The following is a 57,671-nucleotide window of genomic DNA, read 5'->3' as shown; positions in this document are numbered from 1 at the left end:
TGGGCCGCTAGACAGGTGGTTTTGATATCAGCGGGGAAGGCCGCTGCCAGTTCTTTAGCGACTTCCAGCATCTTGATTTCATGCTCTAGGGAAAGACCATAACCTGACTTAATTTCTAAGCTAGTGACACCGTCTTTTAAAAGAGAAATGAGGCGGCGCTTGCCACTTTCAAATAGCTCTTGATGGCTTTCTTCACGGGTCGATTTTACCGAAGAGGCGATGCCGCCACCTTGGGCGGCGATTTCTTGGTAGCTGACACCGTTGAGTCTTTGCTCAAACTCATTGGCGCGATTGCCGCCAAAGACGAGATGGGTATGACAGTCTATTAGGCCGGGTGTGACCCAACCACCGCCGAGATCATGGCTCTCATCAGTGCTGTAATTTGTGAGGTCGGCATGCTTTCCTATCCAAGCAATGTGTTCACCGACGACACCAATCGCAGCGTCTTCTATGTTGTGATACTGGCCTTGATGCATGGTGGTAAGGTGAAAACCATGCCAAAGAGAATCGAATTTGAATGTCTGAGTCATGACAACCCCTTGTTGTTATTGTTAGGCCTAATGTTGAGGCCTGTTATAAAAAGATAGGCCAGTACTTCAAAAGTCTGGCCTATTTTTTTGCTAGCTGGGCTGGGTATTACTTCGCCCTAATGACACTTTTTATGCATTGTCTAGGTATTGTCTAAGCTATAGCCTAAGACATTGGCTAAGACATAGCCTAGGCATTTGAAGGTGTCAGACCACAGCTTGGCAGTAGACCTGCTGGCATCAAGCCATTGTGTACCGCTTCTGCGAGCAGGTCATTGGCTTTTTCGATGTCAGCCGCAAAGTATCTGTCTTTATCATAAAAAGGCACGCGGGCTCTTAGCTCGGCTTTCGCCTGCTCAAGTAATTCAGTGGACTTAAGCGGTGCACGGAAGTCTAGGCCTTGTGCAGCAGATAGAATTTCAACGGCCAAGATACCACGGGTATTTTCTGACATATCTTTTAGGCGACGTGCCGCAAAGGTTGCCATAGAAACATGGTCTTCTTGGTTAGCGGATGTTGGCAAGCTATCCACAGAACCTGGGTGAGCAAAGGTTTTGTTTTCACTGGCAAGCGCTGCTGCGGTGACTTGGGCAATCATAAAGCCAGAGTTAACGCCGCCATTATCGACAAGGAAAGGCGGCAATTTACTTAGACTGCTATCGATTAAAAGTGCCATACGACGCTCTGACAAACTGCCGATTTCAGCAATCGCTAGAGCCAGATTATCCGCTGCAAATGCCACAGGTTCTGCGTGGAAGTTACCACCAGAAATGATGTCGCCTTCGGCCGCGAATACAAGTGGGTTATCAGAGACAGAGTTGGCTTCAACCAAAAGTGTGTTCGCTGAATTACGGATCTGGTCTAAGCAAGCACCCATCACTTGTGGTTGGCAACGAAGTGAATAAGGATCTTGGACTTTCTCACAACCCACATGAGACTCACCCAAATCACTGCGATCAGTTAATAGATGACGATAAGCGGCAGCGGCATCAATTTGTGTTTGGTGACCACGTACTTGATGGATTCTGTCATCGAATGGACGACGGCTTCCTAGAGCGGCTTCTACAGAAAGGGAGCCACAAACAATGGCAGAAGCGTATAGGTCTTCTGCATGGAACAAGCCTTCTAATGCAAAGGCTGTTGAGGCTTGAGTACCATTAAGTAGGGCTAAACCTTCTTTTGGTGCCAAGGTAATTGGCTCTAGACCTGCAATAGCAAGGGCGGCTTGGCCAGACAAGACTTCACCTTTATAGCGAGCTTGACCTTCACCCAATAGCACTGCGCTCATATGAGCTAAAGGTGCTAAATCGCCAGATGCGCCCACAGAACCTTTTTGTGGAATGCATGGGTAAACTTCTTTGTTGATCAGTGTGATAAGGGCTTCAATTACAGATAAACGAATACCAGAGAAACCACGCGCTAGGCTATTCACCTTAAGCGCCATGATCATTTTAACCGTAGCATCGTCCATTAGTTCGCCAATGCCAGCGGCATGGGAAAGGACAATGCTGCGTTGTAGCTCTTCTAAATCTTCGGCGGCAATACGGGTATTAGCTAACAAGCCAAATCCTGTGTTAATGCCATAAACAGTGCGGTCTTCAGCGATTACATCATTCACCACCTGGGTACTGGCGTGAATGTCTGCAACAGCGCTTTGATCAAGGGTAATCTTGACGTGGCGACGGCTGATCTGGCGTAGGTCTGCCAGGGTGATCTTTCCTGGAATTAGGGTAAATTCAAACATGAATTTGCTTCTCCGCAAGGTTTCTTATTTTGTTTTATTTGTTTGTGTTGCTTCAACCATAGGCAGGTTTAAGCCTTGTTCTTTGGCGCAGTTGATGGCGATATCATAGCCTGCATCTGCGTGGCGCATCACACCTGTACCTGGATCATTGGTGAGTACGCGAGCAATACGTTCTGCTGCATCATCACTACCATCTGCCACGATTACCATGCCTGAGTGTTGCGAGAAGCCCATGCCAACGCCACCGCCATGGTGTAAAGAAACCCAAGTGGCACCTGATGCTGTGTTTAATAGGGCATTCAATAATGGCCAATCAGATACGGCATCTGAACCATCCTGCATGGCTTCTGTTTCACGGTTAGGGCTGGCAACTGAGCCGGAATCTAGGTGGTCACGACCGATAACAACCGGTGCTGATAATTCACCCGAGCGTACCATTTCATTAAAGGCTAGCCCGAGTTTTGCTCTTTGACCAAGACCTACCCAACAAATACGTGCTGGCAAACCTTGGAACTGAATACGCTCGCGGGCCATGTCTAACCAGTTGTGTAGGTGAGCATCATCGGCGATTAATTCTTTCACTTTAGCATCTGTCTTATAAATATCTTCTGGGTTACCAGACAGTGCTGCCCAACGAAATGGTCCAACGCCACGACAAAAAAGAGGGCGAATATAAGCCGGCACGAAACCAGGAAAATCAAAGGCATTATCTACCCCTTCTTCCAAAGCCATTTGGCGAATGTTGTTACCATAGTCAAAAGTCGGAATGCCCATTTCTTGGAAAGCGAGCATGGCTTTAACGTGTTCTGCCATCGATACTTTCGCCGCTTTTACGGTTGCTTCTGGTGCGCTAATCGCTTGTTCACGGTAAGTTTCCCAGCTCATGTTCTGTGGTAGGTAACCGTTTAACGGGTCATGGGCTGAGGTTTGGTCTGTTACCATATCAGGGCGAACACCACGACGAACAAGTTCAGGCAGTACATCAGCTGCATTGGCGCATAAACCAATAGAGCGAGCTTCACCTAAGTCTGTGTATTTCTTGATGCGAGCAAGTGCGTCATCTAGATCGGTTGCTTGCTCGTCTAGGTAGCGGGTGTTTAGACGGAAGTCGATACGGCTTTGTTGGCATTCAATGTTTAGTGAGCAAGCGCCTGCTAGGGTTGCGGCCAATGGCTGAGCACCACCCATGCCACCAAGACCTGCGGTCAGAACCCAACGGCCTGCAAGTTCGCCATTGTAGTGTTGACGGCCCGCTTCAACAAAGGTCTCGTATGTGCCTTGCACTATGCCTTGGCTACCAATATAGATCCAAGAGCCCGCTGTCATTTGGCCATACATAGCCAAACCTTTGGCATCTAGTTCGTTAAAATGCTCCCAGTTCGCCCAGTGTGGTACTAGGTTTGAGTTTGCAATGAGTACTCTAGGAGCATTTTTGTGTGTTTGGAAAACGCCGACAGGCTTACCGGATTGTACAAGTAAGGTTTGATCTTCTTCTAGATCGGTGAGTGACTCAACAATCTTGTCATAGCACTCCCAGTTACGAGCTGCGCGGCCAATGCCGCCATAAACAACCAATTCTTCTGGGTTTTCAGCAACCTCAGGATCTAGGTTGTTCATTAGCATGCGCATAGGCGCTTCAGTTAGCCAAGATTTGGCGGTTAGTTCTGTTCCTGTTGCTGCTTTAACAGTGCCAGCACGAAAGCGATTTTGTTCAGTCATTCTTATCTCACCTACATACATGTCTATACAAGTTGTTATGAACAATAAGAGCAAAGCCTAGAGAGCGCAATACCCTCTCTTAAAAAAAGCGAAAAAAAAAGTAAAGCCAAACAGCTTTACTCCTCTTTTGCGCTTTAATTTATAGGTTTCAACTATCTGATTAGTAAGAGAAATTTAACTGCTTAAAATACGCTTAGCGACCAAAATGACCGAATAATTGGAAACGAGAGCCAGGGGATAACAGTCTGGCCGTGGTGACAAGTTTGTCTTTTGACCAGGTGCGACGTTTGATTTGCAGACAAGGTTCACTGGCATTGATAGCAAGTAGTTCACATTCTTTAGGGCTGGCAATAACGGCTTCAACTAGGTGCTCACCCTCTGTCATTGGGGCTACTTTCATTAGGTAGTCGTAAGCCGTATTCAGCTGGAAGTCTTGTTTATCATAGTCTGGCGCTAAACTGGCATTAACGACTCTTTCTTCTATCTGGATAGGAAGTTCGTTCTCAAAGTGCAAAATCGTAGCGCGAAAAATACTGTGATTAGTGCGCACTCCTAGGTTCATCGCCTCTTCCATATTGGCTTTAGCGCGTGTTATCTCAATGAGTTGCGCCTTATGAGTGTGACCGCGGGCAGCGATTTCATCGGCAATGTTATGCACTTCAAACAGGGCTGAATGGGCCTTTTTCTGGGCTACAAAGGTGCCAACACCTTGCTGTCTCACCAGTACGCCTTCGTCAGTTAATTCACGCAGAGCACGGTTCACTGTCATGCGGCTAACACTCAGTGCTTTTACCATTTCTGATTCAGAGGGAACCCTTTGGTCAGCCTGCCATTCTCCGCTGTTAATCTTATGGCAGATAGCCTGCTTAACTCTGGCATAAATAGGGGCGGGCGAATCTTCGATTGTCTTAGATAAGCTGTCCATCATGCTGGTGGCGGTATCGACCATGTTAAAACCTTAGTAATTGCGTAAAAGCTGTACGAATGAATATGTTAGCTTGAATTATACCCAGATATTTAAAAACTGGTATAGGATAAAATTATACTTGTATAGACAAGTTTGTTTCCGCTACACTGAAAACGACTCATAATTTAATGCCGGAGACCCTGATGACACGCCAAGTCTACTTTGCCGAACAGGCTTTATTTCCCCAAGGTTGGAAAACGAATGTCCGAATTGAAGTAGAAAATGGCCTGATTAAGGGCCTAAGTAGCGACGCGAGTGCTGAAGGCGCAACTTTGCTTTCTGGCCCCACTTTACCTAGCCTAGTCAACCTGCATTCCCATGCTTTTCAGCGCGCTATGGCGGGCATGGCGGAAGTGAGTTTAAACCCTAATGATAGCTTTTGGAGCTGGCGTGACCTTATGTATAAGATGGTACATAAGCTCACCCCTGATGATGTACGCATTATTGCGACTCAGCTTTATATTGATATGTTGAAGGCGGGTTACACTCAGGTGGCAGAGTTTAATTATCTTCACCATGACCCAAAAGGGCGGGCCTATAATCAGCTAAATGAAATGGGTCTACAACTCGCTCAAGCTGGTGATCAAGCAGGGCTTGGTGTCACTCTATTGCCTGTGCTTTATAGCCATTCTGGTTTTGGTGGCCAAACACCAAATGAAGGCCAAGCTCGTTTTATCAATAGCACTGAGCAATATTTGGCTTTGCACCAAGCAAGCCAAGCTTCTTTAGCTGGCCATAAACTGCATAAGATGGGGGGTTGCTTTCACTCTCTTCGTGCCGTGACTCAAGGGCAAATTCAAGATGTCATGGGGGCATTAGATAAGACATCTAATAAGGCGTCTAATAAGACAATGCCTATCCATATCCACATTGCTGAGCAGCAAAAAGAAGTGCGAGACAGCATTAGTTTTAGTGGTCAACGCCCTGTGCAGTGGCTTGCAAATGAGATAGGTTTGGATGAGCGTTGGTGTTTAGTACATGCCACTCATCTTGATCAAAATGAAGTCACAGCCATTGCCAAATCGGGTGCTGTGGCGGGCTTATGTCCAACAACCGAAGCGAATTTGGGTGATGGCATTTTCCCCGGAGTGGATTATATCGCTCAAGGTGGTCGTTGGGGTATAGGTTCAGATAGTCATGTGAGCCTTTCATTAGTAGAAGAGTTGAGAACATTGGAATATAGCCAGCGCTTTAGGGACGAGCAGCGTAATCGTCTCTATACAGAAGGTGAGCATCATGTGGGTGATTATCTATTTCAGGCAGCGAGACAAGGGGGCAACCAAGCTTGTCAGGTGGCTTTAGGGCTAGAATTGGGTAATAGAGCGGACTTTATGGTGCTGGATAATCGCCATCCTTTTATTGCCGCCAGTAAGAATGAAGACCTGCTTAATCGCTGGTTATTCGCCACTAATGAAAACTTGATTCGCCATGTGTATGTGGCGGGTAATCAGGTCATCAACGACTTTAAACATCAGGCTGAAACCCAATCTAATCTTGAATTTACCGCCTTGTTAAAACGACTTTTTAACTAAATATTTAGGCGTTAAATAGGAACTCATTTATGACACAAGAAACATTGATTACTCAGGCGCAATTTCGTCGTATGCCATGGAAAAATGGCAAGGGTGAAACATTAGAGCTGCTTAAGCTTGAAGATGATAAAGGCGTGAAATTTCGTATTAGTCAGGCAGCGGTGTCTGAGTCAGGTGTTTTTTCAGACTTCTCAGGGTTAGAACGACATTTGGTTTTGATAGCGGGTAAAGGTATGCGTTTAGTTCATCAGTCAGAACAAGGGCATGTGACCCATGATGATCTATTGCATGAGTTGGATATCGCCACTTTTTATGGTGGTGACATGACGACATCAGAGTTGCTAGATGGTGCCATTGAAGACTTGAATATTATGGTGAGGCGAGACGATACTAAAGCCCTTGTGCAGGCCGTTTATGCTTCTAGTGATGTGTTGAATCAAGCTGGCCAACAAGCCTATTATTATGCGAATCAGGTGTCTAACATCTCAGTGGATCAAGGAGCGAAAGAGCTAATTATGCCCAAGGATAGCTTTTTGATTATGGATGAAAAAAGCGACTATCAGTTGCATAAAGGTGCGGGTGTATTCATTAAGATCAGCGCGGATGAAAGACTTGTTAGATAGAGTAGTCTATGCCATCTGAGATAGCTTGAATTGCTTTGTCCTGCAGCCAAGTTGGGTGGTTAATAAAGCTAGCTAAGGCTTCTTCTGATAAAGGCTTACTGAATAGGTAACCTTGGCATAGGTCACAGCCCATACTTTTCAGCACCTGTGCTTGTTCTGTGGTTTCCACCCCTTCGGCGACCGATCTGACGTTTAATACCTTGGACATTTGAAGAATCAGACGCGCAATCTCCACATCGTTTTCATTCTCTGGCATGTCCTGTACAAAGGATTTATCAATTTTTAAGGTACTGACAGGTAAGGTTTTTAATGAGGATAAAGAAGACTGTCCTGTGCCAAAATCATCTATCGAAATAGACACGCCAAACTCTTTTAGCTGGGTTAACTGTTTAAGACCCTCTTTTGATAAATTCATGATGGCACTCTCAGTGACTTCTATTTCAATCCATTGGGGTTTGCATTGGGTCAGTATGAGAATCTCTTTAACGGTTTCAAAAATATTTTGTCTGGCAATCTGAATGCGAGAAACATTAACGGCAATTCTTTGGATCTGGCAGCTTGCTTGTTGCCATTGCGCCATAGTACGACAAGCTGTTTCTAACACCCAGTTACCTATGGTTAAAATCCCACCTGTTTCTTCTGCAATAGGGATAAACTTATCGGGAGGGACTTGTCCAAGCTTAGGCGTATTCCAACGTAATAAGGCTTCGACTTTGACAAACTTTTGTTGTTTGAAGTCATAAATTGGCTGGTAAACTAAAGACATTTCTTTGTATTCGAGCGCTTTAGCTAGATGGCTTTCGATATCTAATCGTTCTTTTGCCTGAATGGAAAGTGAGCTGGCATATAACTTGTGCATGGCTCGGCCCGCTTCTTTCGCACTATAAAGGGCTGTATCTGCATGTTGGAATAAGAGCTCTGAACTGGTGCCATCTTCTGGATAAAGGCTGACCCCAATACTGGCGCAAGTCATGATTTCTTTACCGTCGATATACACCATTTCTTGAATTTTCTGGTTAAGCGCTTCGAGCCTAGCTGAAAGTGCTTCTAGGCCATCACTTGGATCTAATATTAGGATAAACTCATCACCGCCAATACGCGCGACGACTTCATTTTCCTTAAGTTGGTTGTACATGCGCTGTGCAATAACACGCAGTAGCTTGTCACCAAAAAGGTGACCTAAGGTGTCATTAATATTCTTAAATCTATCTAGGTCTAAGAAGGCGACGGCAAGTTGTTTATCTTGTTTTCTCGCATTACTTATCATGCCTGACAGTTTTTGGGTCAAAAAAGTACGGTTTGGCAGGCCGGTTAAGGCATCGTGATGTGCGAGATGTTGAAGTTTATGTTGTGAGCGTTTGAGCTTACTAATATCTGAAAATGAAGCGACAAAATGACTTATCTGACCATTTTCGTCTAACACACTGGTTGCAATTACCCAGCCAGGCTGAGACTGCTGAGATAAGGTGATATATTCCATTTCCCCTTGCCATTTACCCACGTTTTTAAGGTCGACGCTCATACTGCGATACGCTTGATAAGACGCGTTGGATAACACCTTGCGAAAGCTGCTACCAATAAGCTGCTCTGGACTAAAGCCTGTCATACTAACCAATGCCGGATTGACCGTTAAAATTCGCCCCCGTTTGCTGACTATGACCATGCCTTCAGATGATTGTTTAAAGAAGGTTGCTAACAGTCTATTTTCTTCTTGCTGTTTATAGGATTGAGAGATATCGCGGGCAATACTAATGATGCCGGTGAGCACACCTTTATTATCATAAAAGGGGGTTTTGATAATATCCAAGATAGCACTTTCACCTTGGTCAAGGTCAATAAATTCGGTACAGCGCACTTCTTTCCCTGTTTGAACAACTTTACTGTCCATAGGATGGAAAAGAGAAATAATCTTGTTTTGGAATAAGTCCTTATCTGCATTACCAATTAATTTACTTTTCGATAAGTTAACAAAGCTTTCAAAGGCTGAATTAGAAACTTGATATTGGAACTTGGTGTTTTTGTAAACAATATGATCGGGTATGGTATTGATGATGCCTGCCAATAGGGCTTTTTCTCTAAGTAGGGCAGATTCAGCCCGAGTTCTACGACGTATTTGTAAGGTCAAATAGGTAATCGCCAACAGCAAAAATAGCAAAATAATGCTGACCAGCATGATGATGAACCAAAGATTTTGCATGATGTTTTTAGCTGGATTAAGAAAGCTGGTATCAAGCGGAAGAAGGTCTGCATTGAGCTGGTGTTTAGTAATCACACCATAATCAAATTCATTACTATTTGGGCTGGTATATATGATAGGTAAAAGGCTAATACTAGAGCCTTTTAAAATCGCTTTGGCATAATCTGATGCCGCTTGAGCATGCTTATAGGCATTAATAATATGACCGCCAAGAATCCCTTTTCCTAAGCCATGAGACCAAAAAGTGATGATGGCTGAGTCGCTATTATCCTTGATTAAGTTTAAGCCTTGATCGAAGGTTTTACGTTGTCCTTCTTTATCTATGAAAGCGGATAAGAGAATTATTGGCTCACTTTTAGGTACTGTTTTTAGCTGCTGAGCAAACTGATTCCAATTTGAATCGACTAAAGAAATGAAGTTTAAATGGTTGCTTAAATTGAGTGATTTCGCTGCTCGTATTAACTGTTTAGTATTGGCTCTGGTGCTAGTCGAGGCATCATTAATGATATGTATGGTATCTGCATCTGGGAATAAATTTTGTGCGAACAGCAAGTTCTCAGTAAAAGAGGGGGCCTCATAAAATCCAGTGAAATTAGGCTGTTTTCTTGCCCAGTTTAATTTGTTCACGTCATTGACGCCCATGAAGACAATCGGAATGTCTTGATACAGGGTATCGTAATTATCTCTGACAAAGCTTAAAGCATTATCATCAGAGGTAATAATAAGGTCTATTTTATCTTTCGAGAGAGCTTGTCTCTGCTCTAAAAAATTACGCGTGATTGCTTGATAATCGTCTGACCAATTGTTTTTACTATTGAGGTAAACAAAGTCTAGGTTGTGATCGGTTAATGATTCGTTAAATGCGCGTGTGATGGCCGGATAGGATGGGAAATCAGCCGAGTAAGAAAGTAGTATCAGAATATTTTTGGCTTGCGGGTTTGCTTGGGATGCCAAGCTAATGAAGAGTAATAAGCAAACTGTAAAATATCTACTCAATCGATGCAAAATAATACTCTCATAAATAACAGGCAAGACTTGATAAATGGCTGGGCTTTCGCCGCGGGTTACAATACTTTATTTTTGGCTACTAGGCAAAAATAGCATACGGCCTTAGCTCAAAATATGCCCTGTTACTGTTTGGGAACAGGTTGAATCTAATCTGTAAATTATATGAAAAATTGCTGTTTTAGCGAATAAAAAAAGCCCCTTAGAATTGAGTTCTAAAGGGCTTTGATTTTGCTTATACAATAAGAGTCTTTAATGGTTAGACTTAAACTCACATACCAGTTTTTCTAAGTCCGTCGCTAGTATGGTTAGCTGCTCGGCTGTCTCTTCCACATTTTCAGATAAGCCTTTGGCGTTTGTTGCGCCGTCGTGGATGTCAATAATATTACGATTGATCTCTTCACCCACTAGGTGTTGTTCTTCCGCTGAGGCTGCAATTTGAGTTGTCATATCGCGTATGGTAACAACGGACTCCATGATAGCTTCAAAAACCGTGTTTGTTTTCTGAGTGGATTCAACTGTTTCAGATGCATGGCTGATACTGGCAGTTAACTTACCTGCTACATTTTCTGTCTGGCCTCTTAGGCGACTTAATAAGCGATCAATTTCTTCCGTTGATTCTGCTGTTCTACCAGCCAAGGTCCTTACTTCATCGGCAACTACCGCAAACCCACGACCTTGTTCACCGGCACGTGCGGCCTCAATAGCTGCGTTTAAAGCAAGTAGGTTAGTTTGTTCAGCGATACCTCGGATGGTATCCAAAATAGTGGTGATATTCTGAGACTCTTCAGATAAAACTGTCATCGCGGCATTAGATTCGTTTAGTGCTGTTTCTAAATGTCCCACTGAGTCGACGGTTTTAAGAATTAGCTGATTACCTTCTTGTACGTGCTTTTGACTCGTATCAGCCGCTGAGGCTGCTTGGGTACAATTGGTTGCCACTTCATTAGCGGTTGCCACCATTTCGTTAAAGGCGGTTGAAACCATGTCTGTTGCACTGACCTGATGAGTAACCACATCATGTAATTGGGTTGAAAGGTCCCGTGACTGTTGCGCAATATCTTTAACCCCTTGGCTTGAGTTTTTGATCTTGCCAACCAAGATACTAATAGACTCAACAAAGCGGTTAAAGGCATTTGCCATATGACCGGATTCATCTTTGCTTTCAATATCAAGACGGCGGGTTAGGTCACCCCCGCCGGATGCGATATCTTCAAGGCCATTGGTAATAATTGCCATAGGTTTAGAAACCACAGCAACAATGGCATAACCAATAAAGGTGAAGATAATCGCCATGATAACAGCAATAATAATGATGTATTGGGTAAGACTATTGGCACTTTCATAGACTTCGCTAGCTGGTACTAGACCAATAAACTTCCAGCCTAAAGCGGGAGATTCATACTTATTGGCAAACCAGGTTTCGCCATCAAGGTCTACGCGAGAAAGTCCAAATGCATTGTTGGCAAGCTCTGCATGTGAAGGGCTCACTTCAGTTAATTCTTTAAAGTTGTTTTCTGGGTTTGAAGGGTCAGCAAGTACCTTGCCTGTATCTTCAATCAGCATCACGTAGCCTTCTTGGCCAAATTTCACTGATTTAACCATATCGGTTAGTTTGGCCAGCGTGACGTCAACACCTATGGCACCAAAAGCGCCGTCTTGGCCTTCAAAGCGGACTAGGTAATCCTGCAGCGGTGTGTTGGATTGTAGGTCTGCATAGGCAGGAACACGAACAGGTGTGGTTGAGTTAACTGATACTTGATACCAAGGGCGTACTCTAGGGTCGTAGTCTTTACTATTATTGCCTTTTGGCCATTGAATATAACCGCCATGGCCCATGCCTAAATAGACATAAGCAAGATCTGGGTGTGACTCACCAAATTCTTTCATCAGTTGATAAGCCGCTTGCTCAACCTCAGAGTTTTGATCTGGCGTCATCATGGCTGCCGGTTTACCCATGTAGGTAGTGACACTCTTATCCAGGTTCCTGATGGTTTGGCTTTGTGCTAAATAGCTAGCATCTTCGGCTAACCCATTTAAATAGAGGGTAAAGGCAGTATCTATGTGGGCTATTTCGGCTTGACTGTTGTTTTGAAAGCTTTCGAGTGCATTATCTCTAACATTATTAATTACAAGCGCAGAAATAATGGTAACAGGTAATAAAACACTGGCAATGAGGGCAATTAAAAAACGCGTTTTAATAGTCATTGAATCTCCAGAATAAGAAAAATATTGTAAGGTTTTTAAAGGAAATGAATTGAAATTGACTATATTAGTAAACCATTTCAAAACATATCTTAATTAGGTAACTAATTGTTTAAAATATACGTGTTTTAGTAATTAAAAATATCGGGTTAATCATTGTTATCCCTCGTTTTTATTGGATTTGAGCTTTATTCAGTAATTTCTAATTAAAAATGCTCAAGTGTAATTAAACTTTAGTTTTATACGGCTATAATATTCTTGCCACGGCTCAAGTTTAGTCAAAAAAATCAATTAGTGTATTTGTGTAAAACAAAAAAAGGTTAGACCTACAAAACAGCGTCTAACCTTTTTTAGTCATTTATTTAAATCGAGTACTAAGGAGCCTTCGATTAAGCGACCTCTTCTCAGGGGGGTTATCCACACGCTGAGGCGGGAGGGCTTATTCGCAGGTTCCCTAGGGAGCCTGCGATTAAGTCACCTGTTCTCAGTCTTATCAGAAAAAGTGTCAAGCAAGGCGTGACTTTGACGTAATGTAGGTACCTTTCAAAAAGTCACAACACGGGGTGACACTTTTTCTGTAAGACCCGAAGGGCGTGGCCTAAAAGCCCTATCTTTATATTGAGGCACTAATCAATAGAATGACTATTAAGTTGCGCACCTCGTCTTAAATCTAGGCACTTTTATCCACACGCTGAGGCGGGAGGACTTATTCGCAGGTTCCCTAGCTAGGTAAAAACTCTTTTCCCCAGCCTAAGCCGGCTATTTTTCTCGTTAGCATGGATTCAATCTCTTTTTCGCTATAACCCAGCTCTGCCAAAACCTGTTTTGTTGAATGACCAAAGGCTTCTGTCGGTGTCACTGCGATTACTTTGGATTCAGTCGGTCTAATGGCGTATTGATCGATTTGGGTGATACAGTGTCCACTTGGGTGGTCCGGGTAAATAGAGAAAGCAAAACTGCCCCTGTTGATGCCAACTGTCTTATCTGCGATACGACTATTCTCTTCTCTTAAGTCCTCAATCGCCATGGGTTTAGCTGCTGCAATATCTGCTGCAATAAATACATCAACCCAGTAGGATGTAGGCGCCTTTTGTAAGCTCTGACTGATAAAGCTGGCTTTATCTTGAGCGGCTTTAATCTCCTGTAAACCTTCAATTTGTTCAAGTTGATCAATTTCACCCAAGTTTGAGTCGAGGAAAATCCAGCCATCGCTAGTGGGGTAGAAGTGTGAAAGGGCATTGTTTCCTAAGGCTTCGCGGCCAGATGGCTCATCAAAAGGCGCCCTACCTTCATAATCAAAGGCAAATGGTAGTTGTGCTAGGTTGGTCACTGCCGAAAGAGAGGTTCTAGAGCGGCTGACTTTACCCGTTTTTTGCTGATGGAAAAGCGACACTGCCATGCCTAAGCCGGCGGCAAAGCCACAGTTAACATCTAAAGTACCTAGGTGAGCGTGTTCTTCCGGTGTTTCTGGACGGCCAAAACGGCTCATGATACCGCTGTTTGCTTGAATAATGTCATCATAACCTATGTAGTTTTTCTTACTGCCATTGCGTGGTGCGCCGAAGCAATCAAGGCGACAGAAGAGAACATCAGGATTAATGGCGAGCAGTGAATCTTGGTCTAGACCCAAAGGAAGCATTTGGCGGTCGGGGGCATTTATCACCACCATGTCGACATTCTTAACCAGCTTATTAAATACTTCACGGCCTTCTTCTGTCGTGATATCCACTAATGCGCTTTGCTTGCCAACCCCGGTTTGGAAGGTGAAAAGGGTGCCAATCAATGGATCATATAAAGGTGTAACAGGGTCAAGCTTGGTGACCTTGGCACCAAAGCGCGCCATAAACGCGGTTGAGTGAGGGCCTGCGATGACATTTGTTAAATCAAGAATACGTAAATCTTTTAGCCAAGCCTCTCCTGTCGCAGCATGAATCGCATCTCCTTTTGGACGAGTTGAAGTGTCTGCTTCAAGTGCTTGATGAAGTTCGTCTAGCGCAGCGGTAAAGCTAACTTCTTTTCGAGGTGCGGGTGTTAACATGGCTTCCGCTTCATTTTCTAACCAAGCAATGGGGCCAGGTTGTTTCATGGTACCAAACTCAGGGTCATTGACTTCAACGATGAGGCCAGACTCATTAGAATATTCGTTATTTACCCATTCTTGCGTTGTGCGGTGAGGTGCACCTGGAATTTGGCCTTCCCCAAAGATGACACCCCATTCGTCAGAGGTTTTTTGTAAGAAGGCTTTTTTCATTTTGGCAGAAATAATATCAGCCCATTTTTTAGGTAGTGGGTAAACACCAATTGAGGTTTCACCTTCCCATTCTGCTGATGGCATATGCAGGTCTTTCACATCTGGTAGGCCTTCTGCCATGAGTTCTTCATAAATACCTAATGCCTGTAGCGCTCGTTTCGCGTGATTACGGTGTGAGGGACAAACGCAGTAGAACATGCGGCCATCTGCGCACACATAAGTGCGGTAGAAAGGATCAAGATATTCTTGTAAGTCTTGGTAGGTTAGATCCATTTCGATATTGTTTGCTTTACGGTGCTCTATTTCCAATTCACGCATGGTTTTATAGCGTTCTGGTAATTGGTCGATGACATAAGAGTTGTAGGATAAACCTTCCATCAATGCCGCAGTAACCGGCACTTCTATTTGATCGCCTCGGCCTGTTTTTTCACGTTCGAATAAGGCTAAAACCACTGAACTCGCTGCTAAAGAGGTGGCATAGGATGAACCTAAAGGTAGGGGCGAAAAGCTAGGATTAACCCCCATTAATACTCGGTTAAATCCCATATCTGTGTAAGCGCCTGAAGTGGCTGCGACAACGGCTTCTGTGGCTTTCCAGTCGCGACGTAACTCGTCATTACTGGCAAAACCTGGGATAGAAAGGGTAATCAGGTCAGGTCTTTGCTGGCGTAAGGCACTGAAATCTATACCCAATCTTTGCATCACACCAGGACGAAAACTTTCAATGATGACATCAACATTTTCTATGATTTCCAGTGCTTGATCTAATCCAGCTTGCGTTTTTAAATCGAGTTTTAAACAAGATTTATTTCGATTCAAGATAGCATTGGCAGGATGTTGCCAGCTTGGTCCTTGAGGAGGATCGATGCGCACAACAGTCGCACCTAAATCGGCTAATACCATGGCGACAGCAGGCCCAGCAATTTGTTGTCCGAAGTCAGCAACTCGAACACCCGCCAAAGGCAATTGATTTTTTTTGTTCATATTACGCTTTCCTAATTAACCTAGTTCCAGCACGACCAAGTTTGTGTGTAGGGGCCGGAATCATTTGTTTTTGTTATACCGGTGATGCCGGTCGTATTTAGGTTTTACGATGCCAATTGCAGTGATGGGCGTGCCCAGAGCATCGATGAAAAGCATGTTAGGAGTGAATTAATTGACGAACCAGCAATAAAAAAATGACCTGAGATGTCATTTTTTTTATGGCTAGACGAATTTATCTACTAATAGAGGGTGTAAGTTACTGATAAAAAAAAGAGCCATAAATTTTTTGGGGTCTTAGCACGTTTTTTTATTGCTTCTCAGTTTGATTCGGATTCTTAACAATGGCTTTCGAATCAATTTGCAGCTTGTCTTCACCAAATTAAAAACTGGCCTAGGCTGGGGTGAAGCGGCATGACAAAAATCATAATAAGAACAAAAAGTGAGAATTGAATTATGAACCAAAAAAGCAGAGATACTCTCGTCTTCACCTTGCCTCTCAAGGTCACCTTAGACAATGGTTTTAGTCTAGTGGTTGATAAAATGGGAGCGGCAAATGAATAACAAATCTTATGTGTTACCTAAGGCGGGCTTGTTTGCGGGGGCGCATCCTATCATAGCGGTGGGCTCGGCAGTGTTGGTGATGGCATTTGTCCTTTTCACTGTCATTGATCCTGCCTATGCCAGTTCCATTTATAGTGCAGCCAAGGGGTTTATCGCCGCTGAATTAGCTTGGTATTACATTGGCTTAATCAGTTTCTTCCTATTTTTTGCTGTCTGGCTAGCCTTTAGCCGTTATGGGGATATACGTCTAGGTAAAGACTCTGATCGGCCTGAATTTAGTAATTTCGCTTGGTTCTCTATGTTATTTGGGGCTGGTATCGGTATCGGTATTCTATTTTGGAGTATTGCTGAGCCCATTTATCACTTCCAAAGTAACCCACTAATTAGTGAAGCTCAGCAGCAAACGGTTGAAGCCGCTCAGGTCGCCATGCGTATCTCGATTTTCCACTGGGGGCTACACGGCTGGGGGTTGTTTGCTGTTATTGGTTTGATCTTAGCTTACTTCTCTTATCGCAAAGGCTTACCGCTTTCTATTCGTTCAAGTTTGTACCCTATTTTTGGTGATCGTATTTATGGACCCATTGGCCACGCAGCAGACTTGCTTGCTGTCTTTGGTACCGTGTTTGGTATTGCGACCTCGTTAGGTTTAGGTGCTCAGCAAATGAATGCGGGCCTGTCTTATTTGACCGGGGTTGAGATTTCTACCTCTAATCAAATTATCTTGATCGCGGTTTTATCTATTATTGCGACAGCGTCTGTTTTAACCGGCTTAAATAAAGGAATTCGAATCTTAAGTGAATTGAATATGCACCTGACAATTTTGATCCTAGTGCTTTTCATTATTTTTGGTCCAACTGCGTATGTGTTGGGGGCTTTCTTTACCAACATTGGTGACTACTTATTTCATGCCGTTGAACTGGGTCTTTGGGTAGATCCAAACCCAGAAGGTCAATGGCAAGGTTGGTGGACTATCTTCTATTGGGGATGGTGGATTGCTTGGGCGCCTTTCTGTGGTGTCTTTATCGCACGTATCTCTAAAGGCCGTACTATCCGTGAGTTTGTATTGGGTGTGTTAGTGGCGCCAACGATTCTAGCGGCATTCTGGATCACTATCTTTGGTAATACCGCAATGTTTGTTGAGCTCTTTGGTGCTGGTGGCATTACTGAGGCCGTAAATGCCGATACGACTATGGCTCTATTTACGACCATTGAAGCTATGGGGGCAGGTAGTGTGATTACCCTTGTCATTTCAGCGATCTGTACCTTGATGCTGATTACCTACTTTGTTACTTCAGCAGACTCCGCCACCTTGGTTATTTGTACCCTGATTTCAATGGGCGATGAGCAACCACCCGTTAAATACCGTGTGTTCTGGGGCTTTGCTATAGGCGCTGTTGCTGCTGTTCTTCTTTATGCTGGTGGCCTAAAAGCCTTACAAACTGCTTCTATCGTGGCGGCCTTACCTTTCTCTTTTATTGTGATCTTGGCAACTTACGGTTTGATTAAGTCATTAAGAGCAGAGGCATTACCTGCCAAAACACTTAAACACGTGCCTCGTGCCACGGGAGTGGAATAGTTTAAAGAAAGTAAAATTCTGGCTTGGGAAATAGCCCAAGCCAGTAGGTGAACGGACAAGTTTAACTGGCTAGCCCAATAACAGATCAAATTTTTTTAATTTCAAGGAGGCGATATGTCTACTCAAATTATTCTTCCGCGCATGTTACAAGTTGGTGAAAACGCGAGTCATGCGACGCCAAATATTTTGGCGAGTTTAGGTTGTCGTCACCCTTTAATCATCACAGATAAAATGATGGTTCAATTAGGATACGCCGAAAAAATTCAGGCAGTACTTGCTGAGCAAGATATGCCTGCCGACATTTTTGATGACACTGTCCCAGAGCCAACCGTGGCTTCTATTCAAGCGGGTGTTAAGCGTATTCAAGAAGGCGACTACGACAGCATTATTGCCCTAGGTGGCGGCAGCCCAATTGATAGTGCCAAAGCCATGAGTATCTTGGGTAAATTTGGTGGCGAAATGCGTGACTATAAATTTCCCCGTGTTGTCACCGAAGCTGGACTTCCTATTATTGCTATTCCAACGACTGCGGGTACGGGCTCTGAAGTGACTAAGGTGACTATCATTACCGATGAGAAAACAGATGAAAAAATGCTCTGTATGGGCATAGGTTTTATGCCTGTTGCAGCCTTGGTTGATTACACGCTTACCTTATCTCTACCTGCTCGTATCACAGCAGATACCGGGATTGATGCACTAACTCACGCGATGGAAGCTTATGTGAGTAAAAAAGCCAGCTTGTACAGTGACTCTCAGGCATTAGAAGCCATGCGTTTGATCGCGCCTAATTTACGTCGAGTTTATCATGATGGCAGTGATAAAAAGGCCCGTGAAGAAATGATGTTAGGTTCTACTCTGGCGGGTGTGGCTTTCTCTAATGCATCGGTTGCCCTAGTGCATGGTATGAGTCGACCTATTGGTGCGGCTTTTCATGTTCCCCACGGATTATCTAATGCCATGCTGTTACCGACAGTGACTGAATATTCTATCCCAGCTGCGGTTGAGCGTTATGCTGATTGCGCCCGTGCTATGGGGGTTGCAACCGAACAAGACGATAATGCAAGCGCAAACAAAAAGTTGTTGGCAGAACTAAGAGCATTAAATGATGAGCTTAAAGTGCCTACCCCAGAGCAGTTCGGGATTGAAAGGGAGGCGTATATGGGTCTTCTAGATACCATGGCTGAGCAAGCTCTTGCTTCTGGTTCGCCAAATAATAATCCAAGGGTGCCCAGTGCAGACGATCTTATTAAGCTTTATAAACAGCTTTGGTGGTAGTGCGAGTTTAATTTAGCGTTTTGATAAGGGTTTTAATGCTTTCGCTTTATGTTTCTAAACCCTCGGGGCATAAGGCACTTTTTTATTCTAACAAGGTGTGAAAATAAAAATCACACCGACATTTTGGTTTGAGGAAAGAAAAATGAACACAGTTGGACAGCTAATTAATGGTGAAATCATAGTTGAAGGCACCCGCCAGCAAGCCGTATATAACCCTTCAACGGGGGAAATCAGTAAACAGGTGGATCTTGCTTCTAAAGCAACCGTAGAAGACGCCATTGCGACAGCAGAAGCTGCTTTTCCAGCTTGGCGTAATACACCACCCATTAAACGTGCTCGTATCATGTTTAAGTTCAAGGCGTTATTGGAAGAGCATGCTGAGACTATCTGTAAAATGATAGGTGAAGAGCATGGCAAGATTAGCCATGACGCAGCCGGTGAATTACAGCGTGGTATAGAAAACGTTGAATACGCTTGTGGTGCACCAGAATTACTAAAGGGCGAGCACAGCAAAAATGTTGGACCTAACATTGATTCTTGGAGTGAATTCCAACCCCTAGGTGTTGTTGCGGGTATCACGCCATTTAACTTCCCTGCCATGGTGCCATTATGGATGTTCCCTATGGCGTTAGTGTGCGGTAACTGCTTTATTCTTAAGCCTTCAGAGCGTGATCCAAGTTCAACCCTATTTATTGCTCAACTATTACAAGAAGCAGGCTTGCCAGATGGTGTGATGAATGTGGTCAATGGTGATAAAGAAGCGGTTGATACTTTATTGCATGATGATCGGATTAAAGCGGTGAGTTTTGTTGGTTCTACTCCAATTGCTGAATACATTTATGCAACTGCCAATGCTAACGGTAAGCGTTGTCAGGCTTTGGGCGGGGCTAAAAACCATGCCATCGTGATGCCTGATGCTGACATGGATAATGCGGTTAACCAGCTTGTTGGCGCTGCGTTTGGTTCTTCTGGCGAGCGTTGTATGGCGCTTTCTGTTGCTGTTGCCGTGGGTGATGCCGCTGCAGATGCTTTGGTTGAGAAGATGCAAGCCGCGATGAAAGGCCTAAAAGTTGGGGCTTTCTCAGATGCCAACAATGACTTTGGTCCTGTGATCACTCAAGCACATAAAGAGAAGGTGGTGGGTTATATCAATAGTGCGCAAGAGCAAGGCGCTAAGCTAGTGGTTGATGGTCGTGACCCTCAAGTATCTGGTTATGAAAATGGCTTCTTTGTGGGTGGTACTTTAATCGACAATGTCACTCCTGACATGCAAAGTTACCAAGAAGAGATTTTTGGCCCTGTATTACAAGTTGTGCGTGTGGATAGCATGCAAGCAGCGATGGACTTAATTGATGCTCATGAATACGGCAACGGTACTTGTATCTTTACCCGTGACGGTGAAGCGGCACGTTATTTCTCAGATAACATTCAAGTAGGCATGGTTGGCATTAACGTACCACTACCTGTACCTGTTGCTTACCATAGCTTTGGTGGTTGGAAGCGTTCTTTGTTTGGCGATTTACACGCTTATGGTCCAGATGCTGTCCGTTTTTACACTAAGCGTAAAACAGTGACACAGCGTTGGCCTTCAGCAGGTATTCGAGAAGGTGTTGAGTTCTCTATGCCAACAATGAAATAGGCTTTTAGTTAAGTATTGAAGCTAATTTTGCTAATTAGCTTTATAAAGCCATGACTCTTAAAACTAGGGTTGTGGCTTTTGTTTTTATGACAAAATATTATCGACAATAAAAATTAAAATATACTAGTATCAATATGATAGGGAGATTTTGACAGACGGGCTTGAGACATAAAAGGATGTTTGTCGGATTTTTCAATGTGTTACTGGTAACTATGTTGAGTTTAAAAACATGAAAAAAAGATTACCGCCACTTAATTGGCTACGTTCATTCGAAGCATCTGCACGGCATCTAAATTTTACTCAAGCTGCCCATGAGTTAAACCTGACCCAAGCTGCCATTAGTCAGCAAGTAAAAGGGCTAGAATCTCAGCTCGGTACCAGTTTATTTAAACGCTTGCCGAGAGGGTTAGCATTAACCGATGCCGGTCTTGCTTACATGCCTGCAGTACATGAAGCGATTGGCCGTTTGGCTGCGGCAACGGACGAACTGTTTGGTAAAGGTCAAAGTCGCCAGTTAACTGTGCGAGTGAATCTCGTCTTTTTTACAACCTGGTTAGCACCAAGGTTGTCTCGTTTTTATGAACAATACCCAGATATCAAAATTCGATTTACCAGTAATATTTGGCTGGATGAAAAGAATAAAGATACCGATCTAGATATACGTTATGGTCACGGTGTATGGCCTGGGCTCAAGTCCGATCGGCTGACTTGGGACGAACTATTTCCTGTATGTAGCCCAGAATTATTAGAAGCAAGTGAAGAACCCCTTTCAATCGACCTGTTAGCAGAGAATACCCTGTTACATGTAATAGGCTATGAAGAAGGTTGGGGCTATTGGCTAAATCAAACCGGTGCTTATTATAGTGACCCAAGTGACGGCATTCAGTTTGATACTTTAATTTCTGCCTTAGAAATGGCGGTATTAGGTCAAGGTATTGCGCTAGGTAGAACCTCTCTCGTGGCTGATATGATTGCCAGTGGTAAATTGGTTGCTCCTTTTGAAGAGCGAATCGAAACGTCAGAAGCTTTCTTTCTGACGTCTTCTATTCATCAATATTTACATCCAAGTGCAGAGTTATTTAGCCAATGGATTTTGGAAGAGTCCCAGACTCAGTTTTATCCTGAGGGCTAGATGATTTAGGGGTGATAAAAACACCTCATGTTTAGCATAGGTACATGAGGTGTTATGAGATAAGCTAACGTAATTAGCTTAGTGACGCGAAGGCTTCACGAGTTAGATTTCGAGTCGCGGTTTTACCAATTACTAGGTTGTCTTCTATGCGAATACCGCCAAAAGGCTTGAGGCTTTCAATCAGCTCCAAGTCACAACCATGATCTGCAACGTCAGCGACCATTTTATTCAGTAGCATAGGGATGAAATAGAGACCTGGTTCTATGGTAATCACCATATTTTCTTCGAGTACACGTGTAAGGCGTAAGAAAGGCGCTTTTTTGCTTGGTGCTTGAATCGTCCCTGTCTCATCAATTTGATGGCCGCCTAAGTCATGCACTTGTAACCCCAGTAAATGGCCTAAACCATGGGGGAAAAAGACTTGAGGAATGCGTTTTTCTAGCTGCTCTTCCACACTTAGATGGCATAGCTGATGTTGATGTAAAATCTTTGCAATCCCTGTCACACATTCTTGGTGCAGATCATTAAAGTCTACTCCCGCAATGGCGTGCTCACACAAGCTTAGCTGTAAGCTTTCCATGCTAGCTAACATGGCTTTGAAAAGACCTGTGTCTTGGGTGAAAGTACGAGTGATATCACTGGCATAACCTGATTGGTTTGCACCCGCATCGATCAATAAGGTGTTGCTGTTTTCAACACTTTGATGAGACTTCACATCATAATGCAAGATAGCGGCATTTTGATTAAGGGCAATAATACCTGGGTAAGGTTCGTTAACTGAGCCTTGTTGACTGGCATTTAAATAGTCGTGATAAATAGCGAGTTCACTTTTACCGTCAGAGAAGGCTTTTTCAGCGGCCTTGTGGCCCGCAGCTGCGGTTAGGTTTGCCTGAAAAATAGCCTCTATCTCATAGTCTGTTTTATAGGCTTTTTGATAGTTGATCGCCGCTTCAAGCTCAGTTTGTTGCTTGAAGTCTACTTTTATATGGTCTGGTTTAGGACCAACCCAAGCGTGTTTTTTGCCAAGGTGTGCCAGAATGTCGTAATCCACTCTAGCTTCTATGGTCTCCCATAGATCGGACCAGTCACCCTCAGGCAAACTGTTATCAGAATGCCAAAAATCATCCCTTTTTGGCCAAAATAATAACGGCTTATCTTGTTTGTTTATAAGGATGTAAACATCACTGCACAAACTAAATGGTAACCATTGTTGTGCCCCTGAGAAGGGATGAAAGGTATGACTATAATCATCTTGAAAATAGTATGTTTTGTGACCACTGCTGATAATGATGGAGTCAAGGTCGAAGTTTTGCATGACTTTACGATAACGAGTGACAAGTACCTCTAGGTGTTGAGAATAAAGCTTAGGCATGGAATTTCCCTACATAACTGATTATGGCAATAGTTTTGCTATTGCCTTGAACAGACTCATTTGTCAATGAGAGGTCAATGTACCTTGTTTGATGCCACAAACGAAGGGATGGAAAATAATTCTTTTGGTCTTTATCTATTCGCGACCTCTTTTTTATTTTATTGGTAAATAAAGCTCAGTGATGAAGTGGCTTGGATCAGAGTTGTTGTGGGGCCCTGCTTGGAAAATTTCAAAGTGAGGACGGCTTTTATCCCACTTGTAATGGTGAAGGCGGCTGTGCTTTATCGCCACATGCCAAGCATAGGAAAGTTGTTCATAAGAGCCGGTAAAACGTAAAGAGAAGAAGTCACCATGATTTCTGACTAATTCTGCATGACATTCACAGATATCTAGATTTTGGATCGGTATACCAATCTTGCCGCAAAAATAATTATGCTCTGGTTCTGCTTGGTCATACTGAGCAAAAATGGCGCCATTAGGGCAGTTGTTTGGACCTAATTGAGAGTGAAGCTCACTATAGCCAATTTCCATTTGGGCGAATATTTCAGGTGTTGAGCCAGAAAAAGGGCGTGTAACCGCCTCGATTGGCGGTAAGGGTTGTATTCCTAAAAATTCGAACTTGGGTTCGTTAGAGTGGCTTAATTGGCCCGCTAATCGAGCAAGCGCTATATCATAGTCTTTATTTAATTGATGTTGTCGTTTCCCTAAAAACAGACAAAAAATGAAGGGGAGGCTGGTGTTCATAGACCAGTTTAATCGTGTTCCTGTTGATGTTTCTTCTAATTGAAACTCAATATTGGTAACAGAGGTTAAATAATGCTTTTGTTTTAGTTCGAAAATAAGAGAGTAGGGAGATACTTGAGAAATAAGGTTTAGCTTACCAGAGCCAATATAAGGTCCATGCCATTCTAGGCTAGAACCGACGTCACCGATTTTACCTTGGTATTTGAGATTTGGATCTTCATCATGATGAAGCCAAGGGCTCCATTGGGGCCAGCTTTTAACACTACGAATACGATCATAGACCTTATTAATCGGAGCATTAATCAAAATGGATCTATCTACTTGGTAATGACCTTTAAGCGTCACCAAATAGATGAGGGTAAGGGAAATAACAAAACCTATTATCCAAAGTAGTAACATGCCTGTTTCCTCTCATTGTTAAGTTAATTCTTAACCTTTGTTTGGGGACACTTGTTATCTTCTAGCTTGTTTAAAAAAGTTTAGTCTAAGACGCCTTCTTTTCGTGTTGTTGGATGTGGACAATTTGTTTCGAAGCGTTACCAAGGGTGGTTGTTACTCGTCTGTATGAGCTTTTTGTAGTGAAACAGAACAGAGTCTCCTTTAATAACGAGCTTTTAACGTTACTCTTTTTTAATGAAGAAGGCGAATGCTTAAATTCTGTCTTTGTTAAGTTTTAAGGCTGTATTGAAAAAGCATTAAAAGGCTTGTAAAAGCCCATCCATAGAATTAGATGGGTTTATTTGTCGCTTCCTAACCTAGAAGAGCAACGATAATCACGCTTAAAATTATCAGGCTACCGCCAAGCCATTCTTGTTTAGATAAGGCTTCTTTAAAACGGTATTTTGAATAATAAAGGGTGCCAATGACTTCGATTTGCCCCAAGGTTTTGACAAGTGCTGGGTTGATTAATGAAAAGGCGGTGAACCAACCAATGGAACCTAGCGCGCTTAAGCAACCCACTTGGCTGCTTAAAACCAAGGCTTTTCTAAAAGGTAAGGTGAGGCTTTTAGAGTGATACGCTTGAATTGACCATAACACAATAGATTGTAGCGCCAATACATAGGTTAAAGTGAATGCGGCGCGGGTAAACACTGGACCTTCTAATTCGCTGCTTGCATAACCTGCGCTTACGGAAGTAAGGGCGAAACAAAAGCCGGAAGCAAGCCCTAATAAACTGGCTTTATCCATAAGACGTAATTTTTTATGGGAATGTTTAAAGCTTAAAACGCCGATACCTAGTACCCCAATGGCAATCGCTAGCCATGCTCCCCAAGATAAAATATCACCCAAAAGGCCTGCTGCTAACAAAGCGGCTATTAGGGCTTCTGTTTTTGCAAACAAGGTACCACTGGTAAAGCTTGCTTGTTTAAATAAATAAAGCATCAAGTAGGTTGCTAGAATTTGAGCAAGGGCGCCTATTCCTGCAATAAGGTAAAAAGCACTAGTTGGCTCAAGGGTTAGAGGGCCAATGACGAAATAACAAACAAGACCATATAAAATGACAAAGGGTAAACCAAACAAAGAGCGAGCCAAGGTCGCATGTAAAGTACCTTCTTGTTTTGATAAGGTGTTTTGGTAAGCAGTTCGCATGGACTGAAACCAGGCAGCAAGTAGGGTAAAGCCTATCCACATTTTGTTTTTCCTTTATATCGAATCAAGCTTGAGGCTTGAATTGAAATTGGGGCCCATGCTCCAATAGGTCTTGTTAGGGAGCTAACTTAATGAGATTGGATATAAAAGTAAAAGGAATAAATAGAATAGATCGGATTCCTCAAGGGAATGTGAAAATCAACTTAACCTAGATAGTAAGACATGAATCAGACAATAAAAGACGTCAGTGTTTGGAACCTTTATATCCGTTTAAGTCATTGGCTTATGGTGCTACTTTTTTCAGGCTTAATTATTACGGGTAAGGCGGAAGAAGATTATATGCAATGGCACTTTTATATGGGCTATTTGCTATCGGCCTTACTCATTGCTCGGGTTTTATATGGTTTTTGGGGAATAAGTGTTGCTCAATTTAAGCACTTCATAAAAGGGCCTGTTGGCTTATTCCAATATGCAAAACAACTTATTTCTGGAAGAAAACCTATTTATCTTGGACATAACCCTTTAGGTGGGGTGATGGTAATAGTCTTGCTGATATTGCTCTTAGCTCAAGTTATGACTGGCTTGGTTAGCTCTGATGATGTGTTTTGGTTTGGCCCTTTGTATGAATGGGTAAGTGATGACTTACAAACTAATATGGCATGGTGGCATAAGCTTTCCCCGGATATCTTATTAGGCTTAATTAGTTGTCATATCCTGGCTGTGATGGTGCATGAATTTGCTTTGAAAGAGCGTTTACTAAAAGCCATGGTGACAGGCAAGAAACAGAGCTCGGTAGGTAAGATAGAAGATGCCTATTTATTTAAGTCTGACTCAAGTGGGTCAGCTCCTAAACAAGGGGTTCGTTTTCTGCTTATTTTAAGTGTGAGCTTCATCTGGTTGTTATGGCTATGGCAGTTACCCATTTAGCTAAATCTAGAATACATATTAAGGAAAATAACAGGCCGATTAATATAATTGAATCGACCTGTTATTTTCGCTTTGAAGCGTTAAGCGGCATCAATTAAGGTATCAATGTCTTCATCTTGATCCATGTCTAATGCTAAATCATTCACCTGCTCATCATCTTTTTCAATCACAAGGTCTTCAAGGTCTTGATGATTATTAGATGCCTCTAATGACATTTGTTGATCTTGAGTGCTTGATGATTTTGCGGTCGGTTTACTTTTACGCTTACTGCCCAGGGCTTGTAACAACGTCTCTTTATTTTGAGCAAGGTACATAGACAGTGCATCGACTTGTGTTTCATCTGTTAGTAAGTGACTGCTGGATAAAAGTTGAGAGATATCATCTGCAGTATCTAACAGTTTATCGTAAGCGTCAGCTTCGGCTTTGGATGCAAAAGTCATTTTTTCTATTCCATCACGTTCTACAACATATTTAATAATTACAGGCATGATTCACCTCAGAGAAAATAATACTGTATAAATATACAGTATCATTTTTTGTTTTGTCTAGCTGAAATTGAAAATAAAGCCTGTTGCTTATGATATTCCGATAAAAGAGAGTCTCTTAACCGTAGCTTCCCTAGAGAAAAGTAACGATAATAGTGCAACAGAATATGATTGAGGAAAAACAATGTCTATCAAGGACAATACAGTAGTGCAATTTCACTACACACTACGTGAAGGCGATGCACTAATTGAAACATCTGCAGGTAATGATCCGTTAGCTTACCTACATGGGCACAGCAACATCATTCCTGGTTTACAGGCTGCAATGGAAGGTAAAGCTGCTGGTGATGAGTTTGAAGTAACAGTGGCTGCGGCTGATGCTTATGGCGAGCGTAAAGAAGATCACCAACAGCAGGTGCCAATCAAGCACCTTCAGGGTGCTAAGCGTTGGAAAGCAGGTATGACTGCGGTTGTTCAAACAGATAAGGGCCAACGCCAAGTGACTGTGGTGAAGGCTGGTCTTAAGCATGCGACTGTTGATTTAAACCACCCATTAGCGGGTAAAGACCTGACTTTCGCGGTTGAAATTGTTGATGTACGTGATGCAACTGAAGATGAAATCGCTCATGGTCATGCCCATGGTGTGGGTGGTCATCACCATTAAGTTGCGTGTGCTTCTTAATGACTAAATTAAGCCTCTTATTTGAGGCTTTTTTTATGTCAGTCGAGACTCAATTCAATGATGGTGGGGGATGTGGATAAAGTGTCTACTTACTCACAGTTAACTAATCAGGTGGTTTTTATGACTCATGATGAAAGTGCTAAATGTTTTCAAATAGAGCAAGATGGTGAAATCGCTTATCTTAAATATGAAATTTACTTAGATTCTGAAAATGCTGAGCAGGTTATTGATTTTAAAAGCACTTTTGTACCTCAAGCGTTAAGAGGTAAAGGTATTGCTGAACAAATGGTCAGAACTGGGCTTGCATGGGCTAAACAAGAAAACTTTAAAATTGTAGCGAGCTGTTGGTATGTGGAGAAGTTTTTAAAAATGCCCAAGAAACGAGTTTAATGAAAGGAGGGAATGTTAAGCCGCAACAAGGGTAATAACAAAGGCATCAAACCCTTTAATTTCGATAAAGAAATCCACCTTTTTATCCCCACGAACTTCATAAAACTCACTAATACGAGGAAAGGGTTTATTTATCAAATTAGACTTTTTAAACAAGATAGATTCGTTTGTATCTACTGACTTTATGTGGCTTTCTAATAGTTTAAAGAAATGATTACACATATTTGCCCTATCTTGCGACGTATTCATTGCGCCCGGGTGAAGGCTAGAAAAGGCTTTACTAACTTGTTTTATAGCAGGTTGTTTTAGAATGCAAATAGCGTTAATTTGTTCCTTTTCTTTTTCTGTCATCATGCCTAATAGATAAGGGTAATGATGCTCCTCATACTTTTCGTAAGGTTTAATTTTGACCTTCACGTCTCTAAAAAATGCTTCCGCTAGGGCATCTTCAAGTGTGGACTCATTAGGAAAGGCTAAATTGTTTTTTTGTTCTTCTGGTTCAACTTTAACTGGTTTAGCTATTTGGGCTTTTTTGCTGTCTTTGAAAGGCTGATAGGACTTTGCATGCTGAATAATTTCAGCATCCTGAAAGGGTTTATTAACGATAAATTTGACGCCAGACTTTTTAGCTAGATTAAGTCTATTAGAGTCAGTCTCTGTCGTGATGAGGCCTACATTGAGCTTAAACATCTGCTTGTTAACTTCAGATAGAAACTCTAGTCCTGACATTTTAGGCATGTGAAGGTCTGATAAAACTAAATCAGGTAGCCAAGTTTCTAAAATTTTTAGGGCTTGGATCCCAGAGCTTGCAAGCTTAGTTTCTAAATTGTTCAGCTGGCCTTTTTCGAGTGCTCTTTTGATAATAAGTTGTACAGCATGACTATCGTCAATGATTAAAACTTTCAATATAGTTACCTAAGCCATTTATAAAGTGAATTGGCATATATTTTCAGAATGCAGAATTTATTTGCTTCTTACTCCTTATATTAAGCATAATACATATGAGAATTGTACTCTTTACGCTTGAATGATTGTACTTTATCATTTCATTGAGTGTAGGTGTTCACTTACAAAAAGTATTGTGTTATCAATTTGTCACTGTTTGTAACCCATTTTAATAACAATAAGGAGGGGATTATGACAAACACATTATTAATTCTTATCCTTGAAGCCGCTGTCATGATTACCAGTGGCTTAGTGCTTTATTGTCTGTATGTTATCAATGGGCTTAGGGCAACCAATAAAATACTTGATGTAAATATTGAAGACCATGGTAAAGAAATCGAATACCTTCAAGACTCAGTTGACCTTGGTAATAAAAGCAGTGATAACTTAGCGGCTATTGAAGAGTCTTTTGCTAAATACCGTGGGCAAACTAAGGTCATGATGCAAAAAATGAAGCATCAGGATCAAGAAATTAATCGTTTGCAAGAAAAGCTGAAAAAGGTGAATTCACAAAACGCTATCATCCTTAAGCAGCTACAATCAGTGATAAAACAATCACCGGAATTGGCAAAAAGTATCAAGACGCCATTAAATGATGTTTCAAAGCAGCATGCACAGGAACAGAAAATGGTTTCTGAGTTGAAAAATCATAAGGTACGTTTGGAAGCAAAAGCCAAAGTATTAGAGCAAAGACTAAAGCAAACTATTGTTGAAAAAGACTTTATTGAACAAAGGTATGTGGAATTTGCTGAGGCAGATGATTTAAATCAAACTGAAAATTTAGGGCCGATAGATAACAAGATCACATATCAAGGTCGCAGTAATACCACAGTACAATAATGTTCCTTAGTCAAACTTGAACTGAGCTGGTGGCTTTTTCTTAGGCGCTTTAGGCTTTTCTCTGAGTGGTTCAACGAGAGACTCAAGGCCGTTAACTTTTACTTCTAATGCAAGCTCCAGCCAATCACCTAATTTACCTTCTGGCCATCCCTTATTTTTCAGCCAAATCAGATATTCTTCTGGCACATCAATAATTAGCTTACCTTGATACTTACCAAAAGGCATGGTTTCGCGTGCGATACGTATCAAATCTGTTTCTGCAATCATTGTTAAGGCTACCTTTTGCTACTCTGCTTGGTTTGATGCGACAGGATTCTATCAGATGAAGTAAAGCGACATCCATTATTCTTGTCGATTGGTTTTCATTTTAGTCATTGCTGTTGGGCTGTGGAATAAACCAGCTAATGACTATTATGTGAATAAGGGTGATTACTAAGCTTGTTAGTCAGGTATAACCACGTCTGACTCATTTCGAAATGACGCTATCAAATGATCACACAGTAATTTTAATTTAGGAGATTGCTGTCGGGCTTTAGGGTAAACCAGCCATACACCTTCTGTTAAAGAGCGGGTGTTGATGTTTGTTAATTTGATGTGATGGCGCCGTATTCACTTCGAAAAGAATCAATCAAATGATCACACAGCAATTTTAATTTAGGAGATTGCTGTCGGGCTTTGGGGTAAACCAGCCAAACACCTTCTGTTAAAGAGCGGGTGTTGATGTTTGTTAATTTGATGTGATGACGATGTCTTCACTTCGAAAAGAATCAATCAAATGATCACACAGTAACTTTAATTTAGGAGATTGCTGTTGGGCTTTAGGGTAAACCAGCCAAACGCCTTCTGTTAAAGAGCGAGTATTGATGTTTGTTAATCTGATGTGATGACGCCGTGTTCACTTCGAAAAGAATCTATCAAATGATCACACAGTAACTTTAATTTAGGAGATTGCTGTCGGGCTTTAGGGTAAACCAGCTATACGCCTTCTGTTAAAGAGCGGGTGTTGATGTTTGTTAATTTGATGTGATAACGCCGTGTTCACTTCGAAAAGAATCAATTAAATGATCACACAGCAATTTTAATTTAGGAGATTGCTGTCGGGCTTTAGGGTAGACCAGCCATACGCCTTCTGTTAAAGAGCGGGTATTGATGTTTGTTAATTTGATGTGATGACGCTGTGTTCACTTCGAAAAGAACCAATCAAATGATCACACAGCAATTTTAATTTAGGAGATTGCTGTCGGGCTTTAGGGTAAACCAGCCAAACACCAGTATAAGGGTATTGGTACTGACTCAATATGGGAATGAGTTCACCGCTAGCAATATAAGGGGCGACATAATAGTCAGGTAATTGCGCTATTCCCAAGCCTTTGAGGGTGGCATCTAATAGCGCTGGCCCTGAGTTACTGCGCCAATTACCATGTATTTTCACTTCTCTTTTTTGCTTATCTTGCATAAAAGTCCAAACATCTTTGGAACCTTGTAAACATTTATGTTTACTGAGTTCAGATAAGGTGTGAGGCATACCAAAACGAGCAATATAATGGGCGGAAGCACAGACATATTCGACCCTATCACAAAGGCGTCTGGCTAATAGGCTAGAACTTTTAAGAGTGCCTAAACGGATTGCTAGATCATAGCCTTCGTCAATCAGGTCAACTTCTCGATTGGTTAGGTGTAAGTCTAACTGGATTTTTGGGTGATTGATTAAGAAGTCATTTACCCTTGGGGCAATAAAACGTTCGCCAAAGGTAGTGGCACAGCTAATACGCAAATGTCCGACAGGTGATTGGTTAAGGCTGGTAACCATCTCTTCAGCACTATCGATTGAGTCAAGTAATTGGCTGCATTGCTGATAATAAAGAGAGCCGGCTTCACTTAAGCGAATACTTCTCGTGGTGCGAAATAATAATGTGGCATCAAGACGTTTCTCTAACTGAGAGACTAGACGGCTGATATGAGAAGCTGAGACATGCAGTTTTTCGGCTGCCGCTGAAAAACTGCCCTGGCGTACGACTTCGACAAAGGCTTCTATTCCATCCCAGTGCTTCATAAATTGATCTCTTTGATTATTGCTGTATAGCAATAATAACTTACTTCTTGTTCCATTATCTTATTAATTAATTCGGTCTACACTCTCTATTAAGAAATGATGGAACAGCTTATTCATGCTTGTTTTGTTATTGATCCTATTTAACTAAAAAACGTTTTGGAGTTTACATGAAGTCTCGCGCAGCAATTGCATGGCAAGCAGGCCAACCACTTGTTATTGATGAAGTTGACGTTCAAGGGCCTAAAGCCGGTGAAGTACTGGTTCGTATGGTTGCGACAGGTGTTTGCCATACGGATGCGTTCACTTTATCGGGTGCTGACCCAGAAGGTATCTTCCCGAGCATTCTGGGTCATGAGGGTGCAGGTGTGGTAGAAGAAGTGGGTGCAGGTGTCACTACGTTAAAGCCCGGTGACCATGTTATTCCTCTTTATACTGCTGAGTGTGGAAAGTGTAAGTTCTGCTTGTCTGGCAAAACGAACTTATGTCAGGCTGTACGTGCCACCCAGGGTCAAGGTCTCATGCCTGATGGTACCAGTCGTTTTAGCATAGGTGGCAAAACCCTTTACCATTATATGGGAACATCTACCTTCTCTGAATACAGTGTTGTACCAGAAATTTCTTTGGCGAAAATTCATGTGGATGCACCGCTAGAAAAAGTGTGCTTGTTAGGTTGCGGTATCACAACAGGTATAGGTGCAGTGTTAAACACTGCAAAAGTAGAGCCGGGCTCAACGGTTGCTGTATTTGGTCTTGGTGGTATTGGTTTATCTGTTATCCAAGGTGCACGTATGGCGAATGCGGCTCGTATCATAGCGATTGATACAAATGAGTCAAAATTTGAAATGGCCAAGCAATTTGGCGCCACAGATTTTGTGAATCCAAAAGACTTCTCTGATCCGATTCAGCAAGTCATTGTTGATATGACTGACGGTGGTGTGGATTACTCATTTGAGTGTATCGGTAATGTTCAAGTTATGCGCCAGGCGCTAGAGTGCTGCCATAAAGGTTGGGGTGAATCGATTGTTATCGGTGTTGCCGGTGCCGGTGAAGAAATTGCGACGCGTCCTTTTCAGTTAGTAACAGGGCGAGTCTGGAAAGGGTCTGCTTTTGGTGGGGTAAAAGGACGTAGCCAATTACCAGGTTATGTTGAGCAATATATGAAAGGTGAAATAGAAATTGACCCATTCATTACCCATACTATGGGGCTGGAAGATATTAACCATGCCTTTGATCTAATGCATGAAGGTAAGAGTATCCGATCTGTTATTTTATTTGATAAATAGCATTTAAGCTCCGTTTTGGTAACGGGGCTTTATTGTATGCAGATTGGTTTTGCTAAAAGGAAAATACCATGACTCAACCAGAATTACTCTCTAGTACAAAGTCATATGGCGGATGGATTAAACGCTATCGCCATCAAAGTGAAGCAGTAAAAGGTGAAATGATTTTTGCCATTTATCTCCCACCTCAGGCAGAAAAGAGCAAGGTGCCAGTACTTTATTGGTTATCTGGCCTTACCTGTAATGATGAAAACTTCATGCAAAAATCGGGTGCTCAGCGTCTTGCTGCTCAATTGGGTATCGCGATCGTATGCCCTGATACTAGCCCAAGAGGCAGTGATTACCCTGGCGAGCATGAAAGTTACGATTTTGGGAGTGCGGCGGGTTTCTATCTCAATGCAACTCAAGCGCCTTATGATCAGACGTACCATATGTATGATTATGTGGTTAGTGAACTGCCAGAAGTGATTCAGGCTAACTTTCCGGTAACGGATAAAAAGTCTATCAGTGGTCATTCTATGGGGGGCCATGGTGCGCTAATTTGTGCCTTGAAAAATCCAGGTGCTTATCAATCTGTCTCTGCATTTGCGCCTATTAGTAACCCAACCCAATGCCCTTGGGGTAAAAAAGCGTTTGCAGGTTATTTGGGGCATGATGAAAAATCTTGGGAAGAGTGGGATGCTTGCCTACTCATTAGTCAGGCTAAAGAGAGATTACCTATCTTGGTTGACCAAGGTGATGCCGATGACTTTCTTGCTGAGCAATTAAAACCAGATGCTTTAGAGTTAGCGTGTGATGTCAATAATCATCCACTGACGATGCGCCATCAAGTTGGCTATGACCATAGTTATTTTTTCATTGCGAGCTTTATTGATGACCACCTTGAGTATCATGCTAAAGCGTTAGGCTAGTTTAAATAACTACTGACCTAAAGGCCCTATCAGATTCTGATGGGGCTTTTTTGTTTTGGCATTTAAAGGCGCTATTCGGGTAAGCTATTGCCAAATTTACTAATAAGGCTTGTTATGCAGTCATCAATTTTAATTACGGGTTGTTCAACTGGCATAGGTTTGTGCGCTGCTAAAACCTTGCAAGCGAGAGGTTGGTTAGTCATTGCCTCATGTCGACAGAAAAAGGATGTCGAAGCGCTTGAGTCACAAGGGTTAAAGCATGTGATTGAATTAGATCTTAATGATGAGATTTCAATTGAATCGGGTTTTAATCAAGCATTAGAGATAGCAAATGGAAAGCTAGATGCGCTGTTTAATAATGGCGCTTATGGACAGCCTGGTGCAGTGGAAGATTTAACCACTAAAGCGTTGCGCTTACAGTTTGAAAGCAATGTATTTGGCACGCATGCTTTAACTCGATTAGCTGTTAAGCAGATGTTACAGCAAGGTAATGGGCGGATTGTGCAAAATAGTTCGGTTCTAGGCTTAGTGGCAATGCCATTTAGAGGCGCTTATAACGCATCTAAATTTGCCTTAGAAGGGTTAACAGATACCTTAAGGCTTGAGCTTAAAGGGAGTTCTGTAACGGTTTCTCTGATTGAACCTGGTCCAATAGAATCAAGGTTTCGAGCGAATGCTTTAGTTGCATTGAAGAAGCATGTTGATATTAAAGCGAGTCGACATCAGCAAGGTTATGATGCGGCTATTGAGCGTTTAAGTGCATCAGAGTCTAATACTCGTTTTACGCTTCCTGCTGATGCTGTGGTGAAAAAGCTGATTCATGCGTTGGAGGCTAAGCGGCCCAAGCTCAGATATTATGTGACCTTTCCAACCTATCTAATGGCATTTTTAAAGCGAATTTTACCTTTTTCTTGGTTAGATCCCCTGCTTATTAAAGGAGGGAATTAAGCTCAATTATGAATAAGTACAGCTGGCCTTGATGGCCAAGTGAAGAGAATAGAAGTGCCTCTTTCATTGCTTAATATAATGGTGAGTTTGCCTTCATAAAGTTTAGTGATTTTTTTCACCATACTAAGGCCTATCCCTATATTTAAAAGTGACGGGCTGTCATTTAAGGATTCGGTAGTTTGAAACTCAGCTTGGAGTTGCTCTGAAATCCCAGGTCCATTGTCTGATATTTTGAAGTGGTAATATCCATCTTGTTCTTCCACTTCAATATTTACTTGTGCCTTGTTGGTGGGGTTGTGCTTAAGGGCGTTTTCTATTAAATGACGAATAACTTGCTCAAAAGGTGTTTTATAAGTGGTGAATATAGGAAAAATACCCTTTAATATTAATAGGTTATCCTGATCGTGCTTAGCAGCTGAAAAAATAGATTGGCATAATTTTTTACTGTCTACCGAGGCCAGTTCATGGCCTTTTTGTCCGACTTTGGAATAGCTTAGCATGCGGTCTAAAATGGACTCCATGCTATTCACTCTACTGTTGAGTAGTTGAATTTTTTCCCCGACTTCAGGCCGTAATTTATTGCCTAATTCATGGCCCAGCCACTGGCTTAATAAGCTAATTCCTCTTAATGGAGACTTAAGGTCATGCGAGGCAATATAGGTAATATTGTCTAATTCCTTGTTTGATTGTTCCAAGTCTTTGATATTTTGAGTGAGCTGCCCATTAAGGTGTCTTAGCTCATGTTTTTGAATGCTTGCGGATTCAATTAACTCACTTAACGTATTATCAAGCTCAGCATACTCTTTGATCATGCTATTTTGATTAACCATAACGTCATTTTTGTCTATCGCTAAACGCGCTGCCGCAATGATACGCATGAGGGGTCTTATGGCAATCGCAATAATGATTAATGATGCAACAATGGCAAAGGCAAAGAGAGCCAAGAGTAACAAGCTGGCTTGATAAGTATATTCAGTATTAAGGGTATCAAAAGAAGCGCTAGATCTTAGGGTGATAAATTCAAGTTCTGTTTCAATGTTGCCAATGACGACTTGATAACGGCCAACAAAGTGATCATCGAATTTGCTTATTTCAGCTTGAGTCTGACTAAGGTTTTGCTTCTTCACTGGGGAGGGCGGTAATAGAGCATTCACCTGGTCACGAATGATTAAACTACCCTTGGTGCTTTCTGCCAAAATTTTGTTGTCGTATCTCAGGGCTACACTGTCTATGTCTACATAATTTCTGGCTTGATTGAGCATAGCTATGCGGCCACTTAGTACAACCCCCCCAGCAAGGTAACCTAAAATTTTGCCATTTGTCGGTGAGATGAGTGCTTCTTTTTTAAATAATACGATCTGATTCTTACTGGCCATATTCATTGAAACAAGTTGCCAATGATAAACATCTGCCGGTGTTTGACTTAATTTTTGAAGACTTTGTTCATCACTGAAGAAAGGAGAGCTGGCATCATATACTAACTCATTAGTTGGGCTAATAATGAAAAGTAACTCCATCTCTAGATTAGGGTCAGAATTATAAATTTTGTTGAGGCTCTGCATGACGGCAAGGTGTGATTTGTCTTCCAGTGATTTTAATAATTGGAAGTTAGCTGCAGAACTTTGCAGGAGAAGTTGATTACGATGTAAAACATTGTCAAAGAAGAGTTGAAGGCTAGTATGCGTCTGTCGCGTAAAACTGGACACTTCTTGTTCAATAATATCATCGGTAATACGAGCAACAGAATGAACTTGGATCGCCGCCGACGCCATAAAGAGGAGTAACATTATGCTTGCGATGGCGACAAATAATGGCACCTTATAAAGGGGACGAGCCTTGTTCATAGGATTCCTTTTCTTTTGCTCTATTTATCAGTCATGCCGGAATATCGAAAAGCGTGTTGTTTAAGTCTTAGAAGCTTAGCAGGACTTAAGTCTTTTGTAACAAGCTCATAATCACCACTATAGATCACAGGAACCTGTGTTTTGTTGCCGGTTAAATCAAGCTTAATCGCTTCAGCCATCGCAACCCCGTTATCATTGTTCATGCGCATGACGGTAACATCTAGCTTGCCTTGGGCTATCGCGTCCAATTCAGCACTGCCGCCGCCCCAACCGTTTACTAGGACTTTATTTTGCCGTTTTTGTTCGGCAATTGCGTCGCTGACACCTAATGCTATATCGGTAGAGCTGGCGTAAATAAAACCTAAATGACGATTTTCATTTAACATATTGATTGCATTTTGATAGGCGTTTTGACGAGTCGAATTTGTGTAATAACTGGAGACTAAATTAAGCTCTGAGTGTGCGTTTGTGTATTCGATAAAGCTATCTCCTCTCACTTGGCTAATATAACCTTTTGGAAAGTGTAGTAGTCCATAGCGCTTGTGGCGGATCTCTTGCTTAATATACCAGTCCGCTATGAGCTGTGTTCCTTTAACGTGATCAAAACCAACATACATAAAAGGTTGTAGATTGCCCCAGGCTTTAATAGGGGTAGTGATGTTTTGTAAAATAACTTTGGTTTTCTGATTAGAGATAAGGCGCTCGATAATTGCTTTATGCTGCTTTTTATAGAGTGTTAGGATCAGATAATCCGCCTCAGAATTGACCGCTGTTAGAATCTCTTTAGCTTGATCTCTAAGTGACTCATTATGGGTGGATTGAGTTAAAAATGACTCAATTTCGTAGGGGATATTGAGTTCTTTTAGTCTTGCTTCAAATGATTTAATACTTCTTACCCAATAGTCTGAAATTTGGTTGGCAGGGTAAACCACTGCAATCTTGACTGGCTTAAGGGGTGGTATGTGTAAAGGCGTGGCGGGTTGGCGCACGATATCAGCAAAAGCTTGGCTGATGCCTTCTTGCTCAGGATGTTGTGCTAAAAACTCATCAACAAGCCAGAACTCGTGTTCACTTGCAATGCTCTGCTGGCCTAGCAAAATAAAACTGCTAAGCAAAAAGTATTTAAAAAAGTGCATGATAGGCTCCCATAACAATAATACGCCTACTTCTATTTTAGTCTTTGGCTGCTTTTGGATGAAATTGAAATTCACAATGTAAAACAAATAGATAGGATTTATTAAAATCGGCGTGACTGGAAAAGTGTGTGGAGAATTATATTATTGTTAATGTTCAGATTTTCAATCTTTCAGATAATTTTCAGTTAGCCAAAGTCGAATTTCAGTTAAGTATTCTTGTCGAGCTTTCATCGGAGATAATAATAAATCATGGTAACCATTATCTATGATAGCGATGTCGAGTTGGGTGAACATTTGTTTTGTTTTTACAGTCATATTGTCAACATCGAGTACAGCATCACCTTTTTGTATTTGAGCGAGAGTTTTCTCTCTATAGGTGCTTAATGAAGAGCGACAAAGTAAGGTGGGAATTGAATTACTGCTTTCTAATCCTTTTTTCTGCTCCTTCATAATCTGTTGAAGCCAGTTAAAGGATAATGGTGAACCTTGGCTAGGCTTCCAATCTAATCGGTACTCCCACTCTCCCGCTAGGCTTTTATGAATGCTTTGGGCATACAGGCTTGCTTGCTTGCTTGCTAAACTAAATGGCGATAATGCCTTGCTGATTAAACGGTATAAGGGGAGACGCCAGCCCTCTTCATTTAATGGCATGGGCAAGCTGAAAAATGGGCTATTAAGTATAAGGCCTATTATGTCGATTGAATCTGATCTTGATGAATATTCGTTTGATAGATAACGGCTAACAATCAGTCCACCAGTGGAATGACCAAGAATAATACAACGCTTTACGCCTTTTATTGCCATTGTATTAAGGCAGGCATCTAGGTCGTGATAATAGTTCGAAAACTGGTTTCTATTGTGGTCGGCTTGGAAAGGACGGATAGATCTGCCATAACCATGCAGATCCACTGCATAAAAGTCACAACCAAGCCCTGCGAAAAAATCAGCTAGCCCTGCTTGATAGAAGTAATCCGTATAACCGTGAACATAAAGTAGGGCAATCCCAGTAGGCTCTATATCTGTTGAAGCCTGATAATGGATCAAGGTACAAATTTGCTGCTCAGCTGGCTTCAGGGTAATGGCCTTAAAGTCTGAGCCCAAAATATCATCTTCTTCACTGACAATGAGATTGGCTTGTCTTAGATCTACATCCATAAATTGCTCACTTATAGACAGAATATGTTTTGTACCTTATTTGATGGTTAGCTAAAAATGCGATCACCCTGTTGGTCTATCATCATTTTGGCTTTACGAAGAGTAATGCTAATGCATTCGTCACGATTTGGAATTAAGTCGGAACGAATGAAGTTGTGTGTTTTTACTTCTTCTTCACTGATTTGCTTACTAATAGTTGCTGCTACTCTAAATTGGCCACCTTCAGACATAGGGGCTGGAATGATATTAAAACCATTATATTCAACTGCTTCTTCTGCTTTTGCTTCGCTTTCGCCCGATGCGCTAAATAAACTTTTGATGCCAGAAAGTATGCCCATGAGTCTCTCTTATTGATAAGGTAAATAATGATAATTTAAGCCTAACATATTTTATTGTCATACAAGGAGTTTCCAAGCGGCAATAAGAAGTCAGTAGAATAAATTTCGCTTAATAAAAAACCCAACCTGCAAAGCAGATTGGGTTTTTTAATTCAGATCGAAAAATTAAGCGTTTTCAGCAATCACAGCAGCAATGGCTTTTTCGAAGCGCTCTAGACCAGCTTGAATATCACCTTCAGGGATAATAAGAGATGGCGCAAAACGCACAACATTAGGACCAGCAACAAGAATAAATAAACCTTCTTTCGCTGCGGCTTTGATGAATAGCGCGGCTTTACCTGCAAAGGCATCCACTACTTCAGCACCAATCAATAGACCCATGCCACGAACTTCTTTAAAGATGTTGTGTTTTTCATTGATAGCATTAAGCCCTTCAACAAAAATCTGACGACGCTTAGCAACACCTTCAAGCACTTCTGGAGTGTCTATGATATCGATAACCGCTTCTGCAATTGCGCAAGCCATAGGGTTACCACCATAAGTACTACCGTGAGTACCAAAAGCTAAACTTTTAGCCGCTTTTTCAGTGGCTAACATAGCGCCAACAGGGAAACCGTTACCTAGTGCTTTTGCTGATGTTAAAACGTCTGGTTTAACACCTAGTTGCTCGTATGCGAAGAAAGTACCGGTACGACCAACGCCTGATTGAACTTCATCAAATACAAGTAGTGCATTGTGCTCATCACATAGTTCACGTACTTGTTTTGCGAATTCAACGTCAGCTGGGATGATACCGCCTTCGCCTTGAATAGGTTCCATTACAACCGCACAAGTGCGATCAGAGATAAGCGCTTTTAGCTGTTCAATGTTGTTGTAATCACAGTGGCTAATGCCACCTGGTGTTGGTTCGAAGCCTTCTTTATATTTCGCTTGGCCACCAACAGAAACGGTGAAAAGTGTACGGCCGTGAAAAGACTTATTAAAAGCAATGATTTCATGCTTTTGTGGACCATAGTGATCAAAAGCATAACGGCGTACTAGTTTGAAAGCCGCTTCATTTGCTTCACCACCACTGTTACAGAAGAAAACTTTATCTGCGAATGTTTTTTCAGTCAGTTTTTTTGCTAAACGTAGTGCTGGTTCGTTAGTCATTACGTTAGCTAGGTGCCAAATTTGACCCGCTTGTTGACGCATAACATCAACCAGTTTCGGATGTGAATGGCCCAAAGCTGTTACTGCAATGCCGCCTGCAAAATCAATGTATTCATTGTTTTCGGTGTCCCATACTCGAGAGCCCTCACCACGCACAGGGATCACAGCGGAAGGTGCATAGTTTGGTACCATTACTTCGTCAAATGTTGCTCTCGTTACTTGTTCAGTCACTATATTTACCTCGTAAAATTGGCCACCGGAAGTCCGGTGGCCTAGTCAGTTTTAGATTAAGTTTCTTAACTCCCGGATTGCCACTGATACCATTGCAAGTGTCAGTTCAGTTTCCGCTTTAATTTCATTGAAAGTAACCTGATAGTGTTTGATATTATCACCGTTAAGCTCATGCCAATGATCTAGGCGAGCGCTGAGGCCATTAATATCAGTACTAGACTGGATAACTTCTTGAGTTAGGGTTCTTAAGCTATTATCGATTTCATCACCTAAACCTGATTTAGCTTTGCGTTGCCATACGTCGTCAGTCTTCAAGTTATGAACACTGTTTCGTAGCCAATGCAGGTCTAAATTCATTTCTAGGGCAAAATAGGTTTGTGCTACATCAAGCACTTCTTTGTTGGTATTAGAAGCAACACGAATGATGTCTAAACCATAGAAGTGGTATTGCAAGCCAGCGACTTGTTCTGCAAGTGCTGTAGGAATACCTTGTTTGGTTAAATCATTAACCAGGCTTTGCAAATGATCCTGGCTGGTTTGAGTCAGAATTGAATCAATTTGCTTACGGATCACTTCAACACCAGGGCGATAAGTATCTGTCAATTTCTGAATAGATAGCTCTTCGCGAGTGTTTCTCAATAGCCATAACGTCGCTTTTTCAAGTAAGGCTTGAATGCTGATTAATAATTTAGACTGCAAAGCATTATCTACTTTAAAGTCTAATTCGTTAACGGCATCCCATAGGGCTGGGATGGAGAAGATTTTCTCTGCAGCCATATAAGCACGTACAAGGTTTAACGCGGAAGCACTGGTTTCTTCTTGCACATAAGTGCTGAATGTTGGGCCCATGCGGTTACCCACATTGTTAGTCACATGACCCGCTACAATTTCTTGTGCCAGTGGGTGACTTGCCATGTGCTCGCCAAAGCGTTCTGTCAGAGGTTTCGGGAAATAGGCATGAATTTCTTTTACCAAATCCGCATCTTTACCAATGCCATCTTCTACCAATTGTTCAGATAGTTTGATCTTAGAGTAAGCCAGCAATACTGAAATTTCTGGACGAGTTAAGCCGTTACCTTGGTTCATGCGTTTCTTGATTTTAGAAACACTTGGTAAGAACTCAATTTCTCTGTTTAGACGACCTTCACGTACCAATGACATCATTAGGCGCTGGTGGTCTGCGACTCTTTCTGATGCTTGAGAATTAGCCAGCGAAAGCACATGACTTTGACCTTGGTTATGGTGCAATACAAGTGCGCCCACTTCATCTGTCATTTCGGCCAGTAGCTTATTACGTTGCTTCTCTGTCATATCGCCATCTTCGACAATACGGTTAAGCAAGATCTTAATGTTTACTTCGTGGTCAGAGCTATCAACCCCGGCTGAGTTATCGATAGCGTCAGTGCTCATTAGACCACCGCTTTGTGCAAATTCGATACGACCAAGTTGAGTCAGGCCTAAGTTACCGCCTTCACCTACAACACGACAGCGTAGCTCGTTACCGTTTACACGTAAGGCGTTGTTACCACTATCACCGACTTCAGCGTGGGTCTCATTCTCAGACTTAACATAAGTACCGATACCACCGTTCCAAAGTAGATCTACTTTAGATTTCAGAATGGCTGAGATTAGATCCATTGGTGCCATCGCCTTAACATTGCCTTCAATGCTTAGGGCTTTACGAATATCTGCATTTAGCGGAATAGATTTCGCTGAACGGTTGAAGATACCACCGCCTTTAGAAATTAATTCCTTGTTGTAATCTTCCCAAGAAGAGCGAGGCAGATTAAACATGCGCTGACGCTCTACGAAAGACGTCGCAGAATCTGGCGTTGGGTCAATGAAGATATGCATGTGGTTAAAGGCTGCTACAAGGCGAATATGCTTAGAGAGCAACATACCATTACCAAATACGTCACCGGCCATGTCGCCGATACCCACCACAGTGAAGTCTGTGTTTTGGCAATCTAGGCCAGTTTCTTGGAACTGACGTTTAACTGATTCCCAAGCGCCACGTGCAGTAATACCCATTTTCTTATGGTCGTAACCATTTGAGCCACCTGATGCGAATGCATCACCTAGCCAGAATCCGTATTTCTCAGAAATGCTGTTTGCTAAATCAGAGAAAGTCGCCGTTCCTTTATCAGCAGCGACAACCAAGTATGGGTCGTCTTCATCAAAACGTTGTACTGATTTAGGTGGAACAACTTGGTTTTGAACCAAATTATCTGTGATATCTAGCAAGCCACTAATGAAAGTGGTGTAACAGCGAACAACTTCTGCTTGAACTTGATCACGTGATGCATACTTTTTAAGCTGTTTGGCAACAAAGCCACCTTTTGCACCAGCAGGTACAATGACAGCATTTTTAACCATTTGAGCTTTTACAAGACCGAGTACTTCAGTACGGAAGTCTTCCATACGGTCAGACCAACGTAGACCACCACGAGCAACTTTACCGCCACGCATATGCACACCTTCAACCCAAGGCGCGTAGACAAAGATTTCAAATTTAGGTCTAGGTAATGGAACGGCTGGAATTTGATTAGGGTCTAGTTTGAATGACACATAATCTTTAATCGCACCATTTTCATCAGCTTGGTAGAAGTTGGTGCGTAACATGGCATGAATAACAGATAAGAAATGCTTCAAAATTCTGTCTTCATCAAGGTTCGCAACCTGATCTAATGCGGCTTCGATCTGATGTTGTAGTTTTTCACACTTGTCGTTGCGGCCTTGGTCTAACACAGGGTTAAACTTCTGTTCAAATAATTGAACAAGAAGACGCGCTATGCCGGCATTTTTCTCAAGTGTTTGCTGCATGTAAGGCAAAGAGAAAGGCACTTGCAATTGAATCAAGTACTTAGTGATTGCTCGTAACATGGTAACTTGGCGCCAAGTTAGCGAAGCTTCCAGTACAAGAGCATTAAATCTGTCGTTTTCAACACGGCGTTTAATGATTTGGTTGAAAGCATCTTGGAAAGCTTCACGTTGTGCTTTTTGCTCTAAGTTAATGTTTTCATCAACCGAAATAGCAAACTCAACTACCCAAGTATTGGTTTCTAGCTGATCAAGCTCGTACGGTCTTGCTTCAAGAACACGTAAACCCATGCACTCCAAAATAGGCAGTACATCAGATAGTACGAGAGAAGTACCCGTACCATATACTTTAAAGAAATGAGCGCCTTTGCTTTGCCCAACTTGACGGTACAAGTGAGTCGCAATGGCTCCTTCCTCAGTTAAAGTATCAAGACGTTCGATATCTAAGACAGCGGTATTATGAGAGAAGTCTTCACGGTAAGCCGCTGGTAGATGAGGAGCATACTTATGGAATAACTGGTTACCTGTCTCTTCACCATGATTTGTGTGAAGGGCATCCAGTAGTTTATCTTCCCATGAACTCATCGCATCTTGCATTTTGCGTTGAATGTCATTTTCAATCACAAGGTCAAGATCGTTGTCACGTTCAGTTTGAATCGTGAAGTTAACGCGAGCCAATACCATTTGAGAGAACTGAACGTTGAACTCTGCGCTCGTGCCATCACAAGATTCCATTAGAATCTCTTGTAACTTGTATCTCAACTCAGTGTTGTACCTATCACGAGGCACGTAAACAATGGCATTGATAAAGCGGCCATATAAATCTTTACGCAGGAACAAACGTAATTGGCGACGTTCTTGAATCGCCAAAATATCAATTATGGTTTCTTTAAGCTCTTCAGCAGACGCTTGCAACATCTCATCACGAGGATAGCTGTTAAGAATGTGCTTAAGATTTTTGCCCTTGTGGCTATCTGGGTGAAGCTCTGTACTTTGTACAATCTTCTCAAGCTTTTTGCTGAGTAGAGGAATATCTTGCAAGCGAGCAACATAAGCAGCAGACGAGTAAAGACCAAAGAAGCGCCATTCACCAATGACTTCGCCTTTGGCGTTAAAACGTTTTATGCCAAGGTAATCTAAATGAGCTGGGCGGTGTACTGTTGAAATCGCAGTTGATTTGGTAAGTACAAGCAGATTTTTATTATCTAACGCAAGCTTGGTTAGCTTGTCGTTTAATAAAATATTCTTTTTCGCTTTTTCTTTTTTGTTCTCGCGGAAAGTGCCTAAGCCTGAATCTTTTACCAAGCTTAAGTGTGCAGCATCACCTTTAACGGCAAGATCGTATGCACGAAAGCCAATGAAGGTGAAATGGTTATTGGCGATCCAGCGAAGAAAATCAATATTTTCCTTATGTTCTGGGTCGTTTTTCAAATGTTTAACTTTTGCAGATTCTTCGATGATTTCAGTCATTTGTTGCTGCATTGACGGCCAGTCATCTACTGTGTTCTTTACATCTGCAAGGGTATTAAGCAAGGCTTCAGCGGTTGCTTCAAATGTGCTTGAATCTGACTGACGGTCAATTTCAAAACGCATAAGTGATTCATTGCCTTGGTCACCTGTTTTATCAAGTAGCTCTGTTACTTCACCTTGTTTGTTGCGTTTAATGTTTAACAAAGGGTGAGAGGTTTTGTGAATCGTGTGGCCTAGACGCGCAATGGCCATATTCAAAGAGGAAACTAGAAAGGGCATATCATCGGTTAGAATTTCAATAACCGTATGAGTAGAGTGCCAGCTATGTTCTTCATAATTTGGGTTGTAGACACGAATCTTAGGTGTGCCGGACTTACGTTGTTTTATAAAATCCCAAAGGCAAAGAATGGTACCGTATAAATTTTCAATTGGCTCACTGACCATATCTTCAGTAAGTGAATCCTGAAAGTATAATTGAGCAAGGTGAACTAGATTATCAGCTTCTTTGGCTGAGTAATTTTCTGTTAGTTCTAGCTTGACTCGATTTATTAACTCTGTCTTGTGGTTATGCGTCATTTGGAACTCATCCTCGAGAGTGGTGTTCTTTTAATGCTAATTGTAGTTATAAGAATGAAAAAGCGTTGTTTCAGGACTATTATCGATTATTAATAAAAGTTTCCTCCTTCGAAAGGTGTTAAATTTCAGATTAGCGACATTTTGTTCTTGAATTGGGACAAGGGTAGTAAATAAAGCTTGAACCCTATTCAAAAACCCTTTGTTATCCATTCTATCGGAAATAAAACACTAATAAACGCACTTATCACAGGATAATAATTTGTACGAGCGCGGTTTTGCATCAAGAGAACTCATGCAGGCAAGTGGCAAGCCTCAAAAGTATGGTTTTTTATTACTTCCACACTTTTCAATGCTCGCCTTTTCGTCTGCTATTGAGACCCTTCATATGGCCAATTGGATCAGTGGTAAAGACCTTTACCGCTTTTGTACTATTAGCACTGATCAAGGGTCATCACGAGATAAAACCACAGGACAAACTATAGCCGATGTTAAAGGGCGTGAAGTGGTTTCTAGTGTTGGTGCTGTCACTGTAGCTGATTTTGTCTTATCCGATGCCCCTTCTGATCTTGATGCTGTGTTTATTTGTGGTGCATCACCTGCCATTCCTGAAGAAAATTTAATGCTAGAGGCTTGGCTTAAACGTCTATCAAAGCGAAAAATGGCATTGGGTGGCATTTGTACTGGTAGTTACCTGTTAGCGCAGGCGGGTTTGCTTGATGGCTATCGCGCTACTATTCATTGGTGGAGTATCAGTAATCTAAGAGATGCCTTTCCAAATACCATAGTTTCCAATCACTTATTTGAAGTTGATCGAGATAGGTTTACCTGCAGTGGCGGTACTGCGTCGATGGACATGATGTTATTTCTGATTGGTAAACAACATGGCATGAAACTCGCAGGGAATATTTCAGAGCAGTTTGTATGTGAGCGTATTCGCACCAATGAAGATCCTCAGCGTATCCCTTTACAAATTCGATTGGGTACGAGTCAGCCTAAATTGGTTGAGGCGGTACAATTGATGGAAGCGAATATTCAAGAGCCTCTATCGCCCGATGATATTGCGTTTCATGTTGGTGTTTCTAGACGACACTTAGAACGGCTGTTTAAAAATAATTTAAATAATGTGCCATCTCGGTATTATTTGGAACTGAGATTGAATCACGCTAAACAACTGTTGACCCAAACAGATAAGCCCATTGTGCAAGTTGGCACTGAGTGCGGATTTTCTTCTGCGCCCCATTTTAGTACCACATACAAGGGTTTTTTTGACCTTACGCCTAGGGAAGAGCGTAAGCAATCCGTGCCAATAGAGCGGGTTAATGACACTGCAGATAGGAAAAAACGCCAATTATGGCAAAAAAAGTTTTGAAATTTGGGCTGAATAGATGATCATTGCGGCAATTATTTCATTATGAAAAAAATATATAACTAAAACTATAAAGCACAAGAAACTTGATACGAGTCTCTTAAGAATAATAACTCATTCGAGAAAGGGTATAACACATGTCAAAAGTCCCAGCGCTAGAGCTGAACGATATTCATAAAACCTTTGGTGATGCCGAAGTTTTAAAAGGTATTTCTTTAAAGGCCTATGATGGCGACGTTATTTCAATTTTGGGCTCTAGTGGATCCGGCAAAAGTACTTTTTTGCGTTGTATCAACTTGTTAGAAAATCCGACTAAGGGTGAAATTCTTTTTAATGGCGAAAAGTTGGGCTTAGAACACGGCAAAGGGCCGGATTTGTACCCAACTGATATGCGCCAGCTCACTCGTATGAGACAGCAAGTTGGCTTTGTATTTCAAAGCTTTAACTTATGGCCTCATATGACCATTTTAGAAAATGTGATGGAAGGTCCGCTTAATGTACTAAAGCGCCCTAAACATGAAGTGGTTGAGTATTGCGAGCATTTACTAAACAAGGTCGGCATTGCTGATAAAAAGCATATGTATCCAAGCCAGCTATCAGGTGGGCAGCAACAGCGTGTTGCGATTGCTCGTACTTTGGCGATGGATCCGCAGGTCATCCTTTTTGATGAACCTACATCAGCGCTCGACCCTGAGTTAGTGGGAGAGGTTTTGGGTGTTATGCGTGGTTTGGCCGAAGAGGGCCGTACCATGTTAATTGTGACGCACGAAATGAACTTTGCGAAAGAGGTATCTAGTGAAGTGGTGTTTTTACACCAAGGTCTAGTTGAAGAAAAAGGGACGCCACAAAAAGTATTTGAAGCGCCAGAATCAGAACGTTGTAAAGCGTTTATTTCGAGTACTTTCTAAACTTTAACTGACAAAAAATTGAAGAAGTTATTTCTTTAGAGTTTGATAGAATAAAATAATTAAAAATCATTAAAAGGGTTAAATCATGAAACTTAAAAAACTTGCTCTAGGTTCAGCACTTGTTCTAGGTGCTGCATTAACGTCTGTATCAGGTATTGCTGCTGATAAAGTTCGTCTAGCGACAGAAGGCGCGTGGGCTCCATTTAACTTCATTGATTCAGCTGGTAAACCACAAGGTTTTGATGTTGATGTTGCTTGGGCGCTTTGTGCCAAAATGAAAGCAGATTGTGAAGTGGTAACACAGGATTGGGATGGTCTTATTCCTGGTCTTAAAGTACGTAAATTCGATGCTATCATCGCTTCTATGTCTATCACAGAAGAGCGCCTGAAGGTTGTTGATTTTACAAACAAATACTACTCTGGTGGTCTTCGTTTCCTAGGTCTTAAAGGGGAAGCGTTTAATATTGCAGACCTTAAAGGTAAGGTAATTGGTGCACAGCGTGCAACATTGGGTGCACAGTACCTAGAAGATAACTTTGCTGATCTAGCGACATTGAAGTTCTATGATAATCAAGACAATGTTTATCTTGATCTAGTCGCTGGTCGTCTAGATGTTGTTCTGTCTGATGAGCTTCCTACTTTTGATTGGTTGAAAACATCTGGTAACGGCGATAAGTTCGAATTTAAGGGTGATGCATTCTTGAAAGAAGACAATATTGCGATCGCTGTGCGTAAAGGTGACAAACTGAAAGACAAGCTTAACAAAGCTTTGGATGAAATTTTAGCAGACGGTACTTACCAGAAGATCAATGCTAAATACTTCCCGTTCTCTATCTACTAATTTATACCTTTAACTGTGTATAAATAAGATGGTGTTAGAAGGCTCAAACCAATGAGTTTGAGCCTTCTCTTCCTTGTACATCTCAAATATTCAGAGATCGACCTGAGAACAAAATATGATTGATCTATCCGGATTCGGAAACCAGCTATTGCTCGGTGCTGCAGTAACGGTTGAATTGGCGCTTGCCTCTTTAGCGGTTGGGCTTGTATTGGGGCTACTTGGCGCGTCTGCAAAGCTGTCTTCAGTTAAGACTTTACAGTGGATTGCTAATGGCTATACAACCATCATTCGTGGCATACCTGAGCTGTTAACTGTCCTTATTATTTATTTTGGTGCAACCACTGTCCTAATGGCGGTAGCAGGCTTATTTGGCTACGAAGACTATATTGAAATTGGTCCTTTTGCGGCAGGTGTAACCGCTTTAGGCTTAACATTTGGTGCTTATGCTACTGAGGTTTTTCGAGGTGCTCTTCAGTCTATTCCTAAGGGGCAAAATGAAGCTGCTGTTGCTTTAGGAATGGGGCGAGTGCGTACTTTTTATCGCATTATCTTACCTCAAGTTTGGCGCATGGCTTTACCCGGTCTAGGTAACTTATTCCTGGTTTTGCTTAAAGATACCGCCTTGGTATCTGTGGTAGGCCTTGATGATATTATGCGTAAAGCAAATATTGCAGTAAGTAGTACCAAGGAGCCGTTTCTTTTCTACTCGGCCGCAGCCGTACTTTATTTAGGCCTCACCATCATTTCTATGGGTGTTGTTTATTTCTTAGAAAAACGCGCAAACCGCGGTATTAAGAGGGCTTAATATGGATTTCTCAGTAATTGTTGAGTACTTTCCAAGATTAATGCAGGGAACCTGGGTTAGCTTGCAGTTGATTTTCTTGTCTGTGGTATTAGGGGGGATTTTTGCTCTACCTATTGCCTTGGCAAGGATCTCAAAAAATCCACTAATCAGTGGTTTGCCCTTTGCGTATATTTTCTTTTTTAGGGGTACGCCTCTATTAGTGCAAATATTCCTGGTGTATTACGGTGCGTCTCAGTTTGAGGTGGTTCGTGAGAGTTTCTTATGGCCTATTTTAAGAGAGCCATTTTGGTGTGCCATTATTGCTTTTACCTTGAATACCTCGGCTTATACCGCAGAGATTTTTCGTGGTGCGATTCAGGCCATTCCTGTGGGAGAAGTGGAAGCCTGTAAGGTTGTGGGTATGACTAAGGTACAAATGTACCGTCGTATTTTACTTCCTAGAGCTTTTGGTATTGTTTTACCTGCTTATGGTAATGAAATCATTCTCATGCTTAAAGGTAGTGCTTTAGCAAGTACCATTACCATTCTTGATTTGACGGGTATGGCGCGAACTATTATTGCAAGAACCTATACCCCGATTGAAATATTTTTAGCGGCTGGTGCCATTTATCTTGTGATTAGTATGGTCGTCATTGCTATTTTTAAGCAGGTTGAAAAACGCCAGAATCGTTACTTGGGGCCTAATCCAGTTAAGCTACCAGATGATGTTTGATTTTGCGTTAAATTAAGTGATCAAGTGTTCTGAAGAAAAGGGCTTCAATTTAATTGAAGCCCTTTTTTTATGTTAAGAATAGTGCGCTTAGCTTGAAAAAAAGCTAAAAGGGAACCAGTATTAATTATGCGAAGACAATAACTTAGGAAGAGTAAGGAGGACGATCATGCAGTATGAAGATCGTGTTGATGCGCTAGTTGCCCCAAAAGGCGCATTGGAAATGTTATCTCAAGACGAGATTGCACGTATATCAGAAGACTCAAGTGAGCTTCATGAACTATTTCGACGTTGCTCTTTAGCGATTCTTAACTGTGGTAGTGATTCTGATGATCCTCAGGCTGTGCTTGAGGAGTTCCATGATTTCCAAATTTCAATTGTTCAACAAGAGCGTGGCGTTAAATTACAGTTAGAAAACGCACCAAGTAGTGCGTTCGTTGACGGCAAGATGATACAAAGCGTGCGTGAAATGCTGTTTTGCGTACTCAGAGACATTATTTTTACACACCATGAATATGACCTTGAGAAAGCGCTGGAAAATGCTTCCTCTGATAAGATTACCAATACTGTTTTTAACTTATTACGCAATGCGAATGTTTTTAGACGCTCACCTGAACCGAATTTAATTGTGTGTTGGGGCGGTCATTCCATTGCACGTCATGAATATGATTATACCAAGGTGGTTGGGCACGAATTGGGCTTAAGAGAGCTCAATATTTGTACCGGTTGTGGTCCTGGTGCCATGAAAGGGCCTATGAAGGGAGCGGCTATAGCTCACACTAAGCAAAGGCTAAGTGATGGTGTTTATTTAGGTTTAACTGAGCCTGGTATTATTGCGGCAGAATCGCCTAACCCTATTGTCAATCAATTGGTTATTTTGCCTGATATTGAGAAACGCCTAGAAGCTTTCGTCCGTGCAGGGCATGGGATTATTGTGTTTCCTGGTGGAGCGGGCACAGCGGAGGAAATTTTATACTTATTAGGGATTTTATTGCATCCAAATAATAAGAATGTGCCTTTCCCATTAGTCTTTACGGGACCAAAAGAAAGTGCGGCTTACTTTGAACAGATAGATGAATTTATCGGCACAGTATTAGGGAAGGAAGCACAGGATAAATACCAAATCATTATTGATGATCCTGTTGCTGTTGCGCGTACGATGAAGGAACAAATGGAGGAAGTAAGAAGTTTTCGTAAGCAACATCATGATGCGTTTTATTATAATTGGAAGCTCTTTATTCCAGAAACTTTTCAGCACCCTTTTGAGCCGACCCATGAAAAAGTGGCAGCTCTTAACTTGCACTTTGATCAAGCGTTACATGATCTTGCTGCGAATTTACGTCGTGCATTCTCGTCCATTGTGGCAGGTAATGTAAAAGCACAAGGGGTCGCTTATATTAAGGCTCATGGACCTTTTGAAATACATGGTGATAAAGCTTTATTGGCCAAGCTAGACGCCTTGCTTAAGGCGTTTGTAGAGCAGCAGCGGATGAAGTTGCCAGGTACTAAGTATGTTCCTTGTTATAAAGTCATTACCGAATAGTTAGCCTTGAAAAGCAAAAGCCCCTAACAAGATTTCTTATTAGGGGCTTTTTTATGACAAAAGAAAAAGACTTAAAACACAGACCAGCCAATTTTTTGAGAAAGAGACTCAAGGGCAGCCATACCCGCCAGTGAATTGCCTGCTTTGTTGAGCTCTGGAGACCATACGCATACAGAAAACTGATCAGGTACTATGGCCACTATGCCACCACCCACGCCACTTTTGCCGGGCAAGCCGACACGATAGGCAAAATTACCTGCTTCATCATATAAGCCGCTAGTTGCCATTAATGCATTGACTTGTTTTGTTTCTTGCTCGGTCAGTACTTGTTCACCACTGTGACGACAATAGCCTTTGTTGGCTAAAAAGCTAAATGCTTTGGCTAAATCAATGCAACTCATACGGATTGCGCAATTACTAAAATAGCTTTTTAGTACTTCTTCAACATCGTTATCAAAGTTATCGAATGATTTCATCAAATACGCCATTGAGGCGTTTCTTGCTCTAAATTCATATTCTGAGTCTGCCACCTTATGATCTGATTGAACCTCTGGGTTACCAGAAATACGTCTGACAAAGGTTTTCATTGCATAATGGGGCGATACAAAGCGAGACTGGTTCATATCACTCACTACTAGGGCACCAGCGTTAATAAAGGGATTTCTAGGCACACCTGCTTCATATTCTAATTGCACTAAGGAGTTGAAAGGCTGGCCTGAAGGCTCTCGACCAACCTTTTTCCACATGCCTTCCCCATAATGCTTCATGGCAAGGGTAAGGCTGAATACTTTAGAGATACTTTGAATGGAGAAGTTAGTGCTGGCATCCCCAATGGTAAATAGTTCGCCCTTATTACTATAAATAGCGATACCAAACTGCTGTGCTGATATTTCGGCGAGGGCAGGAATATAATCAGCAACCTTACCCTGTCCAATAAGGGGTAAAGCAAGCGATTGAATGTCTTTTAATATCTGATCCATACCTTATCTCTATAATGCTGTCGAAGTGCGCCAGCATTATAAAGGAGGTGTTTAAATAGGAAAATGCTTATTCTGCTATCTCACGCTCTGATTTAATCAGATCTAGGTGATCCAGTATGATTTGACCTGATATTGTCGCCGCAGAAGGGATTTGTGGAAGGTCATTGATAGGGTACCAATCCGCTTCTTCTATCTCGCCTGGAGCGGGAGTGATTTCGCCAGAATCATATTCAGCTAGAAAGCCTGTCATAAGCTGATGAGGGAAAGACCAAGGTTGGCTAGAATGGTATCTCACATTTTTTACTTTTATGCCGACTTCTTCTTCCACTTCTCTGGCAACGGCTTGTTCTAGGGTTTCTCCTGCCTCAACAAAGCCTGCAATATTAGAAAACCTGCCGGGGGGTGATAGGGTTCCTCTAGCGAGTAATATACTGTCACCTTTACGAATGGAGACTATGATGCAAGGAGAGATTCTTGGATAGCTTCTATGATGGCACTTAGGGCAGATTTTCGTATGTTCTTTATCGTGTTTGTTTTTTAGGGGAGTGCTGCAACGTGAGCAGAATTGGTGGTCTTTATCCCAAGTAGCTAATTGTCTGGCGCGACTAATTAACAGGTAATTAGCTTCGTCTTGATTAAATAGCAGCTCACGTAACTCGATTTCTGCGAACCCTTTGGGAACCTTATTTAAGATACAAACAAAAAGATCTTGTTCTTGCCATTGACCACAAAAAACAGCGTTTGTCCCAGGCTCAGGTTGAAAGTCATAAAGACTGTGTTGGAATGTCTCTTTACCAGGTGTCTGCTCGTTTTGGCTGATTAAAACATTGCCCTTATAGAGGAGTAAAAAAATAGCATCAGGGTGCGGGTTAGGGTGGGATTGAGTACCAATCTCTAACATAAACTCTTCCTTAGAATGAATAATCCGAAGCGGCTGCAGCGAGGTGGCTACAACCGCTTGTGGTTATATTTATTGCCAGTCTAAGATGATTTTTCCTGACTTTCCAGATGCCATTGCATCAAAGCCAGCTTGAAAATCGTTAATCTTGAAGTGATGGGTGATGATGGGGCTAATATCTAGGCCGGACTGCAGCATGGCAACCATCTTGTACCAAGTCTCAAACATTTCACGACCATAAATACCTTTAATATTAAGCCCTTTAAAAATCACCTGATTCCAATCGATCACTGTGTCCTTACTTGGAATACCCAGCATGGCGATATTACCGCCATGATTAAGGACTTCCAACATGCCATTAAGGGCTTGGCCATTACCTGACATCTCAAGACCCACATCAAAGCCTTCTGTCATGCCAAGATCTAACATAACCTCACTAAGAGTTTCTTTCGTGACATTGACTGTACGCGTCGCGCCTAGTTCTTTTGCCAATGAAAGACGATAGTCATTAACGTCGGTAATGACGACATTACGAGCGCCCACATGACGGCAAATGGCCGCAGCCATAGCACCAATTGGACCTGCGCCTGTTATTAGTACATCTTCGCCAACGAGGTCAAACGACAAGGCAGTATGTACGGCATTACCAAAAGGATCTAGGATAGAGGCCATATCGTCCGATACCCCATCTGGTATTTTAAAGGCATTGCTAGCAGGGATAACAAGGTACTCTGCAAAAGCGCCACTTCTATTCACCCCGACACCAATTGTTTCTCTACATAGATGTCGACGGCCAGCGCGACAATTTCGACAATGTCCACAGGTGATGTGGCCTTCGCCAGATACTCTATCACCAATAGTAAAGCCAGATACTTCAGGGCCGACTTCAGCAATTTCGCCAACAAATTCATGGCCGACTGTCATAGGAACAGGAATTGTTCCCTGGGCCCATTCATCCCAGTGGTAGATGTGCATATCTGTTCCACAGATGGCTGTTTTTTTAATTTTGATGAGAACGTCATTATGTCCACATTGAGGTCGTTCGGATTCGGTCATCCAAATGCCTGGGGTATTTTGTGTTTTGGCTAAGGTTTTCATTTGTCTTGTTATCCTAAAATTTTGAGTTCGTGGCCAACTTGCTCAAAAGCATCTATGGCAGTGTCTAGCTCTGCTATTGTCATTTTAGCAGACATCTGAGTACGAATTCTGGCTTGACCCATGGGCACAACAGGGTAAGAGAAGCCGGTGACATAAACGCCACGTTTAAACATCTTGGCAGCCATATCTTGGGCTAATCTGGCATCGCCAAGCATGATAGGAATAATAGGATGATCACCAGGTGTTAGAGTAAAGCCAATCTCAGTCATACGTTTACGGAAGTGCTGACTGTTGGCTGCTAGTTGAATACGAGCTTGATTGCTTTTCTCAATTGTCTCTAATATGTCCAAGCTGGTTGCGACAATGACAGGAGCGAGAGAGTTTGAAAATAAATAAGGGCGTGAACGTTGACGTAACCAGGCAACAATTCTTTTGATGCGCTGGTGTAACCACCAGAGGCCCCACCTAAGGCTTTGCCTAAGGTGCGTGTGATAATGTCAACACGGCCCATAACATCACAATATTCGTGGCTGCCTTTGCCGTTTTCACCTAAAAAGCCAACCGCATGGGAATCATCAACCATGACTAAGGCTTCGTATTTGTCTGCTAAATCACAAACGGCTTTTAAGTTAGCGATAATGCCGTCCATGGAGAAAACACCATCTGTCACAATGAACTTGGTTTTAGCGCCTGCTTGATCTGCTGCAATTAACTGTTCTTCTAAATTCGCCATATCATTGTTTTTGTAGCGATAGCGCTGTGCCTTACAAAGACGAACACCATCAATAATGCTGGCATGATTGAGGGCATCGCTGATGACGGCATCTTCAGCGGTTAATAGGGTTTCAAATAAGCCACCGTTAGCATCAAAGCAAGATGAATAAAGTATGGTGTCTTCCATGCCTAGAAAATTACTGAGTTTATTCTCCAGTGCTTTGTGAATATCTTGAGTGCCGCAAATGAAGCGCACTGATGCCATGCCATAACCATGCTCGTCGAGTGCTTTGTGCGCCTGTTGAATAACGCGATCATCACTGGCAAGGCCGAGATAATTATTGGCACACAAGTTAATTAGGGGTTGCTGATCTTGCCCTGTGATCTGGCTGGATTGAGGAGACATCAACATTCGCTCTTCTTTATAGAGTCCTTGCTCTTTAAGTTGCTCAAGTTGATTGGCTAAGTTTGAGAAAAAGTCCTGTTTTTTCATCTTGTGTCTCCTCGTGTATTGAAAATATGGAATCAGTGTAAGCTGGTTTTTTAGCTGCAAACAGATGCAGTGACATAGCAATATGGGCATAACAGTTTCGCACTTTATAAAGTAACTCAATGACTTTGCATTAACTGCATGGGCTCAGGGCTGGTGAAAGTCTGTCCAGTTACGTAGTATGTGGCCCATGTTATTTGAAGGTGTTCCTAATATGAAAAAATCTATGGCTTTTGTTCTGTCCGCAGCGGCTGTGATGGCAAGTGAATTGATGGCGCAAGATCACTTACCTATTTTGCAATATCATCATGTGGGTGAAAAAACACCTTTCTCAACATCGGTAACACCGGCCCAGTTTCAAGAGCATATGGATTATCTGGAGAACGCAGGCTTTCAAGTCGTAGATTTAGCATCCGCTTTGACGGATATTCAGCAAGGCGTTGCTCTGCCTGAAAAGTCGGTTGCCATTAGTTTTGATGACGCTTATTTGAATATCTATCAATCTGGCTTTCCTATTTTAAAAGAGAAGGGCTTTCCTTTTACTATTTTTATTAATACTCAGCCTGTGAGGCAAAAGAATAAAAACTTCTTAAGCTGGGATAATATGAGAGAAATGCAAAAGTTTGGTGGCAGCTTTGCTAATCATACTGACAGTCATCCTTATATGTTGCGTCTAGTGAAAAAAGAAACCCCTGAGGCTTGGCAAAAAAGGATGCTAAAAGAAATTGATTATGTAGAAAGTCGACTAATTGCCGAACTAGGTGAGAGTCCAAATATGTTGGCTTATCCTTATGGTGAGTCGAATGCTTGGTTAAGAGAGAAGTTAAAAGAAACTAAAATGATTGGCTTTGGTCAGCAATCCGGTGTGGTAAATATTGATTCTGACTTTTCTAACTTGCCAAGATTTCCAGCGTCAGGCGCCTATGCCAAATTAGGGGCGTTAAAAACGAAATTGGCATCTTTGCCTATGCCGCTTGTCTCTTTTGAAAATGGCGGTGATTTTGCCTATGACCAAGCTGTAAGCTTAGATTTAGAATTTAAAGCGGGAAAATACCGCCTTAAAGAGTTGGCTTGTTATGTTTCTGGGCAAGGTCAGGCAAAACTTGATTGGGAATCAAAGACAAAAGTAAAGGTTGTTGCAGAACAAGCGTTTAAATATGGTCGAGGTCGTATTAATTGCACCATGCCAAGTGCAAAAAGTGGTCAATATCATTGGTTTTCTAACGTTTGGATACGTGCAAAGGCAAAACAGGCCTATTTAAACTAAATATTTCACTTTTTTTTAAAAAAACAGTTGCACGAGCGTTTGAAATCCGTAATATACACCTCGCTCCACAACGGAGGGGTGGCAGAGCGGTTTAATGCACCAGTCTTGAAAACTGGCGTAGGTTAATAGCCTACCGAGAGTTCGAATCTCTCCTCCTCCGCCATTTATCTCTTAGAGATAAAATGTTGTGAAAGCAAAGATAAATTATTAGTTCCTCGATAGCTCA

The 57,671-nt window shown here is 42.0% G+C and carries 43 protein-coding genes, 1 tRNA gene and 1 pseudogene (1 of these 45 only partly in view); 21 read left to right on the top strand and 24 right to left on the bottom strand.

What is annotated here, in order from left to right; all coding sequences use genetic code 11:
- From hutI to hutC, 4 genes are all read right to left on the bottom strand, one after another.
- Positions 1–530, bottom strand: the 5' end (the start) of a protein-coding gene (hutI, locus tag MED121_RS11930; RefSeq protein ID WP_009833951.1) for an imidazolonepropionase. 694 nt of this gene lie to the left of the window's left edge; 530 of the gene's 1,224 nt are visible here — the first part of the coding sequence; its start codon is at positions 528–530; its stop codon lies off the left edge, out of view.
- A 187-nt stretch (positions 531–717) separates the two neighbouring features.
- Positions 718–2,271, bottom strand: coding sequence for a histidine ammonia-lyase (hutH, locus tag MED121_RS11925; RefSeq protein ID WP_009833950.1), 1,554 nt, complete (start codon positions 2,269–2,271; stop codon positions 718–720).
- A 24-nt stretch (positions 2,272–2,295) separates the two neighbouring features.
- Positions 2,296–3,990 (bottom strand): urocanate hydratase, encoded by a 1,695-nt coding sequence (gene hutU, locus MED121_RS11920; protein ID WP_036180403.1) that lies wholly within the window; start codon positions 3,988–3,990, stop codon positions 2,296–2,298.
- Between the two features lie 193 nt (positions 3,991–4,183).
- The gene (gene hutC, locus MED121_RS11915) at positions 4,184–4,939 is read right to left on the bottom strand and encodes a histidine utilization repressor (protein ID WP_009833948.1); all 756 of its coding nucleotides are present in this window, start codon (positions 4,937–4,939) and stop codon (positions 4,184–4,186) included.
- 161 nt (positions 4,940–5,100) lie between these two features.
- On the opposite strand from hutC, the gene MED121_RS11910 reads away from it, so the two are divergent.
- Together MED121_RS11910 and MED121_RS23730 are read left to right on the top strand one after the other, a co-directional pair.
- A complete protein-coding gene (locus MED121_RS11910; protein ID WP_036180398.1) occupies positions 5,101–6,489 on the top strand; it encodes a formimidoylglutamate deiminase in 1,389 nt (462 codons plus the stop codon).
- 29 nt (positions 6,490–6,518) lie between these two features.
- Positions 6,519–7,112 carry a HutD family protein gene (locus MED121_RS23730; protein WP_009833946.1) on the top strand — a complete coding sequence of 198 codons (594 nt, stop codon included), beginning with the start codon at positions 6,519–6,521 and terminating at the stop codon, positions 7,110–7,112.
- Here MED121_RS23730 and MED121_RS23725 read toward each other — a convergent pair.
- The 3 genes from MED121_RS23725 to MED121_RS11890 all read right to left on the bottom strand — a co-directional run bounded on the left by MED121_RS23725 (position 7,105) and on the right by MED121_RS11890 (position 15,754).
- Positions 7,105–10,314: an EAL domain-containing protein gene (locus tag MED121_RS23725; protein ID WP_050764580.1), complete on the bottom strand. Its 3,210-nt coding sequence runs from the start codon at positions 10,312–10,314 to the stop codon at positions 7,105–7,107. The genes MED121_RS23730 and MED121_RS23725 overlap by 8 nt on opposite strands.
- 252 nt (positions 10,315–10,566) lie before the next feature.
- A complete protein-coding gene (locus tag MED121_RS11895; RefSeq protein WP_009833944.1) occupies positions 10,567–12,522 on the bottom strand; it encodes a methyl-accepting chemotaxis protein in 1,956 nt (651 codons plus the stop codon).
- 718 nt (positions 12,523–13,240) lie between these two features.
- Positions 13,241–15,754, bottom strand: a complete 2,514-nt coding sequence (locus MED121_RS11890; RefSeq protein ID WP_009833943.1) for a CoA transferase — start codon at positions 15,752–15,754, stop codon at positions 13,241–13,243.
- 553 nt (positions 15,755–16,307) lie between these two features.
- Here MED121_RS11890 and MED121_RS11885 point away from each other — a divergent pair.
- The 4 genes from MED121_RS11885 (at position 16,308) to MED121_RS11870 (ending at position 21,937) form a co-directional block, all read left to right on the top strand.
- Positions 16,308–17,891 (top strand): BCCT family transporter, encoded by a 1,584-nt coding sequence (locus MED121_RS11885; protein WP_009833941.1) that lies wholly within the window; start codon positions 16,308–16,310, stop codon positions 17,889–17,891.
- Between the two features lie 114 nt (positions 17,892–18,005).
- Positions 18,006–19,166 carry an iron-containing alcohol dehydrogenase gene (locus MED121_RS11880; RefSeq protein ID WP_036180395.1) on the top strand — a complete coding sequence of 387 codons (1,161 nt, stop codon included), beginning with the start codon at positions 18,006–18,008 and terminating at the stop codon, positions 19,164–19,166.
- Positions 19,167–19,308: 142 nt separating this feature from the next.
- Positions 19,309–20,805 carry a CoA-acylating methylmalonate-semialdehyde dehydrogenase gene (locus tag MED121_RS11875; RefSeq protein WP_009833939.1) on the top strand — a complete coding sequence of 499 codons (1,497 nt, stop codon included), beginning with the start codon at positions 19,309–19,311 and terminating at the stop codon, positions 20,803–20,805.
- 229 nt (positions 20,806–21,034) lie between these two features.
- Positions 21,035–21,937: a LysR substrate-binding domain-containing protein gene (locus MED121_RS11870; protein WP_009833938.1), complete on the top strand. Its 903-nt coding sequence runs from the start codon at positions 21,035–21,037 to the stop codon at positions 21,935–21,937.
- A 73-nt stretch (positions 21,938–22,010) separates the two neighbouring features.
- On the opposite strand, the gene pepQ is transcribed toward MED121_RS11870, so the two are convergent.
- The 3 genes from pepQ to MED121_RS11855 all read right to left on the bottom strand — a co-directional run bounded on the left by pepQ (position 22,011) and on the right by MED121_RS11855 (position 25,685).
- Positions 22,011–23,309, bottom strand: coding sequence for a Xaa-Pro dipeptidase (gene pepQ, locus MED121_RS11865; protein ID WP_009833937.1), 1,299 nt, complete (start codon positions 23,307–23,309; stop codon positions 22,011–22,013).
- Between the two features lie 153 nt (positions 23,310–23,462).
- A complete protein-coding gene (locus tag MED121_RS11860; RefSeq protein ID WP_009833936.1) occupies positions 23,463–24,452 on the bottom strand; it encodes an SRPBCC family protein in 990 nt (329 codons plus the stop codon).
- Positions 24,453–24,803: 351 nt separating this feature from the next.
- Complete coding sequence (locus tag MED121_RS11855) at positions 24,804–25,685, bottom strand: DMT family transporter (RefSeq protein ID WP_009833935.1); 882 nt, start codon at positions 25,683–25,685, stop codon at positions 24,804–24,806.
- A 180-nt stretch (positions 25,686–25,865) separates the two neighbouring features.
- On the opposite strand from MED121_RS11855, the gene MED121_RS11850 reads away from it, so the two are divergent.
- Positions 25,866–26,570: a cytochrome b/b6 domain-containing protein gene (locus MED121_RS11850; protein WP_009833934.1), complete on the top strand. Its 705-nt coding sequence runs from the start codon at positions 25,866–25,868 to the stop codon at positions 26,568–26,570.
- A gap of 80 nt (positions 26,571–26,650) precedes the next feature.
- Here the strand turns inward: MED121_RS11850 and MED121_RS11845 are convergent, their stop codons facing one another.
- The gene (locus MED121_RS11845) at positions 26,651–27,058 is read right to left on the bottom strand and encodes a YebG family protein (RefSeq protein ID WP_009833933.1); all 408 of its coding nucleotides are present in this window, start codon (positions 27,056–27,058) and stop codon (positions 26,651–26,653) included.
- 181 nt (positions 27,059–27,239) lie between these two features.
- Here MED121_RS11845 and MED121_RS11840 point away from each other — a divergent pair, with 181 nt between their 5' ends.
- Positions 27,240–27,719 (top strand): peptidylprolyl isomerase, encoded by a 480-nt coding sequence (locus MED121_RS11840; protein WP_009833932.1) that lies wholly within the window; start codon positions 27,240–27,242, stop codon positions 27,717–27,719.
- Positions 27,720–27,809: 90 nt separating this feature from the next.
- The gene (locus MED121_RS11835) at positions 27,810–28,127 is read left to right on the top strand and encodes a GNAT family N-acetyltransferase (RefSeq protein ID WP_242603203.1); all 318 of its coding nucleotides are present in this window, start codon (positions 27,810–27,812) and stop codon (positions 28,125–28,127) included.
- A gap of 15 nt (positions 28,128–28,142) precedes the next feature.
- On the opposite strand, the gene MED121_RS11830 is transcribed toward MED121_RS11835, so the two are convergent.
- Entirely contained in the window at positions 28,143–29,033 is an 891-nt protein-coding gene (locus MED121_RS11830; protein ID WP_009833930.1) for a response regulator, read from the bottom strand.
- 231 nt (positions 29,034–29,264) lie between these two features.
- On the opposite strand from MED121_RS11830, the gene MED121_RS11825 reads away from it, so the two are divergent.
- The gene (locus tag MED121_RS11825; protein ID WP_009833929.1) at positions 29,265–29,912 is read left to right on the top strand and encodes a hypothetical protein; all 648 of its coding nucleotides are present in this window, start codon (positions 29,265–29,267) and stop codon (positions 29,910–29,912) included.
- Positions 29,913–29,918: 6 nt separating this feature from the next.
- On the opposite strand, the gene MED121_RS11820 is transcribed toward MED121_RS11825, so the two are convergent.
- Both MED121_RS11820 and MED121_RS11815 read right to left on the bottom strand, forming a co-directional pair.
- Positions 29,919–30,179 (bottom strand): DUF3820 family protein, encoded by a 261-nt coding sequence (locus MED121_RS11820; RefSeq protein ID WP_009833928.1) that lies wholly within the window; start codon positions 30,177–30,179, stop codon positions 29,919–29,921.
- An 889-nt stretch (positions 30,180–31,068) separates the two neighbouring features.
- Positions 31,069–31,965 (bottom strand): LysR family transcriptional regulator, encoded by an 897-nt coding sequence (locus tag MED121_RS11815; protein WP_009833927.1) that lies wholly within the window; start codon positions 31,963–31,965, stop codon positions 31,069–31,071.
- Between the two features lie 167 nt (positions 31,966–32,132).
- Between MED121_RS11815 and MED121_RS11810 the strand changes: the two genes are divergently transcribed.
- The 3 genes from MED121_RS11810 to MED121_RS11800 all read left to right on the top strand — a co-directional run bounded on the left by MED121_RS11810 (position 32,133) and on the right by MED121_RS11800 (position 35,104).
- On the top strand, positions 32,133–33,248 hold the full coding sequence (locus MED121_RS11810; RefSeq protein WP_009833926.1) for an S-(hydroxymethyl)glutathione dehydrogenase/class III alcohol dehydrogenase: 1,116 nt from the start codon (positions 32,133–32,135) through the stop codon (positions 33,246–33,248).
- 68 nt (positions 33,249–33,316) lie between these two features.
- On the top strand, positions 33,317–34,156 hold the full coding sequence (gene fghA, locus MED121_RS11805) for an S-formylglutathione hydrolase (protein ID WP_009833925.1): 840 nt from the start codon (positions 33,317–33,319) through the stop codon (positions 34,154–34,156).
- 114 nt (positions 34,157–34,270) lie between these two features.
- On the top strand, positions 34,271–35,104 hold the full coding sequence (locus tag MED121_RS11800) for an SDR family oxidoreductase (RefSeq protein WP_009833924.1): 834 nt from the start codon (positions 34,271–34,273) through the stop codon (positions 35,102–35,104).
- A gap of 2 nt (positions 35,105–35,106) precedes the next feature.
- Here the strand turns inward: MED121_RS11800 and MED121_RS11795 are convergent, their stop codons facing one another.
- The 6 genes from MED121_RS11795 to MED121_RS11770 form a co-directional block, all read right to left on the bottom strand.
- The gene (locus MED121_RS11795; protein ID WP_009833923.1) at positions 35,107–36,948 is read right to left on the bottom strand and encodes a LuxQ periplasmic sensor domain-containing protein; all 1,842 of its coding nucleotides are present in this window, start codon (positions 36,946–36,948) and stop codon (positions 35,107–35,109) included.
- A 20-nt stretch (positions 36,949–36,968) separates the two neighbouring features.
- Positions 36,969–38,084: a substrate-binding domain-containing protein gene (locus MED121_RS11790; RefSeq protein WP_036180392.1), complete on the bottom strand. Its 1,116-nt coding sequence runs from the start codon at positions 38,082–38,084 to the stop codon at positions 36,969–36,971.
- A 162-nt stretch (positions 38,085–38,246) separates the two neighbouring features.
- Entirely contained in the window at positions 38,247–39,239 is a 993-nt protein-coding gene (locus MED121_RS11785) for an alpha/beta hydrolase (RefSeq protein ID WP_009833921.1), read from the bottom strand.
- 47 nt (positions 39,240–39,286) lie between these two features.
- Complete coding sequence (locus tag MED121_RS11780; RefSeq protein ID WP_009833920.1) at positions 39,287–39,577, bottom strand: HlyU family transcriptional regulator; 291 nt, start codon at positions 39,575–39,577, stop codon at positions 39,287–39,289.
- 165 nt (positions 39,578–39,742) lie between these two features.
- A complete protein-coding gene (locus MED121_RS11775; protein ID WP_036180389.1) occupies positions 39,743–40,960 on the bottom strand; it encodes an aspartate aminotransferase family protein in 1,218 nt (405 codons plus the stop codon).
- Between the two features lie 51 nt (positions 40,961–41,011).
- Positions 41,012–45,826 carry an NAD-glutamate dehydrogenase gene (locus MED121_RS11770; RefSeq protein ID WP_009833918.1) on the bottom strand — a complete coding sequence of 1,605 codons (4,815 nt, stop codon included), beginning with the start codon at positions 45,824–45,826 and terminating at the stop codon, positions 41,012–41,014.
- Between the two features lie 292 nt (positions 45,827–46,118).
- Here MED121_RS11770 and MED121_RS11765 point away from each other — a divergent pair, with 292 nt between their 5' ends.
- From MED121_RS11765 to ppnN, 6 genes are all read left to right on the top strand, one after another.
- Positions 46,119–47,195, top strand: a complete 1,077-nt coding sequence (locus tag MED121_RS11765) for a GlxA family transcriptional regulator (RefSeq protein ID WP_009833917.1) — start codon at positions 46,119–46,121, stop codon at positions 47,193–47,195.
- Between the two features lie 134 nt (positions 47,196–47,329).
- Complete coding sequence (locus tag MED121_RS11760; RefSeq protein ID WP_009833916.1) at positions 47,330–48,100, top strand: ATP-binding cassette domain-containing protein; 771 nt, start codon at positions 47,330–47,332, stop codon at positions 48,098–48,100.
- An 85-nt stretch (positions 48,101–48,185) separates the two neighbouring features.
- A complete protein-coding gene (locus MED121_RS11755) occupies positions 48,186–48,941 on the top strand; it encodes a transporter substrate-binding domain-containing protein (protein ID WP_009833915.1) in 756 nt (251 codons plus the stop codon).
- A gap of 115 nt (positions 48,942–49,056) precedes the next feature.
- The gene (locus tag MED121_RS11750) at positions 49,057–49,746 is read left to right on the top strand and encodes an ABC transporter permease (protein ID WP_009833914.1); all 690 of its coding nucleotides are present in this window, start codon (positions 49,057–49,059) and stop codon (positions 49,744–49,746) included.
- Position 49,747: 1 nt separating this feature from the next.
- Positions 49,748–50,458 (top strand): ABC transporter permease, encoded by a 711-nt coding sequence (locus MED121_RS11745; RefSeq protein WP_036180384.1) that lies wholly within the window; start codon positions 49,748–49,750, stop codon positions 50,456–50,458.
- A gap of 166 nt (positions 50,459–50,624) precedes the next feature.
- Positions 50,625–51,998 (top strand): nucleotide 5'-monophosphate nucleosidase PpnN, encoded by a 1,374-nt coding sequence (ppnN, locus tag MED121_RS11740; protein ID WP_009833912.1) that lies wholly within the window; start codon positions 50,625–50,627, stop codon positions 51,996–51,998.
- Between the two features lie 71 nt (positions 51,999–52,069).
- On the opposite strand, the gene glsB is transcribed toward ppnN, so the two are convergent.
- From glsB to MED121_RS11720, 4 genes and pseudogenes are all read right to left on the bottom strand, one after another.
- Entirely contained in the window at positions 52,070–52,978 is a 909-nt protein-coding gene (gene glsB, locus MED121_RS11735; RefSeq protein WP_009833911.1) for a glutaminase B, read from the bottom strand.
- A gap of 67 nt (positions 52,979–53,045) precedes the next feature.
- The gene (gene nudC, locus MED121_RS11730; RefSeq protein WP_009833910.1) at positions 53,046–53,879 is read right to left on the bottom strand and encodes an NAD(+) diphosphatase; all 834 of its coding nucleotides are present in this window, start codon (positions 53,877–53,879) and stop codon (positions 53,046–53,048) included.
- Between the two features lie 69 nt (positions 53,880–53,948).
- The gene (gene tdh / locus MED121_RS11725; RefSeq protein WP_009833909.1) at positions 53,949–54,974 is read right to left on the bottom strand and encodes an L-threonine 3-dehydrogenase; all 1,026 of its coding nucleotides are present in this window, start codon (positions 54,972–54,974) and stop codon (positions 53,949–53,951) included.
- A gap of 8 nt (positions 54,975–54,982) precedes the next feature.
- A pseudogene (locus tag MED121_RS11720) lies at positions 54,983–56,181 on the bottom strand (glycine C-acetyltransferase).
- Between the two features lie 211 nt (positions 56,182–56,392).
- Between MED121_RS11720 and MED121_RS11715 the strand changes: the two are divergent.
- Complete coding sequence (locus MED121_RS11715; protein ID WP_036180380.1) at positions 56,393–57,445, top strand: polysaccharide deacetylase family protein; 1,053 nt, start codon at positions 56,393–56,395, stop codon at positions 57,443–57,445.
- 72 nt (positions 57,446–57,517) lie between these two features.
- Positions 57,518–57,608 (top strand) — tRNA-Ser (locus MED121_RS11710).
- The last annotated feature ends 63 nt before the right edge of the window (positions 57,609–57,671 follow it).

The organism is Marinomonas sp. MED121 (genome assembly GCF_000153025.1).
Taxonomy (GTDB): Bacteria; Pseudomonadota; Gammaproteobacteria; order Pseudomonadales; family Marinomonadaceae; genus Marinomonas.
This window is presented reverse-complemented; position numbering and strand designations above follow the sequence as displayed.

Excerpts from the sequence above, each read along its gene's own strand:
- MED121_RS11895 (WP_009833944.1), bottom strand. The coding sequence starts at position 12,522 with ATGACTATTAAAACGCGTTTTTTAATTGCCCTCATTGCCAGTGTTTTA.
- nudC (WP_009833910.1), bottom strand. The coding sequence starts at position 53,879 with ATGTTAGAGATTGGTACTCAATCCCACCCTAACCCGCACCCTGATGCT.
- MED121_RS11820 (WP_009833928.1), bottom strand. The coding sequence starts at position 30,179 with ATGATTGCAGAAACAGATTTGATACGTATCGCACGCGAAACCATGCCT.
- MED121_RS11825 (WP_009833929.1), top strand. The coding sequence starts at position 29,265 with ATGACAAACACATTATTAATTCTTATCCTTGAAGCCGCTGTCATGATT.
- MED121_RS11855 (WP_009833935.1), bottom strand. The coding sequence starts at position 25,685 with ATGTGGATAGGCTTTACCCTACTTGCTGCCTGGTTTCAGTCCATGCGA.
- MED121_RS11810 (WP_009833926.1), top strand. The coding sequence starts at position 32,133 with ATGAAGTCTCGCGCAGCAATTGCATGGCAAGCAGGCCAACCACTTGTT.
- MED121_RS11755 (WP_009833915.1), top strand. The coding sequence starts at position 48,186 with ATGAAACTTAAAAAACTTGCTCTAGGTTCAGCACTTGTTCTAGGTGCT.
- pepQ (WP_009833937.1), bottom strand. The coding sequence starts at position 23,309 with ATGCCTAAGCTTTATTCTCAACACCTAGAGGTACTTGTCACTCGTTAT.
- MED121_RS11800 (WP_009833924.1), top strand. The coding sequence starts at position 34,271 with ATGCAGTCATCAATTTTAATTACGGGTTGTTCAACTGGCATAGGTTTG.
- MED121_RS11880 (WP_036180395.1), top strand. The coding sequence starts at position 18,006 with ATGTCTACTCAAATTATTCTTCCGCGCATGTTACAAGTTGGTGAAAAC.
- tdh (WP_009833909.1), bottom strand. The coding sequence starts at position 54,974 with ATGAAAACCTTAGCCAAAACACAAAATACCCCAGGCATTTGGATGACC.
- MED121_RS11885 (WP_009833941.1), top strand. The coding sequence starts at position 16,308 with ATGAATAACAAATCTTATGTGTTACCTAAGGCGGGCTTGTTTGCGGGG.
- MED121_RS11780 (WP_009833920.1), bottom strand. The coding sequence starts at position 39,577 with ATGGGCATACTTTCTGGCATCAAAAGTTTATTTAGCGCATCGGGCGAA.
- MED121_RS11745 (WP_036180384.1), top strand. The coding sequence starts at position 49,748 with ATGGATTTCTCAGTAATTGTTGAGTACTTTCCAAGATTAATGCAGGGA.
- MED121_RS11875 (WP_009833939.1), top strand. The coding sequence starts at position 19,309 with ATGAACACAGTTGGACAGCTAATTAATGGTGAAATCATAGTTGAAGGC.
- MED121_RS11910 (WP_036180398.1), top strand. The coding sequence starts at position 5,101 with ATGACACGCCAAGTCTACTTTGCCGAACAGGCTTTATTTCCCCAAGGT.
- MED121_RS11795 (WP_009833923.1), bottom strand. The coding sequence starts at position 36,948 with ATGAACAAGGCTCGTCCCCTTTATAAGGTGCCATTATTTGTCGCCATC.
- MED121_RS11770 (WP_009833918.1), bottom strand. The coding sequence starts at position 45,826 with ATGACGCATAACCACAAGACAGAGTTAATAAATCGAGTCAAGCTAGAA.
- MED121_RS11860 (WP_009833936.1), bottom strand. The coding sequence starts at position 24,452 with ATGTTACTACTTTGGATAATAGGTTTTGTTATTTCCCTTACCCTCATC.
- MED121_RS11850 (WP_009833934.1), top strand. The coding sequence starts at position 25,866 with ATGAATCAGACAATAAAAGACGTCAGTGTTTGGAACCTTTATATCCGT.
- MED121_RS11890 (WP_009833943.1), bottom strand. The coding sequence starts at position 15,754 with ATGAACAAAAAAAATCAATTGCCTTTGGCGGGTGTTCGAGTTGCTGAC.
- glsB (WP_009833911.1), bottom strand. The coding sequence starts at position 52,978 with ATGGATCAGATATTAAAAGACATTCAATCGCTTGCTTTACCCCTTATT.
- MED121_RS11750 (WP_009833914.1), top strand. The coding sequence starts at position 49,057 with ATGATTGATCTATCCGGATTCGGAAACCAGCTATTGCTCGGTGCTGCA.
- MED121_RS11760 (WP_009833916.1), top strand. The coding sequence starts at position 47,330 with ATGTCAAAAGTCCCAGCGCTAGAGCTGAACGATATTCATAAAACCTTT.
- MED121_RS11845 (WP_009833933.1), bottom strand. The coding sequence starts at position 27,058 with ATGCCTGTAATTATTAAATATGTTGTAGAACGTGATGGAATAGAAAAA.
- hutC (WP_009833948.1), bottom strand. The coding sequence starts at position 4,939 with ATGGTCGATACCGCCACCAGCATGATGGACAGCTTATCTAAGACAATC.
- MED121_RS11790 (WP_036180392.1), bottom strand. The coding sequence starts at position 38,084 with ATGCACTTTTTTAAATACTTTTTGCTTAGCAGTTTTATTTTGCTAGGC.
- MED121_RS11785 (WP_009833921.1), bottom strand. The coding sequence starts at position 39,239 with ATGGATGTAGATCTAAGACAAGCCAATCTCATTGTCAGTGAAGAAGAT.
- hutU (WP_036180403.1), bottom strand. The coding sequence starts at position 3,990 with ATGACTGAACAAAATCGCTTTCGTGCTGGCACTGTTAAAGCAGCAACA.
- MED121_RS11815 (WP_009833927.1), bottom strand. The coding sequence starts at position 31,965 with ATGAAGCACTGGGATGGAATAGAAGCCTTTGTCGAAGTCGTACGCCAG.
- MED121_RS11765 (WP_009833917.1), top strand. The coding sequence starts at position 46,119 with ATGCAGGCAAGTGGCAAGCCTCAAAAGTATGGTTTTTTATTACTTCCA.
- fghA (WP_009833925.1), top strand. The coding sequence starts at position 33,317 with ATGACTCAACCAGAATTACTCTCTAGTACAAAGTCATATGGCGGATGG.
- MED121_RS11840 (WP_009833932.1), top strand. The coding sequence starts at position 27,240 with ATGTCTATCAAGGACAATACAGTAGTGCAATTTCACTACACACTACGT.
- MED121_RS11870 (WP_009833938.1), top strand. The coding sequence starts at position 21,035 with ATGAAAAAAAGATTACCGCCACTTAATTGGCTACGTTCATTCGAAGCA.
- ppnN (WP_009833912.1), top strand. The coding sequence starts at position 50,625 with ATGCAGTATGAAGATCGTGTTGATGCGCTAGTTGCCCCAAAAGGCGCA.
- MED121_RS11715 (WP_036180380.1), top strand. The coding sequence starts at position 56,393 with ATGAAAAAATCTATGGCTTTTGTTCTGTCCGCAGCGGCTGTGATGGCA.
- hutH (WP_009833950.1), bottom strand. The coding sequence starts at position 2,271 with ATGTTTGAATTTACCCTAATTCCAGGAAAGATCACCCTGGCAGACCTA.
- MED121_RS23730 (WP_009833946.1), top strand. The coding sequence starts at position 6,519 with ATGACACAAGAAACATTGATTACTCAGGCGCAATTTCGTCGTATGCCA.